This window comes from Glutamicibacter sp. V16R2B1, assembly GCF_005774635.1.
Classification (GTDB): Bacteria; Actinomycetota; Actinomycetes; order Actinomycetales; family Micrococcaceae; genus Glutamicibacter; species Glutamicibacter creatinolyticus.
Genome location: NZ_VATX01000009.1, coordinates 1 through 56,563, shown reverse-complemented (window position 1 = coordinate 56,563; position 56,563 = coordinate 1). Strand labels below are relative to the sequence as shown.

Here is a 56,563-nt window from a genome sequence, read left to right as displayed (position 1 = left end):
CTCTGATTATCGTTTCCCGTGCAGGAGAGTGGCCGCTTTTTCTGGTGCGTTTCCGGATCGGGGCGATGAGGTTGATTGTGCACGTCGAAGCCGACATTTTGACTCAGCCAACAACTCGGTTCCATGCCCGCACTTTGAATTCAGGAAGAGAAAAACCCCGTAGATTCATGACCTACGGGGTTCATCGTGGCGGTGACGGTGGGATTTGAACCCACGGTACGGGGTTACCGTACACAACATTTCGAGTGTTGCACCTTCGGCCGCTCGGACACGTCACCAGACCTGATAACTCTACAACGAAGGAAAGCTGAAAACCAAAACAACGAGGGCCGATTGGATGGCGAAGTGGCCAGAACCACATGGCGGCTATCCGTGTGGGTCAGCCGTAACTGTTTGCGCCGGCAAGGTTCTAGCGGCGCTTGGCGCGGAAGAAATCCAGCAGCAGTTGAGCGCATTCAGCTTCCAAAACCCTGGGGTACACCTCGACCCAGTGGTTCAGTCGGGGTTCGCGCACGATATCGAATACCGAACCACAGGCTCCGGCCTTCTCATCCCAGGCCCCGAACACCAGCTTTGGGATGCGGGAAAGGACAATGGCGCCGGCGCACATCGCGCAGGGCTCCAGGGTGACAACCAAGGTGCAGTCCTCCAGCCGCCAGCCATCATCCGTGCCGCGGGCCTGCAGGGCGCGAACGGCATTGCGGATGGCCACCACCTCGGCATGTGCGGTCGGATCTCCGCCGGCCTCGCGCTCATTGCGCCCGGAGGCCAGCACCTGCTGGTCGGGGGAGAGAATGACGGCACCGATGGGCACATCATCGGTGGCCAGCGCGGCCCGGGCCTCATCCAGTGCCAGCCGCATCCACTTCTCGTGTTCTTGCACCATAGTGTCACCCACTTTACGTTGCGCAGTGCCACCGGCGTGCGCGAGCTGGGGTGACAACGGTGCCCGGAGCTTCCCAAAACCTCCCGGGCTTGTTCGGTTGGGCACATTGGCCGGATTCAGTGCCCGAATCTCGGGTAAGGGGCTCGTCGGGGCAGGTGGGCGGCTGGTAGATTTTTGCCTATGCGCGTACAGGTAGTTGACCACCCGCTGGTGGCACACAAGGTTTCGGTCCTGCGAGACAAGAACACGGCTTCGCCGACCTTCCGGCAGCTGACGGAGGAACTGGTCACGCTGCTGGCCTACGAGGCGACCCGCGAGGTGAAGACCGAAGAGGTCGAGGTCGTGACCCCGGTGGCCACGACCACCGGAATTGCCTTCGCAAAGCCCACCCCGCTGGTGGTGCCGATCCTGCGCGCCGGGCTGGGCATGCTGGAGGGGATGACCCGCCTGGTGCCCACGGCCGAGGTCGGGTTCCTGGGCATGGCCCGCAATGACGAGACCCTGGACATCATCACCTACGCCGACCGGGTCCCGAACGACCTGCAGGGACGCCAGGTCTTCGTGCTGGATCCGATGCTGGCCACCGGCGGAACCCTTGCCGAAGCCATCAAGTTCATTTTCGAGCGCGGGGCCGCCTCGGTCACCTGCATCTGCCTGATCGCCGCCCCGGAGGGGATCGAGCGCCTGCGCGAGATCCACGGCGAGGACGAGCGGGTCCACCTGGTGCTGGCCGCCCTGGACGAGCGCCTGGATGAGAAGGCCTACATCATTCCCGGGCTGGGGGATGCCGGGGACCGCCTGTACGGCGTGACCCCGCCCATGCACTAGGCCTTCTGGCCCCTACGCCGCCTCGGTTTTTGCCGCAGGCGGCGTTTGCGTATCGGCCAGCGGCAGCCGCACCTCAAAAACGGTGTCCCCGGGCTGGGAAGTGACCGTGATGGTGCCGCGGTGCGCCTGCACGATGCTCTTGGCGATGGGCAGGCCCAGGCCGGTGGTGCCGTCGGAACCCGAACGGGCAGCGTTGGCCCGGGTGAAGCGTTCAAAGACATGCGGCAGGAACTCGGGGTCAATGCCCTCGCCGGTGTCCTGCACCCGCAGCACCGCCTGTCCCACGTCCGCATCGGCCAGCACGCTGACCGTCACGGAGTTGCCCACGCTGGTGTGCTTGCGTGCATTGCCCAGCAGGTTGGTGATGACCCGGCGCAGCGCCGAGGAGTCGCAATTGATCGCCACCTCGTCCTGGGTGGCGATGAACGTCCACCGGTGATCCGGGGCGGTGACCGTGAAGTCGTCGGTGATTTCCCGGGCCAGGTCCACCAGGTTCGCCCGGGAGAGCTTGTAGGAGGTTTCCTCCTCCAGCCGGGCCAGCAGCAGCAACTGCTCCACCAGGGCGCTCATGCGTGAACTTTGCTCCAGCACCCGATCGACCGCGCGCCGCCCGTCATCGGAGAAGTGCTCGGTGGCGGCCAGCAGCTCGGTGTAGCCGCGGATCGCCGACAGCGGGGTACGCAGCTCATGGGAGGCATCGGCCACGAATTGGCGCATCTGCCCCTGGGAACGCTCACGCACCTTCAGCGCGCTGTCCACATTGTCGATCAGCGCGTTCAGCGCCTGGCCCACGTTGCCCACTTCGGTGCCCGGGATCGCATCGTGCGGGGAGACCCGCTGGGTCAGCTCCACCTTGCCCGATTCCAGGTCGGTGTGCGCCACGGAGGAAGCCACCGCGGCCACGCGTTTGAGCGGGTTGAAGGACCGGCCAATGGCCCAGGTGCCGGCCAGGCCGGTGCTGATCACGGTCAGCACGCTGATCACCAGGGTCAACCAGGCCATCTCCCGCAACGCGTATTCGGTGGGCTCGGTGGGCAGCCCGGTGATCAGGATGCCTCCGGAGCCCTGGTCCGGGCGGGCGACCAGCACATAGTCCCCGATCGAGAGCTTGCGGATCACCGGGCGGGAGTTGACCTCCAGGGACAGCAGCGGGTCGATGTCCGCGTCGGTGATCGTGATGCGTTCACCGGTGCGTTCATCCAGCCAGGCCCCGAAGGTCAGCTTGCCGTCCACGAAGCGCACGTTCAAGGTGCCCGAGGCCTGCCCGGGCGCGAACAGGTCATCGGGGGAGTTCTTCGGGGTGGAGTAGGTGGCGGCACGGTTCGCCGCCTGGGAGAGCTGCTCATTCAGCTGCGCCATTAGGGTCTGGCGCATGCCGGCGTTGTAGAGCAGGCCAATGAGCACACACACCATCGTCAGGGCGCCGAGCAGGATCACCAGCAGGCGGCGCTGCAGGTTGTAGGGGGTGTGCTTGGTGGCGGGGGAGAACAGGCTCATGCCGCCGGCTTCAGGACATATCCCACGCCGCGCACCGTGTGGATCATCGGTTCGGCGTCCACGTCAATCTTCTTGCGCAGGTAGGAGATGTACAGTTCGACGATGTTCGCCTGGCCGTCAAAGTCGTAGTGCCAGACGTTGTCCAGGATCTGCGACTTGGACACCACCCGGCGGGCGTTGTTCATCAGGTAGGAGAGCAGGTCGAATTCGGTGGCGGTCAGCGAGATGGCCCGCCCGGCACGGGATACGTCGTGCGAATCCAGGTTCAACACCAGATCGCCCACCACCAGTTCGGAGGCGTCCGCGCTGGTGGCTCCGGAGCGTTCGACCAGCCGGTGCAGCCGGATGAGCACCTCCTCGAGGCTGAAGGGCTTGGCCACATAGTCATCGGCCCCGGCTCCCAGCCCCTCGATGCGGTCCTCCACCGCGTCCTTGGCGGTCAGGAACAGCACCGGGACCTCCGGGAAGTAGGTGCGCACCTTGCGCAGCACCTCGGGCCCGTCGAAGCCGGGCAGCATCCAGTCCAGGACCAGGACATCCGGGGCGAAGTTGCGGGCGGTGGCCACCGCTTCGGGCCCGTCGTGCGCGATCGCCGATTCCCAGCCGAGCATCCGGGTGCCCATGGACACCAACTCGGCCAGCGACGGTTCGTCGTCGACCACCAGGACCTTGATGGCGGTGCCGTCCGGGTGGGTGAGCCGTGGGAGCTGTGAAGGAGAGAAACGCGAATCGTTCATGGTCTTACCTTCCCCCATGCCATTGGGCTGACTTTGTGTTTTACCTGTGTGCTTGCTGTGCCCCCAAGCCCGATTTTATGCGGTGCGAAGCCTTGCAGATAGCCGAATATTTGGTCAAGAGCACCTCTGGGCGAATGTTTGCATCGTGAACAGCGTCCAGCGCTGAATGCTTATTCATGGCAATGTATAGGGTAGTCAGATTGATCGATCCTCGTCGTATCATTGTGCAATGCGTGGCTAGTTAAACGGTTAACGGAAACATTTGTTCAAAGTGGCAAAGGTCACAAATGGATGGCTTTGTCTCGCATCGTGGACATGGGGGTTGATTGTTACTTGCAAGTTCCAATTGTTACGGGGAAACTGGAGGGGTGAGTCAGGCGCAGAACAGCAAAACAGGCAGGTCACGGTTCCCGTGGTCCGGTCCCCAGTGCTGTTCTCGAATGCTTTGCGTCAGCGGTCAGCTCGCAGTAGCGGAAACCTAGTTTTCGTCGCGATCCAGCCGCTGGCGGGAAACCAACTGTCGTGGGTGTAGAGAAGGACGCCCGCGGCGCAAGCAACAAGCAAACAAGAAGCATCAGCGCCAAATCACTTGGCCTTCGCATAGTTAGAGGAAAAACATGACGGCTGGATCCGGATACGTACACGTTTCAATTCGCAACGCGCAGAACCGTGCTGCTGCAGCACAGCGTTCGACAGCTGGCGGCTATGCCCCGGCAGGCTACCGCCCACTGCGCGCCGTATCCACCAACCATGAGCCGCGCGATATTTCACGCCATCAGACCGCAGCCCCGGTCCAGGCCACCGGCGCCGGCTCGGGCAGCGCGGACACCACAGCCCGCGGGTTCGTCCTGTACGTGGGACTCGATGAGGCCACCGCGCAGGCTAACGGCACCTCGCTGGGCAAGCTGGCCACCCAGGTGCGCGCGTTCCTGGCCACCCTGTCCCCGCAGGCGCAGACCCACGCCGCGGTCGCCCTGGCACCGGCCACCGCGCAGGGTGAAGCCATTGACGTGGTCCGCCAGGCACTGGGGGACCCGACGGTCAACCGCCGCGCCCGCACCGAGAACCGTCCCAGTACCCCACGGCCCTCCGGCGTGCTGATCGACCTGTCCCGCCGCGAGGTGTACCTGGACGGGGAGACCCTGAACCTGACCTTCAAGGAGTTCGAATTGCTGAACTTCCTGGTCGAAAACGGCACCCGCACCGTGGGCCGTGAGGAACTGCTGGAAAACCTGTGGCGCAACGCCGAAGAGGTGCCCAACGAGCGCACCATCGACGTGCACATCCGCCGCCTGCGCTCGAAGCTGGGCCGCCTGGCCAACACCGTGCGCACCGTGCGCGGGCAGGGCTACCGCTTCTACGAACACCCCGAGGTCGTCGTCTGGGCCGCCCCGGAATACTCGATCTAGCATCAGCTGGTCGCAGAACGGCCACACCGTCCAACGGGCGGGCGTGCTCCTGGCATGGAGGTACGCCCGCCCGTTCGGCGTTTAAGCGGGCCCGGGACGGTGACCCCGTAAGCTGGTGGCATGAATGCTGGAGGCAAGAACACTGCACAGGCCCGGCGGCTGATCCTGCTGCGGCACGGCAAGGCGGACTACCCGCTCGGGGTGGCGGACCACGACCGTCCGCTGGGTGCCCGCGGTGACCGGGAGGCGCCGGCGGCGGGCCGCTGGTTGGTGGAGAATAACCTCATCCCGGACTACATCCTGTGCTCCGATGCGCTGCGCACCCGCTCCACCTGTGCCTGGGTGCTCTCCGAACTGGGGGAGAAGGCGCCCACCCCCTACATTGACTCCCGCATCTACTCCGCGGGCACCTCCGGGCTGTGCTCGATCATCAACGAAACCCCCGATACGGTCTCCACGCTGCTGGTCATTGGTCACCAGCCGGTGCTGCAGGAACTGGCGCTGCGCCTGGCCTCCAAGGACTCGGACCAGGAGGCCGTCTACGAGCTGGCCATGAACTACCCCACCCTGGGGATGACGGTCATGGAAACCGCCGAACCGTATTCGCACCTGGATGCGCGGGACGCAGCCGTGACGCACTTCGTGGTGCCCCGGCCCTAGCAAAAAGATCCCGTGACACCGCAGGCGGTGTCACGGGATCGAGGTTAGTTGGTTCGGTCGGTGGGAGAGCCTGGGCCAGGTTATCCGGCGGCAGCGCGCTCCAGCCCGTGCACGGTGGCCAGCACCGCCTGTACGTAGACCTCCAGCCGGGGCATCGGGGTGGTTACCGCGCGTTCCCGGGCGGTGAGCAGCGTCGCGCCAAACATCGCGCTGGCCGCCACCTGCAGCAGGGGCTCGGGAACCTGCACGGTGCGGCGCAGCACCTGGCGGATCAGCGCGGTGATCTGTTCCCTGAAGTCGCTGAGCTGTTCACCCCACAGGCTTTCGGAGCGCTGCTGCTCACTGATCCACAGCTGGGCGTAGGACGGGTAGCGCTCCACGAAGCGGAAGGCGCTGACCACCATGGCCTCCAGGGCCTGCAGCCCGTCGGACTGTTCGGCGTACTGTTCCAGCTCCTCCAGGAGGATGTCGGCGCCAAAGGCCAGCAGGGCGCCGATCATCGAGTCCTTGGAGCCAAAGTTGTAGTACACCGTGCCCTTGGAGACCCCTGCGGCCCGGGCGATCTCATCCACCGAGACCGCGTTGATGCCGCGGTGCCCCAACAGGGTCATGGAGGCCGCGAACAGCCGTTCCTTGGAATCGGTGGCCCGCACCCGGGGGCGCCCGACCGCCTCGCCGGTCATACGACCAGCTCCGGCTGCAGGGTCTTCAACGTCCAGGTCTTGTGCTTGCGCACCGCCAGGGTGCTCAGCGCCAGACCCAGCAGCGTGTAGCCGATCAGGCCCAGCACCACTTCGGAGAGCAGCGCCAGATCCGCGCCGTAGACCAGGTGGCGCAGGCCGGCAACCACATGGCCCATCGGCAGGATGCGGTGCAGCACGTGCAGCGGCTCAGGCAGCGTCTCCCACGGGAAGGTGCCGCCGGCGGTCACCAGCTGCAGCACCATCAGCACCAGCACCACGAACTTGCCGGCCGCGCCCAGCAGGGCGGTGATGCCCTGAATGATCGCGGTGAAGGCCATGGAGGCCAGCGCCAGCAGGCCCCAGGTCATCCACGGGTGGGCGGTGTCCAGGCCCAGCCAGAACAGCACCACCGCGTACAGCAGGCTGGACTGGATCACCGAGAGCAGGAAGAACGGCATCCAGCCGCCCAGCGCGATCTTCCAGTCCCGACCGTTGGAGGCCAGGGCACGCTTGGTGATCGGGCGCATCACCTGGGTCAGGATGAACGCGCCAATCCAGGTGGCCAAGGTGATGAAGAACGGCGCCAGGCCCTCGCCGTACGCGCCGGCCTTGGCCTGGTCGGTGCGGTCCACGGCCACCGGGTCACCGATGACCTCGGAGAGGTGCTCGCGGGTCGGGTCATCCGGATTCGGGATTTCCTTGGTGCCGTCGGACAGGCCGGTGGCCAGTTCCCCGGAACCGTCGGCCAGGTCGTTGGAGCCCTTGCCCAGATCGCCCACGCCGCTTTGCAGGTCCTTCAGGCCGGTGTACAGCTGGGCGCTGCCGGTTTGCAGTTCGGCGGCACCGGCGTTCAGTTCCTTGGCCCCCGAATCCAGCTGCTTCGCCCCGGCCAGCGCGTCACGCTGCCCGGCATACAGCGTCTTGGCGCCGTCGTTGAGCTGCGCCGCACCGGCGGCCAGGTCGTTGCCGCCGGTGGCGGCGGTGGAGATGCCCTTGACCAGGGTGGGCACCGCGGCGTTTAGCTGTGCGGTGCCGTCCGCCAGGGTGTCCAGCCCCGCCGAGAGCTGCTTGTTGCCCTGGGCGACCTGCTCGGAGCCGTCAGCCAGCTGCTGGATCTGCTGTTGGGCGGTCTTCAGCTGCGCCTTGATTTCCTTGGCGCGCTGGATCACCTGCGAGTTGGCCGCGGCCTCGTCCACTGAGCTGGAGACGGTGTCGATCAGCTTTTCGGCGTCAGCTTGATCGATCTTTCCTTCCTGCACCAACTGCTGGATGCGTTCGAGGCTCTTCTTCTCCACGGTTTGCAGGCGCTTGTCCGCATCGGCTTCCAGCGCGGTGATGACCTCGGCGGCCTCGCTGACCTTGTCATTGAGCTGGGCGTTGCCGTCGGCGACCTGGCGGGAGCCGGCGGCCAGCTGCTTGGCGGCCTTCGCGGCCTGCTGGGCGCCGTCGTTCAGCTGCTTGGCGGAGCTGGGCAGCGGGGCGGTCTGCTTCTTCATTTCGTTGAGCCCGGCGGCCAGCTGGTCTGCACCCTTCTTCAGGTCCCCGGTGCCAGCGGACAGTTCCTTGGCGCCGTCGCGCAGCTGGGTCTGGCCCTTGACCAGGTCCCCGGTGCCCTGCTTCAGCGTCTTGGTGCCATCGTGCAGTTCCACCGTGCCGTCGGCCAGCTGCTTGCCGCCGTCGACCAGCTGCTTGGTGCCGTCCGAAAGCGTGGCGACCCCGTCCTTCAGCTGCAGGGTGCCGTCGTAGACCTGGCCTGCGCCATCAGCGGCGTCGGCCATGGAGGAGTGGATGTCCACGAATCCGGCGATCATCGAGTCGGCGGTTTGGGTGCCCACTTCCTTGGCCACCGAGTTGTGCACCTCATTGGCCAGGGTGTCGGCGAAGGTGCCCACCATGAAGTTGTTGGCGTCATTGGTGGTGATCTTCAGCTGGGCCTGCTTGGCCTTGTCGAAGTCGGCCGGGGAGGCCAGGTTGGCGGAGAAGTCCTTGGGGATGGTCATGGCGAACGAGTAGTCGCCGTTGGCCACGCCCTCATAGGCTTCCTGCTCGGAACCCACCAACTCCCAGCCGAAGGTGCCGTCCTCCAGCAGGGACTCGGTGACATCCTCACCGACCTTCAGGTCCTTGCCGGACTTCTCGGCTCCCTCATCGAGGTTGACCAGGGCGGCGCGCACGCCGGAGAGGTGGGACTGCGGATCCCAGTTGGCATAGAGGTACATGGCCCCGTACAGCAGCGGTACACAGCTCAGGGCGATAATCGCCAGCTTGGGCAGGGTGCCGCGGGTCATGCGCTGCAGCTCGGAAAGAGCCAGTCGCAGAATCGTCATTTGGTGTCCTCCGCGCGGGAAGTGGTCTCAGGTTTTGGGTTGATCGCCGGGTCGTGGGGCTGGGCATGCTCGCCCGGCTCGGTGTCCCTGGCCGGCTCGGTCTCGGTGGCTTCGGCTAGGGCCGGGGGAGCCTCGCCCGCCGGCGGGGCCAGATGCTGCGGTTCGTGATCCGGCTCGATGTCGCCGGCTGCTTGTTCCACCGGTTCGGGCCCCGGGTCCTCGGATTTGTGTTTCGGAGCGTCCGGTTCATCGCCGTCGGCAGGAGCGTCCACCTCGATGTGCTCGGTGTCCTCGTGCTCGCCCAGCAGGGCATCAATGGCCACCGTCTGCTCCGCATCCTGGTTCTGCCCGGCCTGTTCGGGCACGGCGTGCTCGCCTGCGTCGGCATCGTCCTGCGCATGTGCCGAATCGTGCGGAAGGTGCATTTGCGGTTCGACATCCTGCTCACCCATGAAGAACACCGGGCCATGCCAGTCATCGGGGACCCGGGAGACCACGGCCACGACCGCCGGCTTGCGGCGGGACTGGGCCATGGACTCCAGCAGGTCCAGCCAGCTGGAGTCCTCCAGACGGTGGCGGTCGGGAGAGTCGAAGACCGACAAGCGCACCTGGTGGTACTCCTCGCTCAGCCGCGCCATGATGTCCAGGCGGGTCAGCGGATCGAGGGCATCCACCCATTCGCCGGCCACCTCGGAAAATCCGTGCTGATTCAGCCAGGAGTCAATGCCGCGCTTGCGCCAGATCGGCACCGGCACCAGGGAGAGGTCCTCGGCCACCAGGTCGCGCACCTTCAGGTGGGGTTCCGGGGCGTTGATTTCCGGTGAGTCCACCAGCGCGCTGTGCTTGCGCAGCAGCTTCAGGCTGTCCTTGCCTTCCCAGCTGGCCGTGCCGGAGCTGGGCTTCATGCGTCCGGAGAGCACCAGGCTTAGTGCGGTGCGTGAGAGCGCCGGTTCGGCGACTACCAAGACCACCTCTCCGCGCTCTACTCGCACGGTGGTTGGAGGGCAGATGACGCCGTGGCGTCCGTCCACGGAAACAGAGTCAGCAAAAAGCATGAAACAAGACTAATTGAACTGACCGGTCAGTTCAATTAGTAAGGCTGTTTTCTCACTCACACGCAGGAGTTTCACAGGTCATGCCGGTGATGCGGTCAGCTTCTGCGGCTGCGGCACTACGTCCGAACGCGGGCCCTTAGCTACCGGACAGCAGCTCTTGGCTCCGAGTGTACTGGTAGCCAAACTCGGTGGCTACCGATTCCAGGGTCAGCTTTCCGGCGTGGGTGTTCAGGCCGTTGGCCAGGCCCTCGTCTTCCCGCATGGCCTGCGCCCAGCCCTTGTTCGCGATGCGCAGGGCGTAGGGCAGGGTTGCGTTGGTCAGGGCCGCCGTCGACGTCTGCGGCACGGCGCCGGGCATGTTGCCCACGCAGTAATACAGTGCATCGTGGACCTTGAAGGTCGGATCGTCATGCGTGGTGGGCCGCGAGCCTTCGAAGCAGCCGCCCTGATCAATCGCGATATCCACCAGCACCGAGCCCGGACGCATCCGCTGAACCATGTCCAGGGTCACCAGCTTCGGTGCTGCGGCTCCGGGGATCAGCACCGAGCCAATCACCAGGTCCGCGTCGGCGACCTGCTCGGCGATGGCCAGCTTGGTGGATGCGAGGGTTTTGACGCGTCCGGCGTTGGCGGTGTCGATTTCCTTGAGCCGGGCCAGGTTCACGTCAATGACGGTGACGTCGGCGCCAAGTCCGGCGCTGGCGACCGCGGCGTTCTCGCCGGCCACGCCACCACCGATGACCACGACCTTGGCCGGGCGGGTGCCCGGCACCCCGCCCATGAGGATCCCGGAACCGCCCGATGGATGCAATAGGGTGACGGAACCGATCTGCGCCGCCAGCCGTCCGGCGACTTCGCTCATCGGCGCCAACAACGGCAGCGTCCGACCCCGGGTGACCGTTTCATAGGCGACCGCGGTGGTTCCCGCGGTGAGCAAGGCGTCGGTGCATTCCCGGGAGGCGGCCAAGTGCAGGTAGGTGAAAAGGACCTGGTTCTCGCGCAGCAGCGGGTATTCGCTGGGCGTTGGCTCCTTGACCTTGAGCACCAGTTCTCCGACTTCGAAGGCCGCAGCCGCATCTGGAACCAGGCGGGCGCCGGCCTGGCTGTACTGCTCATCGCTGATGCCCGAGCCGATGCCCGCCTGGGTTTCGATGACCACTTCGTGGCCGTGGGCAACGAATTCGGCAACACCGGCCGGGGTGATCGCCACCCGGTGCTCGTTGTTCTTTGATTCCTTGGGCACGGCAATGATCATGGAACGTTCCTCCTTGGCGGCGAGCAGTCAAGCCCTGAAGTGTTAATCCTCCACGATACGTTCGGGCTCTGAAGTGTGCTCGAAGATGACGCAACAAAGAAGAGAACAGCTTCAGGTGGCTCTGGGGCATGACCGCCCCTTGGGTTCGCGAATGCGAAGGCGGTACCAAGCGCCAATGCCTGCAACAAATAAGGGGATCAAAGCCAGCCGGACAAGCGCTCCCGGGTCGGAGCGGCATCGGGGAGCAGGGGAGTTAGGTTATAAGCAAGAATCCCGGGAGCTTGAAAGCTTCCCGGGATTCTTGAACCTGTGCGCCCAAAGGGATTCGAACCCCTGACCTTCTGTTCCGTAGACAGACGCTCTATCCAGCTGAGCTATGGGCGCTTATTGAGTTGTTGTCGTCGTGACGACTTGAATAACTATACACGGGCGAAGGCGGGCTAGCGAACCGGAACGGTTCAAAGTGCCGCGATTCACATCCACGTCCTCCAGTCCAGTGCGTGGGCCCGGGTTCCTCGCTTGGCACGAGAAAGATGTGACAGGATCCGACGGGGCGGAGCGAGGGCGCCCGGGTGGATGGGCCTCCTTGGGCGCTGAGGGCGGGAACAAAAAATCCCGGAACTCGCCGTTGCGATGTTCCGGGATTTGCTGGTGCGCCCAAAGGGATTCGAACCCCTGACCTTCTGTTCCGTAGACAGACGCTCTATCCAGCTGAGCTATGGGCGCGTATTCTTTTATTTGGCCCGCAGGTGCGAACCTCGAATAACTATACAGGCCAACCGCCCGGCCTCCAAATTGGCTCGGCGGGGCGCCGATATCTCGGTTTTTTACTTTTATTGAGGACCGAAAAGGGTACCGGTCTACGTGACCTTCGTCACAGTAAAAGCTGGTTGGCGCACCAATCTTCCCCGAATTCACGGTGTTTTTATTCTAACGATGTTGACCATCCCCGGATTCTGCGGCTTGGGTCACAAGCGGCCGAAAACGTTGACCCCCTAGCCTTGAACTATTGCAAGTTCAGCCCAATGGAGGGAATGGATAATGAGCACCAGCTCCGATCAGAACGTACTCGATGCAGCACCGACCACCCACGCGAAGTTGGCGGCTTGGGTTGAGGAGGTTGCGGCACTGACGAAGCCTGATCGTATCTATTGGGTGGATGGCTCCCAGGAGGAGAACGACCGCCTGTGCGGCGAGCTGGTTGAAGCCGGCACCCTGGTCAAGCTCACCGACCCGAACTTCCCGAACTCCTACGCGGCCTTCTCCGACCCGGCGGACGTGGCCCGCGTCGAGGAGCGCACCTTCATCTGCTCCGAAAAGGAGGAGGACTCGGGCTTCACCAACAACTGGGAAGACCCGAAGGTCATGAAGGAGCGCCTGACCGGACTGTTCGATGGCGCCATGCGTGGACGCACCATGTACGTCATCCCGTTCGTCATGGGACCGCTGAATGCCGAGCAGCCTGCTTACGGTGTGGAAATCACCGACTCGGCCTACGTGGTCGCCTCAATGCGCATCATGGCCAAGATTGGCGATGAGGTCCTGCGCAAGATGGAAGCCGAGGACGCCTTCTTCGTTCCGGCCATGCACACCGTCGGTGCCCCGCTGGAGCCGGGACAGAAGGACGTGGCCTGGCCGTGCAACGAGGAGAAGTGGATCGTGCACTTCCCCGAGGAGCGTTCCATCTGGTCCTACGGTTCGGGCTACGGCGGCAACGCGCTGCTGGGCAAGAAGTGCTACTCGCTGCGCATCGCCTCGGCGATGGCCCGCGACGAAGGCTGGCTGGCCGAGCACATGCTGATCCTGAAGCTGACCAGCCCGCAGGGCAAGTCCTACAACATCGCTGCCGCCTTCCCCTCGGCCTGCGGCAAGACCAACCTCGCGCTGCTGGACCCGACCATCGACGGCTGGAAGGCCGAAACCCTGGGCGATGACATCAACTGGATGCGTCCGGGCAAGAACGGTGAACTGCGCGGCGTGAATCCGGAGTACGGCCTGTTCGGCGTCGCCCCGGGCACCGGCTGGTCCACCAACCCGAACGCCATGCGCGCCATCACCAAGGGCAACTCGATCTTCACCAACGTCGCGCTGACCGATGAGGGCGGCGTGTGGTGGGAAGGCATGACCGACGAGGCCCCAGCCCACCTGATCGACTGGAAGGGCAATGACTGGACCCCGGATTCCGGGCGCAAGGCCGCCCACCCGAACTCCCGCTTCTGCACCCCGATCGACCAGGTCGATATGCTCGCCGAGGAATACTACTCCCCGGACGGCGTGAAGATCGATGCGATCCTCTTCGGCGGCCGCCGCAAGACCACCATCCCGCTGGTGACCGAGGCCCGCACCTGGACCAACGGCATCTTCATGGGCTCGACCCTCTCCTCGGAGACCACCGCCGCCGCCTCCGGGGCCACCGGCGTGGTGCGCCGCGATCCCATGGCGATGCTGCCGTTCATCGGCTACAACGCCGGTGACTACCTGAACCACTGGGACCGCATCTCGCAGAAGCTGAACCCGGAACAGATGCCCAAGATCTTCCTGGTCAACTGGTTCCGCCGCACCGCCGAGGGCGGCTTCGCGTGGCCCGGCTTCGGGGACAACTCCCGCGTGCTGAAGTGGGTCATTGAGCGCATCGAGGGCACCGCCGAGGCCAAGGAAACCGCCGTGGGCTACGTGCCGACCGGTGATTCCCTGGACCTGACCGGTCTGGAAGGCTTCACCTCGGATGACGTGGAGGTCGCCGTGAAGGTTGACATCCAGGAATGGCTCGAGGAAGTCGAGAGCATCGAGGAATGGTACGCCAAGTTCGGTGAGGCACTGCCGGACTCGCTGCGCGCCGAACTTGACGGCCTGAAGGAGCGCCTGAGCGCCTAACCGGGCACCCGGACACAACACCTACCCCGCGGAAGAATCATTGATTCCGCGGGGTAGGTGTTTTAAGCGCTCGTCCACCGGCAAGTTCCCGGGGCGCCAAGTTCCCGGGGAACACAGCCCGCACCGGGAAGAGGGTAGGAAACTAGGCACGACGGGGGCGATGCCGCGCGTCGGAGGTGGACCAGTAGGCGCCCAGCGCCAGGAGCAGCCCAACCAGTGCGGTCACCGAGAACGCGACCGGGGAATCTTCCCCGCCCAGCCCCACCAGCGGGCTGACCAGCGCGCCGGCCAGGAACTGTGCGCAACCCAGCGCAGCCGAGCCGCTGCCCGAGGTGCGTCGCACCTCCTCCAGGGCCAGGCCGGTGGTGTTGCCCATGACCAGGCCAACGGGAGCCACCATAAAGAAGATCACCACCGCCAGGATGGGGGAGCGCACCCCGGAAAACACCAAGGTGAGCATCACCAGGCCGGAAACCAGCAGGATCACCAGGGCCACCCCCACCGTGCGGCGCAACGGAACCCGCAGCGCCAACCGGGCGGAGATCAGGCCGGAAAGAATCAGGCCCAGTGAGTTGACGCCAAAGCACAGGGCATAACCGGTGGGGCTGAATCCCATGACGTTCTGGTAGAGGAACGGGGAAGCCGAAATGTAGGCCATCATCGCTCCGAAAGTCGCCGCGAACTGGACCATGTAGCCCACGAACCGGCGCTGGGTCAGCACCGTCCCCAACGGCCCGAACAGTGCCCCGGTGGAACGGGCCGCGGCCGGGTGGGTTTCACGCACCACCGCAAACGAGCCCAGGGCCATCAGCCCCGCCGCCCCGGCAAGCACCCACAGCACCGCGCGCCAGCCCCCGGCATGGGCCACCGCGGCACCCAGGATCGGGGCGACCGCCGGAGCGACCCCGCCGATGGTCATCAGGATCGAAAAGATGCGTGCGGTGCGCGGCCCGGAGGTGACGTCGGAAACGATGGCCTTGGAAATCACCAGGCCCGCCGCAGCACCCACGCCCTGGATGCCGCGTGCGGCAATGAGCGTGGGCAGGCTCGGGGCCAGTGCGGCACCGATCGAGGCCAGCACGAACAACAGCGTTCCGTAGCGCAGCGGAATGGTCCGTCCCCAGCGGTCGGAGAACGCGCCCCACAGCAGCTGCCCCAGCGCCATCCCGATCAGGAAGGTGGTCAGCGTCAGCTGCACCCCCGAGGCGGTGGTGGAGAACTCGTCCTGCATGGCAGGGAAAGAGGGCAGGTACATGTCCGTGGCCAGCGGCCCGGTCGTGCCCAACAGCACGATCACCATGAACAGGGCAGCGGTCAGCCGGGAGGCGGAGGGGGAAGATGACATATCTGCCATTCTAAATGTGGCCCTGGTCGGGGACCGCGGCCGGCCTGGCAGGTTACGAAGCGCCCGTTCGGGCACCCACGGGGTCACCGGGAGCCGGGGGATTGGAGGCCGTGGCGTCGGGGCCCTCCAACCAGGCCACGCACGCCCCGGCCAGCGCAACCAGCCCAATGCCCGCCAGCGCCACCGGCGACAGGGCCTGATCCAGCAGCAGCCACCCGATCAGCGTGCCCATGGCCGGGTCAATGGCGAACAGGGTGCCAATCACGCGGGCCGAGGAAATCCGGGCCGCCAGGGTGTCCACCGCGTAGGGGATGGCCACCCCGATCAGCGCGCTGAGCGCCAGCATCATCCACTGCCCGCCGGAGACCTCCGCCACCCGTGGAACCCCGAAGGGCAGGCTGACCAGCGCCGCAACCGCGACTGAAAGGGCCAGGGAGGAAATCGACTCCGAATCCTGTTTGCCGACCTTCTCCGCCAGCAGCGTATACAGGGCAAAGCACAGTCCCGCACCCAGACCGAAGGCGAAGCCCAGCAGATCGAAATAGCCGCCGGGCCCGGCAATCAGGATCACGCCGGCCAGGGCCAGCAATGCCCACAGGGCCTCGCGCACGCGCCGACTGAGCACCAACGCCACAATGGCCGGGCCCAGGAAATCAAGGGTCACCGCGATCCCCAGCGGCAAATGCTCAATGGCCTTGTACAGCAGCAGGTTCATCGCTGCCATCGCGACCCCGTAGCCGGCAATGGCCGCCCACTGCCGGGCACTGCGCCCGGTGAGCCGGGGACGGAAGAACGCCAGCAGCATCAGCGCTGCCAGCACCAGGCGCAGCGAGCTGACCGCCGGGGAGCCCAGCGAATCAAACATGCTCGCGGACACGGCGGAGGAGAGCTGGATCCCCAACGAGCCGATCAGCACATACAGTGCCGCCCGTGCGCCGGGGTGCGCCGGGGCCAACGCCGGCGCATTGTTGTTCGTGGACAACAGCTCACTCCTTTGGGACGGGGCGGGACGTCACATCCCGGGGAGCCGGAGGACGGATGGAGGATGCGCTCCGACTTGAGCCTGAGTAAAGAATTCGTTGCGCTCACGGCGCACCGGTGGGTGCAAACTCCCCTACCTGTGAAAGTATAGTCACATGGTTTTGGCGCGATTGATCCTCGGGTTGTTGTGCTTGTCGCCGATGACCGGCTACGAGCTGAAGAAGCACTTTGACTCCTCCATCAACCACTTCTGGAACGCCGACAAGGCGCAGATCTACCGCACGCTGGCCCAGCTGGTGGACAAGGGCTACGCCACGGTGCGCACCGTGCCGCAAAGCAACTACCCGGACCGCCAGGAACACCACATCACCCCCGAGGGCCGCCAGGCGCTGCGCCAGTGGCTGGGGGACGGGGTGGCCCGCGGCACCGAACGCGACCCGTTCATGGGCCAGGTGTTCTTCGCCGCGGAACTCGAACGCGAGGAAATCCAGGACCTGCTGGCCACCCGGCGGGATCAGACCCAGTCCACCCTGGATGACTACCTCTCCCAGCGGGAGGGCATCGACATGCGTGCGGCCGCCGACCGGCGCAGCTTCCTGATGGCCGCCACCTTGGACCACGCCATCCGCCAGCAGGTGGCCGAAATTGAATGGCTCGACGCGGTAATGGAGTACCTGCCATGACTGATAAGAAGAACCCCGAGGGCCTGGGCCCGAACCAGAAGAAACCGACCGGCCAGCCCGCCGGCGAGCAGCCAACGGCGGCCGGGCAACAGACCGGCAATAGGCAGCCAGCCGAGGGTAAACCTCAGCAGGCAGCGCCGCAGACCAAGGACGCCACCGCCGCAGGCAACCAGGCCAAGGGCAACCGGCCCCAAGACGCGGCAGACAAGACAGCTGCCGCCAAGGCAAGTGCGGCAAAGCCGGACGCAGCAAAGGAGCCGGTGAAGGAAAAACCGGCCGCCAAGGTCCCCACCGCGAAGGACTCCGGTCAGCCGGCCCCCGATGGGCAGGAGCCGGCACCCCAGAAGTCGTCGCCGACCAAGCCAGCGAAGAGCAAGCCGGCGAAGAGCAAGGCGGCACAGGAGGGCTCGAAGCAGTCGGCCGCCGAGCCGCGGCCCAAGCCCACCGACCCGGTGAACAGCTCCGCCCCAGCGCAGGCGGCCAAGGCCGGCAAGCTCAGGGCCGGTGAACCGATCGGTGAACAACCCAAGCCGGGCACCGGGCAGCGTCCGGGCGTGGTCAAGTCCCCGAGCGGCCCCAGCCGTGAGGGATCCGCGCTGAGCCACCTGGCCGACAAGGTCAAAAACGGCCGGCTGCTTGCCGGACAGGGGTTCGGGCGCAAGCCGCAGGCCGGCCCGGTGGCGGAGAAGTCCGGCACCGGCGCGACGGCGAAGCCGGCGGCCGCCGCCAGGCCCGCCACCCCCACCCGGGTCGACGGCAAGGGGCCGGGCGACTACCCGGAGGTGCATCCGGTGCGCCGCCACAGCGGCAACCAGACCCCGCAAACCATTGTGTTCCTGCATGGCGGGAACGTCGGCAACTGGTCCTGGGATCCGCAGGTGCTGGCGCTGGGGGACTTCCACATCCTCACCCTGCACCTTCCGGCGTTCGGGGCCCGCAGCGAGGAGCCCTGGCAGGGACTGGAGTCCGCGGCCGATGACGTGGCGGCGCTGATCGCCGATGAGGTCGCCGAGGGCGGGGTGCACCTGGTGGGGATGTCCCTGGGCGGGGTGATCGCCCTGCACGTGGCCGCCCGCCACCCGGAACTGGTGGAATCCCTGATGATCACCGGCACCCCGGTGGCCGGGGTGCCCGCCCCGGCCCGGGCGTTGAGCCGGATGCAGCTCAAACTGCTGGGCAACGAATGGTACTGGCGTTTCCAGGCCGGCGCGCACGGCATGGTCGATGACGAACGCGACCTGTTCGCGTCCCATGGCCTGGCCCTGAAACCGGCCAACCTGCGCGCCATCATGGACGAGCTGGACCCGGGAGGGCTGCCGGCGAACCTGGCGGCCTTCACCGGCCCGGTGCTGATCCTGGCCGGGGCGAAGGAGCCGAAGGTGGTCCAGCGCTCCTTCGCGCCGCTGCAGACCCTGCTGCCCCAGGCGGTCACCCGCCTGGTTCCGAACCTGCACCACCAGTGGAACATCGAGGATCCGGTGTTCTTCAACTCCGTGGTCCGCCGCTGGGTCACCGAGGGCAAGGTCCACACCCGGCTCGCGGACCCCGCCGCAGCCAAGCCGGCCCAGGGCAAGTAGGGACCCGCACCCCCGGCCCCGGTGGCCTGGGCCGGGGGACAAGGGAAAAGGCGCGCCCGCTGTCGCGGACGCGCCTGGTACCCGTGCGGCTCAGCGGACCCCCATGATCCGTTGGACTGCCAGAGTGCGGTGTTGTGGCTAGACGGCCAGCCACACATCCGGTCCGAAGACCTCGTAGTGGATGCGCTCGGCCGGAATGCCTGCAGCCAGTGCCTGTCCACGCACTGCGTGCATGAACGGCAGTGGACCGCACAGGTAGACGTGGGAATTCGGGTCGAACTCGGCATTGTTCAGGTTCATCAGACCGGCGGTGCTCTTCACATCGGTGGGCAGCTCGCCGCGTTCGAACCAGGTGGTCAGGGTCGCGTTGGGCAGCTTCTCCACGGATTCGACCATCTGGGCGCGAAGGGCCCAGGTGTCGGCTTCCTGATCCGCGTGCAATACGGTGATCGAACGCTGTGAGTTGCTCTCGGCCAGGGTGGCCAGGGCGGCGGCGCTCGGGGTGCAGCCAATGCCGGCGGTGGCGATCACCAGCGGCTCACCGGAGTGGTCGATGACCAGGTCGCCGTAGGGGTTGGAAATCTCAATGGTGTCCCCAACCTTCAGCTGGGTGTGCAGGATCGGGGTGAACTCACCGTTCGGATCCAGCTTCACGGTCACGGTGCGCCGGGAGGTGTCGGCGACATTGCCGGAGAGGGTGTACTGGCGGACCTGGCGGACGCCGTCGGCCATCGGCATGCGCAGCGAAATGAACTGGCCCGGCTCGGCGGGGGTGACCGGGGTGTCATCGGCTGGCTCAAAGGTGAAGGTCACCGAGCTCGGCGCGGTTTCCTCCCGCCCGGTCAGGGTCCACAGGCTGTAGTAGTGGTCGTTGACCTGCTTGGCGTACAGGCCCTTCTCGATCTTGATCAGCGCGTGGGCCATCAGCCAGTAGACCTCGGACCAGGCGTCCGCGATCTCCGGGGTCAGGGCGTCCCCGAGGTTCTCGGCGATGGCGGCGAACAGGTGTTCGTAAACGATCGGGTACTGTTCCTCGACGATGCCCAGCGAGGCGTGCTTGTGGGCGATGCGCGCCAGCATGGTCTCGGGCAGGGTGTCGGGGTTGTTCAGCAGGTGCGAGGCGAAGACCGCGATGGAACCGGCCAGCGCCTGCTGCTGCTTGCCGTTCTTCTGGTTCGAGCGGGAGAAGTATCCATCCAGCAGGTCCGGACGCGCGGCAAACATGCGGTTGTAGAAGTTCGGGGTGATGCTGGAAATCCGCTCGGCGATGATCGGCAGGGTGGCTTCGATGACCGGGCGGGATTGAGTGGAAAGCATCGGGTCTCCTTGTGGCGGTTTATCTTGCATCCCATATGCAAGATTTACATCTTAAGTTCTACGCGACGTAGAACTGATTGGCAAGTCCGTGACGCCCGGCAGCTGGCTAACGGGTGCCGCTGGGACGGATTTGGGGGAAGGGAAGGCGCGTCAGCGCCGGGGAAGCGGAGACCACATCGGCCACCGTCAGGTTGTCCAAAGAAGCGTAGAAAGCGTCTCTGGCTTGGCGCAACGCGCCGCGCAGCCGGCATCCGCCGACCATCGGGCAGTCATGGGCGGCGTCGTGGGTTGTGCAGTCCACCACATCTTCACGCCAGTCCAGGGTGCGCAGCAAGGAGCCCAGATTCATCTGCAGACCCTGTTCGGTGATGCTGGCCCCACCGTGCCGGCCTCGGGTCACCTCCAGGGCCCCGAGGCCGCCCAGCTCGGCCACGGCCTTGGTGACGTGGTTGTACGGAACGTGGATCAGTTCGGCGATCTGCCGGGTGGTCAGCTGGCCGACACCGTGCGCGCCAAGCACCATCAAGGTGCGCAGGCACACGTCGGTATAGGCGCTGAGTCTCATTGCTGATCCATCACTAGGTCCGGGCCGCTGGGCGGGGGCCGGTGGCTACTGGGCGTCCGGGGCGAACAGCGACATGTCCGCCGGTTCGGCCACCGGGTCCTCGAAGTGCCAGGTGCCGCCGGGCTCATCGGGCATGGTGTAGGGCTGGACAATTGCCAGGGCGGCGCCGGCCTTGTGCTCGGCCACCACATGGATCGCGTCGCGGTTGTCCTCGGCCAGCAGCACATCGGAGGTGATGGCCACGGCCGCGAAGTTCGCGCCCTCCTGGTTCAGCACCTGAACCAGGTCCGCGGCCATGGCCTCGGTGTCGATATCGGCTTCCGGGTCATCGGGGTTCTCGGTCGGCGGCACCGCCAGTAGACGCAGCTCCGGCTCCTCGGCCCCGCTCCGCGGTTCCAGGCCGATCGCGAAGGGCAGGAAGACGCCCTGCTCCTCCAGTTGCTCGCGAGCAACACCCAACGCCGTACCCAGCACCTTGTTCAGGGCTTCCTTGACCGAGTCATCGAGTTCGTCAAAATTCATGGTCTCGTCCTCTATTTCCTCGTCCACTTGCTTCGTTTCGGTCGCTTACTTCGTTTTGGCGTTTTCCCGCACAATGCCCAGCACGGTGTCCCGGATGGGGGTGATCACCGAGGCCTGCGCCCCCTCGCCGTTGAATCGCAGGTACGGTTCGGTGTTGGAGGGACGCAGGTTGATCCACCAGCTACCATCCTGCGCGCTGATGGTGGTTCCATCAAGGCGCTGCACCACCACCGGCTGGCCGGCGAAATGCTCCAGCACCCGGTCCACGGCCCCCTGCTTGTCCTCCACCTCGGAGTTGATCTCCCCGGTGGCGGTGTAGGGCTCGTATTCCGCGCCGAATTCTGACAATGGTAGCGGCTGGGAACCCAGGGCCGCCAATACGTGCATGGCCGCCAGCATCCCGGTGTCGGCGTTGAAGAAGTCCCGGAAGTAGTAGTGCGCCGAGTGCTCGCCGCCGAAGACCGCGCCCTGGCGGGCCATCTCGGCCTTGATGAAGGAGTGGCCCACCCGGGTCATCACCGGCTTGCCCCCGGCCCGGGTCACGAACTCCGGGACCGCCTTGGAGGTGATCAGGTTGTGGATGATGGTCGGGGTCTGTTCCCCGTCCTTTTGGACGCGGGCGATTTCACGCACCGCCACCAGCGCGGTGATGGCCGAGGGGGAGAGCGGTTCGCCCTTTTCGTCAATGACGAAGCAGCGGTCCGCGTCCCCGTCGAAGGCCAAGCCCATGTCCGCACCGTGCTGGAGCACCGCGGCCTGCAGGTCCCTCAGGTTCTCCGGCTCCAGCGGGTTGGCCGGATGGTTCGGGAAGGTGCCATCCAGCTCAAAGTACAGGTCAATGATCTCCAGCGGCAGGCCGGGCAGCACCGCATCTCCCAGCACGGCCGGGGTGGTCATCCCGGCCATCCCGTTGCCGGCATCCACCACGATCTTCAGCGGGCGGATCTGGGACAGGTCCACCAGCTCACGCAGGTAGGCGGCGTAGTCGCCCAGCACGTCCAGTTCGCTGATCGTGCCCTGGGGAGCGTCCCCGGAGACCGGCAGGCCCTCATCGAGGTACCCCTGGGCCACGTCACGGATGTCATACAGCCCGGTCTCGGAGGAGATCGGCACGGCCCCGGCCTTGGACATCTTGATGCCGTTGTACTGGGCCGGGTTGTGGCTGGCGGTGAAGACCACCCCGGCCGCGTTGTGCTTGCCGGCGGCGAAGTACAGCTCGTCGGTGGAGATCAAGCCGAGCATCTTCACGTTGGCCCCGCGGTAGGTCGCCCCGCGGGCGAAGGCCTGGCAAAAGTCTGCGCTGGAAGGACGCATGTCCCCGCCCACCAGGACCTCGCGTCCGCCTAGTCCCAAAACATCCACGAACGCTGCGCCAATGGCTTCCACGGCTTCCTCGTTGATGGTCTGTCCCACCACGCCGCGCACGTCGTACGCCTTGAAGCACTGCTTAAGATCAATCTCTGCACTCACGCACCTCACACTACCGGGATGCCGGGCCCAATGCCCTGTCCTGGGGCGGTACGGGCATAGGAGTTCGCTAACAGTTTCGCCGTGGGCAGGACCGTGCGCACGCCGGTGCCCGGGCAGAAGCGCAAAAGGTCGGAGGCTGCTGGAATACTGGGGGCATGGCGCAGCTACAGCAGACCGAATTAAAGGAACTGGCACTGGAGAAGCTGCGGGCGCTGGTCCAGCACCCGCAGGCCGAGTTCCATCCCGGACAGTTCGAGGCGATCTCCGCCCTGGTTGCCCAGCAGCGCCGCGCCCTGGTGGTGCAGCGCACCGGCTGGGGCAAGTCGGCGGTCTACTTCGTTTCCTCCCTGCTGCTGCGGGCCATGGGCCGCGGGCCGACCCTGATCGTCTCCCCGCTCCTGGCGCTGATGCGCGACCAGGTCGCCGCCGCGGAGCGGGCCGGGGTGCGTGCCGCGGCGATCAACTCGGCCAACGTCCTGGAATGGCGTGAAATCCTGGACCAGCTGCAGCGTGACGAGCTGGACGTGCTGCTGGTCTCCCCGGAGCGGCTGAACAACCCCTCCTTCCGGGAACACCAGTTGCCGGTGCTGATCCAGCGCATGGGCCTGTTGGTGATCGACGAGGCGCACTGCATCTCCGACTGGGGGCATGACTTCCGCCCGGACTACCGTCGCATCCGGGACCTGATTTCCCGTCTGCCGCAGGGGCTGCCGGTGTTGGCCACCACCGCCACCGCCAACTCGCGCGTGGTGCAGGACGTGGCCGAGCAGCTGGCGGTGGGCGGTCAGGAGGTGTTTACGCTGCGCGGCACCCTGGCCCGCGACTCGCTGCGCCTTGGAGTGCTCAAGCTCGCCTCCCCGCGCATGCGCCTGGCCTGGCTGCTGAGCCACATTGAGGACTTCCAGGGCTCCGGGATCATCTACACGCTCACCGTCTCGGCGGCCGAGGACATTGCCCGGATGCTGCGCGAAGCCGGGCACGAGGTCGCGGCCTACACCGGGCGCACGGACCTGGAGCAGCGCGAGCGGCTGGAGGCGGCGCTGAAGGCCAATCAGGTCAAGGCGCTGGTGGCCACCAGCGCGCTGGGCATGGGCTTTGACAAGCCGGACCTGGGCTTCGTGATCCACGTGGGCGCGCCCAGTTCCCCGGTGGCCTACTACCAGCAGGTGGGCCGCGCCGGACGCGGCAGCATCAACGCGGACGTGCTGCTGCTGCCCGGAGTGGAGGACGCCGAGATCTGGGAGTACTTCGCCACCAGCTCGATGCCCGACGAACAGCGGGCCGGGCAGGTGCTCTCCACGCTGGCCGCGGCCGACGGCCCCATGAGTGTGCCGGCCCTGGAAAGCGCCGTAAACCTGCGACGCACCCCGCTGGAGCTGCTGCTGAAGGTACTGGCCGTGGACGGGGCGGTGGAAAGGGTGGCCGGCGGCTGGATGCGCACCGACATGCCCTGGTCCTATGACGCCGAACGCTACCGCCGGGTCGCCCAGAGCCGGGTGCATGAACAGAACCTGATGAAGGACTATGAGAACACCACCGGCTGCCGGATGGAGTTCTTGACCCGCACCCTGGATGACCCGCAGTCCGAACCGTGTGGACGGTGCGACCGCTGCGCCGGGCCCTGGTATGACGATCACATCCCGGACACCGCGAAGGACTCCGCGCAGGCGGCCCTGGGCCGCGTAGGGGTGCCGATCGAACCCCGTAAGGCCTACCCGTCCGGGATGGACCGGCTGGGGCATTCGCTCAAGGGCAAGATCCCGGTCGACGAACAGGTCCAGGAGGGCCGGGCCCTGGCCAGGCTGACCGACCTGGGCTGGGGCAACCGGCTGCGCCAACTGTTCGCCGATCCCACCGACGCACCAATCAATGACGCCCTGCTGCAGGCCTGCGTGAAGGTGCTGGCCGAATGGGACTGGCAGACCCGGCCCGTCGGGGTGGTGGCGATGCCCTCGCGGGCCCGTCCCCAGCTGGTCGGCTCCCTGGCCTACCGCCTGGCCGAACTGGGCCAGCTGCGCTACCTGGGTCAGCTGCAGTACCGCACCGCCCCGGCCGAGGGGGGAGCCGGAGGCAACTCGGCGTTCCGGGTGGCCGAGGTGGCCGATGCCTTTGACATTCCCGCGGACATGGAGGCCCTGCTCTCCTCGGCGCCGGGACCGGTGCTGTTGGTCGATGACCTGTGCGATTCGCGCTGGTCACTGGCGATGGCGGGCCGTGCCTTGCGGATTGCGGGAGCTCCCGGTGTATTGCCTTTCACTTTGGGCATAGCCGGGTGAACGGGCAGGGAAAGGAAGTACGCTGGAAGCATGGAAATCCTCATCTGGCTCGTCGTGGTCATCTTTGTCCTGGTAGCGGGGTTCTTCTGGCTGCAGTCCGTGCGCAAGCGCAATATGGAGCAGATCTCCCAGTCGGTTAGCCGTGAAGCTGCCCAGGCTGCCGCGGCCAAGCTGGATGAGGAATCACGCAAGTCGATCTACCGGGACCTGGCCAAGGGGGATGTCATGGCCGCGGTGCAGAAGTACCGTGCCAAGACCGGAGCCAGCGTAAAGGAATGCGTGATCGCCGTGCGCAGCCTTGACGCCTACCCGCAGGCCGGTGGCCCCGCATCGATTCCGGAGCTGGATGCCGAACCGCACCAGGATAGTTCGGATCTGCCCCCGGCGGCGCGCGACGTGGCCGTGGCTGAAGCCCCCAAGGATGGAAGCGACCAGGACGCAAACGCCGAAGACTTGCCGGGTTCGAAGGAACCCGCCGCTGATTTGCCGGGTGATGACACCGGGGCGGGCATCGAGGTGCCGCGCACTGCGGATACCGGGGACATCCAGTCGCTGCCCGATGATGAAACTTGGGTGGTGCCCACCGAATGGAACGAAAAATTTGGATCGGATCGCACCCCCAGTTCCACTCATTTCAAGCTGGCCTACGAGGTGGATGGCGAACAGCATGAGTTCTCCAGCGAGAAGCTGCCGCCGAACGAGTACGACCAGCTCTTCTCGATGTTGCGCGACGGCGATACGGCCGGGGCAGCCCAGATCCTGCACGACCACACCATGCTTCCGGTGGAGGATTTGGAGCGCATGATCGCCACTTCACCGATGGCCGGGGGAGAGGGCACCGGGAACGTGGCCGACTTCCGTTTTGAGGGGCAGGGCCCGGACGGCCCGGTCTACTTTGACGCCGCGGACCTGCCGGAATCAGAACGCGAGGAGCTCTTTGACGCGATCGCGCGCACCGACCTGGAAAAGATGAGTTCCATCATCGTCAAGCACACCTCACTGCCCGCGGACATAGTCCAGAACATGCTCCGTTCCTTCGTCAAGCGTGAGGAATAGACGCGCATTCACGGTGGCAGATAACTTCTGGAACATCTTCTTGGAGTTTCATGTGAGTCACCGATTTCCGGTTGCAGGCCCATAGCGCCCTCACTAGCGTCGTACATATCAACGCACCGCACGGTGTGTGAGATCGCTACGGAAAGGGGAAGTACATGGGACTCGGAGATAAGATCAAGAACCAGGCCCAGGACCTCTCGGGCAAGGCCAAGGAAAAGCTCGGCGATGCGACTGATAACCAGGACATGCAGGCCGAGGGTCTGAAGGACCAGGCCGGCGCCAAGGCCAAGAAGGCCGGCGAAGAGGTCAAGGACGCGGCACACGACGTGAAGCGTGACCTGAAGTAAACCAGTATTAACTTTTGAACCGGTGGGGCCGGAGTCGACCAAGGGGTCGGTTCCGGCCCCACCGCTGTTTACCGGCGGAAATCGTCATAGATCTGCAGCGCATTCAACGGACGGGTAAAGCTGAACGAGAGTGAATGCCTGCTGCAGCCCAGCGTGCACTAGGAAAATCAAACCTGTCAGAGGCTTGAGACCTACCTCGCAGGATCTGTGAAATGCATCTTGGCAAACGAAAAACCCCCTAGTTTACTAGGGGGTTTTTGGCGGACACGGGGGGATTTGAACCCCCGGTCGAGTTTAACCCCGACCCTTCATTAGCAGTGAAGTCCATTCGGCCGCTCTGGCACGTGTCCATCCGCTGTTTCCAGCAAAATAAAGCTTATCGAAATTGCTGGCTGGAAACAAAACGGCCGCACGCTACTGTATCGCACGCCATAGGAACTCGTAGCTGGTGGCCAACATGCGGGCGGTAGACGCATTGTCGGTGGAACCGGCATGACCTCCGTCTTCCGGCTCGTGGTAACGCGTGGAGGAGATCCCCTTCTCCAGCATGCGAGCTGCCATCTTGCGTGCCTGTACGGGGCCAACCCGGTCATCGGTCGTCGTCGTCCAGATCAGGGACTTCGGATAGTCTTGCTCCGGATGCGGCTGATCATCCAGCCGGTGCAGCGGTGAGAAGGTACGCACGTATTCCCATTGTTCCGGAATCTCCGGGTCTCCGTACTCGGCTATCCAGGAGTGGCCGGCCGAAAGCCGGGTGTAGCGCTTCATGTCCAGCAGGGGAACACCGCAGGAGATGGCGCCGAAGAGCTGGGGGTACCCGGTGATCATATTGCCCATGAGCAATCCGCCATTGGAACGCCCGGTTGCGGCAAGGTGCGAACGGCTGGTGACCTTTCGTGCCACCAAGTCCTCGGCAATGGCCGCAAAGTCTTCATACGCGCGGTGACGGTTCTGCTGCAAGGCCGCACGGTGCCACTTCGGGCCGTACTCGCCCCCGCCACGGATGTTGGTCAACACGTACACGGCGCGGCGTCCCTGCGCAGTGCGGCGATTCAACCATGCGGTGCCCAGGGACGGGCTGTAGCCCGGGGTGAGACTGACCTGGAACCCTCCATAGCCGTCCATCAGTACCGGGTTCTTTCCGTCCAGCACCAACTGCTCATCAGCGACCTGGAAATACGGCACCCGGGTGCCGTCCGCGGATACCGCGAAATGCTGGGTCACGCTCAATCCGGCGGAATCAAAGCGCTCCGGTGAGCGCTTGATGACCTCGGCCTGCTCGCCAACTCGTCCGCGCAGCAAGGTGGTGGGCTGGGTGAAACCGGTGACGGTCATCCAGTAGTCCTCACCGGCCTGCTCATCCTCGTCATCCACGGCGCTGACCGACACGGAGAGGAAGTCACCCTGAACCGGCAGGGTACTGCTCGCAAACCCGGAATCCAGGTCGACAACCTGTACTTCGCTGGCCACATCCCGCAGGAGCGTGATCAGCAGGTGGCCTGCCGTGAAGGAGAAGGACTCAAGCGAGGTGTGCTCATCCGGGGTGAAGACCAGGGTGCCCGGATCGCCGGAATCAAGGAAGCTGGACAGTTCGGTGATGGCCAATGCTCCGGCCGGTACGACCGTGCCCTGCTGGTTCCAGTCGGTCTGTGGCGCGAAAAGCACCCATTGGCGGTGCAACAGGACCCGAACATCGGTGGGAACCTTGACGATCTGGTGGGTATCATCCCAAATCACCCCGGTCACCGAGTTGTAGAAGTCGATGGCGTCGGTGGTGACAATGCGTTCAAAACCCGGTGTCGAATCGAAATGTGCCCAGCCGCCCACGTGTTCCACGTCGACTTCGAAAATGGTCTCGGCCGCCGCCAGCTGCTGTCCGCGCTTCAACCGGCGTGTGCAGCGGGCGTAGGTGGAACGGGTCGTATCCTGTTCGTTGGTCGCGCTGGCCACCAAGATGGTGTCCTCATCCACCCAGGAGACCGAGGTCTTGGCCACCGGCAGCTCAAATCCGTCCGGCACGAACTCCAAGGATGCCAGGTCGAATTCCCGGATCATCACCTGGTCCCCGCCATCGGGGCTCATCCGGATCAGGGCGCGTCGGTACGGCTCGCCCGCCCCGGGGCGCAGCAGCTGTGCGCCGGCGAAATGCCGGTCCTGTTCCTGATTCCGCGCGTAGTCGTCAAAGTCGATCAGCACCTGCCATCGAGGGTTGGAGCTGCGGTAGGACTGCCAGTCGGTGCGCCGCCATACGCCCAAGCGGTGATCGGCGTCCCGCCAGAAGTTGTAGTAGTACTCGCCCCGCTTGGTGACCATGGGGATCTTGTCGGTGGCGTCCAGTACCTGCTGGATCCGTTGCGCGGTGGCCTCGAAGTTGGCGTCATAGAGCTCGCCTTCGGTGACGGCGTTCTGTTTCCGGACCCATTCAAGGGCCTTCTCGTCATGGATTCCCTCAAGCCAGTCAAGGGATTCGGTGTGATCAACGGGCGGTTGCTGGGTTGCGCTTCGGTCCATGTGCCCCAGTCTAGGCCGGAAACAGAATAATCTTGGAGGGTGAGTACCCAACGAGATGACACCAAAGCAACGTTCGCAGTAGCCATTATTGGCGCCGGCCCCCGCGGCACCAGCACGGTCGAGCGCCTTGCCAGCATGGTGGCCAACACCGGCCGGCTGGCTGTGCAACTGCGTGTCATTGTGCTTGATGCCTACCGGCCAGGCTCTGGACATGTGTGGGACTCAAGCCAGTCACCCAATTTCTGGATGAATACGCCCGCTTCCTTTCCCACTGTCGCCCCTGACCGGCAGGACAGCGAACCGGGACTCAGCTTTGCCCAGTTCGTGCAGCGCCATGGGGACGGTGCCAACCTGAGCCAGGGGCAGCAAGCCGAACTGCAGAACACCTCATCGGGGACCTACCCCACCCGCGCCCTGTACGGCCGGTATCTTGAGCATGTCTACGACCGGTGCGCGGCGGTACTCACCGGGCACCCGGATGTTGACTACGAATTCATCCGCGGTGAAGTGGTGGCGGTGGATCCCCGCGAGGCCACCTACCGGGTGAGCTATGAAACCCCCGGGAGCGACCAGCGGCACGAGTTGTGGGCCGATGCGGTGGTGCTGGCCCTGGGGCACCAGGCAGCGGACCTGAACCCGCAGCAGAAGGTGCTGGCAGAGCAGGCCCAACAGGCCGGGGCCACCTATATTGGCCCGAGCATCCCGCTGGATGTGGACTACTCGAAGTTCTCCGCCGGCAAGCCCGCACTGCTGCGTGGGATGGGCCTGAACTTCTTCGACGCCATGGCCGAACTGACGATCGGCCGCGGAGGGCAGTTCCGTGAGGTTTCCCAGGTACCCGGCGAGCGCTTTGACTACCTGCCCTCCGGGAAGGAGCCGGTACTGGTTGCCGCTTCCCGGCGCGGCACCCCCTACTGGGGCAAACCCTTGACGGATCGGTTCATCCCCGAGGACATCACGCTGCATTACCTGCAGGCCGAGGAGCTGATGCAGCAGGTGGCCGAAGCCCGGGGAAACAACCCCGAGGCCACTTTGGTGTTCAGCCGGGACATCTGGCCGCTGCTGCATCGGGACATCCTCTGGGCCTATTACAGCCAGTGTGCACGGGAGCACGAGGCGCAGCTGCCCATCCCGGCCGAGCAGTTCCTCTCCCATGTGGCCGAAATCCTGGACGCCGAACACCACGAGGGCACCCAGGTGTGGTTGGCTGCGCTGCGTGACTTCATCACCGGCTTCCCCATGATCCAGTGGCTGGATGTGCCGGGGCTGGCCCACCCCTTTGAGGAGATCGGCTTCCCCTCGCACGAGCACTACCAGCAGGCGGTGCGCCAGTACCTGCGGCATAACGCGCACTGCAGTGCGCGCGGCATGCAGGACCCGCTCTCCTGGGCGGTGCTGACCATGAACGCCGGACGGATGGTCGTCAAGGACCTGATCGCCCAGGGCCTGATAGACCAGCAGTCGAAGATCGAGGAAATCCAGGGACGCTTCGAACCGCTGGTGGAGGGAATGGCCTCGGGTCCTCCGTTGGAACGCATCGAACAGCTGTTGGCGCTTTCCCGTGCTGGACTCGTGTCCTTCGCTGGACCAGAACCGCGGTTTGAATTCGATGCGCTCGCCGGGGAATTCACCGTCTCATCCCCCTGGGTGGACAGCGAGGGGTACACCGCCCGGCTGTTGTGCGAATCGATGATGCCAGCCAACCGCGTGTTGCAGAACAACACCCGGCTAATGCGACAGCTGCTGGGGGACCGGGTGGCCCGGGCCTTCCGCTGGCAGAACGCGGATGGGGAACTGATCCCGGGGTCCGGCTTCGACGTGGTCGGTGAGCCCTACCGGCTGGTGGCCGGTGACGGCACCGTGCACCGCGGCATCTTCGTGCTGGGGCTGCAGCTGTCCTCCGTGCAGTGGGGGACCGCGATTGCCGCGCAGTCCGGGGATGTGGAAGACCCGGCGGCGCGCACGCTGGGAGATGCGCACCTGGTGGTCAACGAGCTGGCACGCCTGAGCGGGCTGGGGATCTCCCACCTGTCACTGCGGCGCTCGCAGCAGGGCGCCGAAGTCGGCGTGGGTGCCGGCCCGGACTACGACTAGCACCTGATCCCGGTCTTGTGCCGCCGGCGGCGCTGCCCCGCCCGGCCCGGGCGTGGGAACACAAAAACCCCTTGCCATTCCATGTAAGAAGGAAGGCAAGGGGTTTTTCCCTGTGCGGATGGTAAGAGATTCGAACTCTTGGTACGGGGTTACCGCACACTGGTTTTCAAGACCAGCTCCTTCGGCCGCTCGGACAACCATCCAACCGGAACGAGTATACGCTATCGGCAAGACCTGAAAGGAATCGTTGACTATGTCCCACACCATGCAGGCCTACATTTACTCACAGCCCGGGGGACCGGAAGTTCTGGAGAAAGTCGAACGCGGCAAACCGGTGCCGGGGGCCGGGGAAGTGCTGATCAAGGTCGCTGCCTTTGGCCTGAATCGTGCCGACGTGCAGCAGCGGATCGGGGTCTACCCGCCGCCCCCAGGCGCCAGCGACATCCCGGGCCTGGAGGTGGCCGGCACCATCGAGGCGCTGGGCCCCGACGTGGAACGCTGGGCCACCGGAGACCGGGTCGCCGCGCTGCTGGCCTCCGGAGGCTACGCCGAATACGTGACCGCACCGGCCGAGGTGCTTTTCCCGGTTCCCCAGGACATGGACCTGAGCCAGGCCGCCGGGCTGCCGGAGGTCGCCTCGACCGTGGTCTCGAACATCTTCGACCAGGGCGAACTGCGCTCCGGGCAGACCATCCTGATCCACGGCGGCGCCGGCGGCATCGGCTCCATGGCGATCCAGCTGGCCAAGGCGGCGGGGGCACGGGTGCTGGTCACCGCCTCCAGCGCCCAAAAACTGGCCTACTGCACCGAACTGGGTGCGGATGCGGGAATCAACTACGCCACCGAGGACGTGCTCACCCGGGTCAAGGAACTGACCGAGGACACCGGGGTGGATCTCATCCTGGACGTAGTGGGCGCGAAGTACCTGGCCATGAACCTCAAGGCGCTCGCCGTGGGCGGACGGCTGGTGATCATTGGGCTGCAGGGTGGGCGCAAGGCCGAAGCCGACCTGGGGCTGATGCTCTCCAAGCGGCTGCGCATCATTGCCACCACGCTGCGTTCCCGACCGCTGGAGGAGAAGGCCGGGATCGTGCACCGCACCGTCCAGCGGCTTACCCCGCTGCTGCAGGACCGGTCACTGGAACTGAATGTGGAGCGCAGCTTTGGTTTTGACGAGCTGGCCGCCGCCCACGAGTACTTCGACTCCGGAGAGCACAAGGGAAAGATTGTCGTAACGCTGCACTAGGCCAGCGGCCCGGTGGGAGTAGTGTGGATTTGTTTACATCTGGGTGACCCGCTTCATAGCATGGGGTCACCCAGATCACGGGGCACATCATCACCGCACCCTCTCGAAAGGTAAGTTGCCATGAGTCGCAGTCATACATTGCCGCCGGCAGCGGTCGATCCGCAAGTGGCCGAGCGCGAGGAGAACCGCTGGACCCCGACGCGGATCATTATCTGGGTGGCGATCGCGCTGCTGGGGGCCGTGGCCTGGTCCGTCCTGGCCTTCTCCCGCGGCGAGACCATCAACGCCATCTGGTTCGTGTTCGCCGCGGTGGCCACCTACCTGATTGCCTACCGCTTCTACGCCAAGTTCATCGAACGCAAGATCGCCAAACCCGATGACCACCGCGCCACCCCGGCCGAATACCTGAACAACGGCCGGGACTTCGTGCCCACCGACCGCCGGGTGCTCTTTGGCCACCACTTTGCCGCGATCGCCGGCGCCGGTCCGCTGGTCGGCCCGGTGCTCGCCGCGCAGATGGGCTACCTGCCCGGAACCATCTGGATCATCGTTGGCGTGGTGCTGGCCGGAGCGGTGCAGGACTACCTGGTGCTGTTCTTCTCCATGCGCCGCGGCGGCCGCTCACTGGGCCAGATGGCCCGCGAGGAACTCGGCGTCATCGGCGGCACCGCCGCCCTGATCGCCACCCTGGCCATCATGATCATCATCGTCGCCATCCTGGCGCTGGTCGTGGTCAACGCGCTGGGTGAATCGGCCTGGGGCGTCTACTCGGTGGGCCTGACCATTCCGATCGCCCTGTTCATGGGCATCTACCTGCGCTTCATCCGCCCGGGCAAGGTGCTGGAAGTGTCCATCATCGGTTTCGTGCTGCTGATGTTCGCCATCATCTCCGGACGCTGGATCGCCGAAACCCCGTGGGGTGCCGAGTTCTTCCACATGGAACGCACCACCATCGCCTGGGCCATCATCATCTACGGCTTCATCGCCGCGATCCTCCCGGTCTGGCTGCTGCTGGCCCCGCGCGACTACCTGTCCACGTTCATGAAAATCGGTGTGATCGCCCTGCTGGCGATCGCGATCATTGTGGTGCGCCCGGAAATCAACGTCCCGGCGGTGTCCGAGTTTGCCTCCCGTTCCGATGGGCCGGTGGTGGCCGGCAGCCTGTTCCCGTTCCTGTTCGTCACCATTGCCTGTGGCGCGCTCTCCGGGTTCCACGCCCTGATCGCCTCGGGCACCACCCCGAAGCTGGTGGAGAAGGAAAAGCAGACCCGCTTCCTGGGCTACGGCGGCATGCTGATGGAATCCTTCGTGGCCATCATGGCCCTGGTCGCCGCAATCTCCATCGACCGCGGCATCTACTTCGCCATGAACGCCTCCTCCGCCGCCACCGGCGGCACCGTGGAAACCGCGGTGGCGTTCGTGAACTCGCTGGGGCTTTCCGGGGTGCATCTGGAGCCCGGAACGCTGACCGACCTGGCCAACCACGTCGGGGAGGAGTCGGTGGTTTCACGCACCGGCGGCGCCCCGACCCTGGCGGTGGGCATTGCCACGATCATGCACCAGTGGTTCGGCGGGACCGCGATGATGGGCTTCTGGTACCACTTCGCGATCATGTTCGAGGCCCTGTTCATCCTCACCGCGGTGGACGCCGGAACCCGTGTGGCCCGCTTCATGCTGCAGGACACCATCGGCAACTTCGTCCCGAAGTTCAAGGACACCTCGTGGCGTCCCGGGGCGTGGCTGTGTACCGCGATCATGGTCGCCGGCTGGGGGTACATCCTGATCCTCGGGGTCACCGACCCGCTGGGCGGGATCAACACATTCTTCCCGCTGTTTGGCATCTCCAACCAGCTGCTGGCGGCGATTGCCCTGGCGATCGTGATGACCATCGTGGCCAAGCGCGGAAACTTCAAGCACCTCTGGGTGGTCGTGCTGCCGCTGGCGTTCACCGTCGTGATCACGTTCGTTGCCAGCTGGCAGAAGATCTTCTCCACCGACGTGAAGGTCGGCTACTTCGCCAACCACAACGCCTACAAGGAAGCGTTGGCCAACGGGGAAACCAGCCTGGGCAGCACCAAGAGCGTGGAGGCCATGGAGGCGGTCGTGCGCAACACCGGCGTGCAGGGCTGGCTCTCGGTGGCGTTCCTGCTGCTTTCGGTCATCGTGATCGTAGCCGCGATCATCGCCACCGTGCGTGCCCGGAACCTCAACGCGGCCGATGACACCGAGGACCCGTACGTGGAATCCAAGATCTATGCACCGCAGGGCATTGTCTCCCTGGCGGCGGAGAAGGAACTGGAGGCGAAGTGGAAGGACTACCACGAGGCCACCGGCACCACCCCGGCCGCGGGGCACTAGGGGAGGGGAACATGGGATTCGTCCAGGGCCTGTCCAAGGCCAAGAAGTTCGTCGACGGGGTGTTGGGCGCCGACAAGTACCAGCACTACCTGGAACACCACCGGCGCCAGCATCCGGGCGAGGAACCGATGAACGAACGGGAGTTCTGGAAGAACTACACCGACTGGCAGGAGCGCAACCCGCAGGGACGCTGCTGCTAGGAACCCGGTCCGGGCACCCTAATCGCAGCGGGCAGTGGCCGCCGCATCCGTCACGGATGCGGCGGCCACTGCCGGTGGTGGGCTGGTCTGCGAATCCCGGTACTCTTAAACCGGTACCAGAGCACAGGAAGGCAACCACGAGCTCATGGCTTTCTTTTCCCGGCTGCGCCAAACCCGCGCCGCCAACCGCGACCTCGGGCAGGGGGTGTGGCGTCGCGCCCACGACCGGTTCAACCGTTCGCTGGACCGGGTGTTCCAGGTGGTGGAGGGAATCGGCAACGACGAGCTGCACAACCAGCTGATGGCTTGCGCCAATGAACTGGCCGACCTGCAGCCGCGGGTGCGCGTGGTGTGCACCCAGGCCCAGAAGCTGACTCCCAGTGAAGAAGAATTCGTGCCCGAACGCACCTTTGACGTGCACCGGGCCCTGACCAAGGCCGCCAATGACCTGGCCACCAGTGCCCAGGTGCTGGCGATGACCCGGCTGCAGGCCGAAGCCGGCAGCGATATCAGCAACTTCGCGGTGCGCACCCGCGTGCAAATCGTTGTCGAAGGAGTCCGGGCCGCTGAGGCAGCCCTGGAAAAAGTGCGCGACTGACCCGTTTTCCGGTTTCCCCGCACCCGGTGCGCACACTAGATTGGGAACATGAGTAGACAAGTTCCACAAGTCACGTTCCTGGACGGAAATTCCATTGACCAGCTGGGCTTCGGTGTCTGGCAGATTCCCGATGAGCAGGTTGCGCCGGTGCTCGCCGCGGCACTGAAGGCCGGTTACCGGCACATCGACACCGCTGCGATCTACGGCAACGAGGCAGGAGTGGGCCGCGCGATCGCAGAGAGCGGGCTGGAACGCTCGGAGCTGTTCATCACCACCAAGGTCTGGAACTCGGAGCAGGGCTACGACAAGACCCTGGCCGCCTTTGATGCCTCGCTGCAGAAGCTGGGCACCGACTATGTGGATCTGTACCTGATCCACTGGCTGCAGCCCAAGCGCCAACTGTACGTGGATACCTGGAAGGCCCTGGTCCAGCTGAAGGAATCGGGCCGGGCCCGCTCCATCGGCGTCGCCAACTTCACCATTGAGGCGCTCGAGGAGCTGCATGAAGCCACCGGTGTCCGCCCGGTGATCAACCAGGTCGAAACCCACCCGTACTTCCCGCAGCATGAACTGCGCGCCTACGAGAAGGAACACGGGATCATCCACGAATCCTGGTCGCCGCTGGGGCAGGGCGGCGAGCTGCTCAAGGACCCGGTGCTCGTTGAGATTGCCGAGAAGCACGCGGCCAGTACCGCCCAGGTCGTCATCGCCTGGCACCTGGCCTTGGGCAACGTGGTGATCCCCAAGTCGGTCACCGAATCGCGGATCGTTGAGAACTTCGCGGCGCTGGGTGTGAACCTGGACGCCGAGGACCTGGAAAAGATCGCCGGCCTGGACCGCGGGGCCGAAGGGCGAATCGCCTCGGATCCGGCAACCGCCGACTTCGCCTAGAACCCGCGTGGCACGGCGGCTGGCCCTGCCTCTGGTGGGGCCAGCCGCTGCGCTCTAGACTGGCGTTGTCCTTTCGCCGACGCAGATGGAGCGAACATGAGCGCAGAGCAGTTCCCCGAGCCCGTCATCGAGGATCACCCGCTGGTGCACCTGGCGCTGATCCGCAAGACCCTGGGGTTTGACGAGATTAGGGCGTTCTATGACGCCAGTTTTCCCCAATTGTTTGCCGCGTTGCAGGACAGCGGCCGCCGGCTGGTGGGCGCGCCGCTGGGTATTACCTACGGCACCCCTGGCCATCTGATTGACTTGGCCGTGGCGTTGCCGTTGGATGCCCCGCTGGGTTCCGTGCAACCCGTGGTGGGCGCAATCCTGCCGGCCGCCCGTACGGCCACCCTGGTGGTGCAGGGCGACTACGAACAGTTGGCAGCAGCGCACGCCCATCTGCGCCAATGGGTGCTGGAGCAGGGGCTGAACCCCGCCGAGGTGGCCTGGGAGCAGTACCTGACGCAGCCGAAACCGGACGCCGATCCAGCGCAGAACCTCACAAAGATCGGCCTGGTCTTGGCTGGTTGATCCGAACCCGGCATCATCCGGCGATATCCGTCGCTCCCTGAAACGGCCACCGGCGGCGTCGGCGTAGCCTTGCGGGTACGAAAAACGCCCTTGTCACAATCGCTGGCGATTCTGACAAGGGCGTCTGGCCGAGCCCCCTGCCGGATTTGAACCGGCGACCTGCTCTTTACGGTGCCTATCAACTGGGGTACTTCGTGAGGCCCCGAATGATGGGCCTAAACTAGTGATTGACTTGCCTGAACAGTGAATCTGAACAGTGAATCTGAACAGCGTAGAATGAAACTGAAAGAAACAGAAAATCACTGAGTGGTGGGACGCAAAACTGCCACCAGCTAAAGCGCTGATGGCAGTTTCTTCTGAACGCAGGCTACTTGATCTTCACGCTCGATGAGGTGCGTGATGTGGTTGTGTAGCCTGACTTCTTTCCGGTCACTTTGATAGAAATCTTCTTGCGGCGATCTGCCTTCTTCACCCTGTAAGAGGCCTTTGTTGCCCCCTTGATGCTTTTACCGTTGGCATGCCACTGGTAGCTCAGCTTGGTGCCTTTACTCCACTTGCCGGCAGTCACCTTGAAAGTCTTGCCAGCCTTTGGCTTGCCGAAAATCGATGGCTTGGCGGTCTTGAGCGCACCCGCGGCTACAGCCTTGGTCTGCGAAGAAGTCTTAGAAGTGGTTTTGTAGCCAGCTTTGGTTCCAGTGACTTTGACAGCTAGTTTCTTACGGCGGTCATCGGCCGACGGTGTGTAGGTGCTCTTAGTGGCCCCCTTGATGGTTTTGCCGTTGGCAGTCCACTGGTACTTTAAAGCGGCTCCGCCAGCCCACCTGCCGGTGGAAGTAGTCAGCTTTTTGCCTACCTGCGCGGTGCCAGCAATGGATGGCTTCGATGACTGCAATGTTGCAGGCGCTACCTTCACGCCCTTAGCTTTGATGACCGCTTTCTCATAGCCCACCTTGATGAACTTAGCTTCGACGGTGATCGTCTTGCCGACATGGTTCCTGTTCAGAAGCAAGGTGTCAGTGTTATCAGAGAGCTTCTTGCCGTCGGCATACCAGGTGTACTCAGTCTTGTGGCCGGATGGCCAGCCGGTCTCATAAGCCAAAAGCAGCTGCCCGTTTACGGGATCTCCTGAGATTGTCAGCTTTCCCTCGGAAACGGGAAGGCTAGAGATGATTACAGGTGCTGAAAGCTGAGTGTAGTAGGCTTTGCCGGCCCAGCCGTTCGCTTCGGAGCCGTGATCAGTGTACTTGCTCCTGACCTGAAGGGCTTTACCTGCGTCTTGCTTGTATAGTCGAATAGTCATCGTATTCGGGGTGGTCCGGCTGAGCTTGCCGTCCTTGAACCACTCTTGTTCCACATAGAGTCCGCGGACAAAATCGTACTCCGGCCGAGGCAGGGGCTGCATTCTGGCGGAGATCGTCTGGTTTACGGCGATCGTGCCTCGGATTGTCGGGGCTGGAACTTTAGACCAGTCGCCAACACCTGGGATTGGTGTTGGAGTGATAACAGGCTTCTCAACTGCGGGCTCTTCGACGACTTCGGCAAAGCTCGGTGCCGAACCGAGTATCAGGGCACTTGCAGTTAGCAGTGAGGTGGCTATCCGAAAAGTGCGCTTAGATCTCGAAATCATGAATACCCCAAAAAGATGCGATGACCAGAAACGGCTTAGGTTAAGCCTTTAATAATTTTACTCTGACCTTCCGACTTCTAAGTCCGACACCACATTTGTTTCTCACCTGACGTAGTGACAGGCTCCTGTCGCTGGTGCTCCCAATAATCGACGCGGAAAGTTCTCGCGCCATCTGGGGTGCATTGGGCAACGAAACGGCCCATGCTCTTTCAGATAAATTCTATTGACACGTTTTCGCAGGCGACTAGATAAGGCACAGCGAAACCATGAGGATATTCAAGAAACCACCAGCTGGTTCAGCTCGAGATCGTCGGATCGTTGCCGAAGTCGACGCAAATTTGAGCGGTGAGCCCCGGGAGAGTTCGAAGGAGATTGCGCAGGACATCTTGAGAGTGCATGAGCTGAAATATTCTCAGCCGGAGCCACTGCGGAAGCGCGTCCAGATTGTTAATCTCCTCATGCCGAAGCAGCGCTAGATTTGTGCGACCAATCTTCAAAGATGCGAGTTTAATGCGATCTAGGCCCCGAATTAGCCTATTAGTCCCACGGGAACCTGTTATTCAGGTGCTCAGAAGTTACAAAAAATCCCGGAATCATGCGGATGCACAACTCCGGGATCTTTTCCCATCGAGCCCCCTGCCGGATTTGAACCGGCGACCTGCTCTTTACGAGGGAGCTGCTCTACCCCTGAGCTAAGGAGGCCAAGTGCCACTAGGGCACCAAGTCACTTTATCCGAGTCGCTCTTGGCTCGTCAAAACGCGAGGGCGGCTGGCCGCGTCCTAGCATTTGGTTCCGTCTTCGGGAACCTGTCCATCAATCAGGTACCCGTCCACGGCTTGGGTCACACAGTCATTCGAGCGGCCGTAGGCGGTGTGGCCGTGGCCCTCATAGGTCAGCAGCACCCCACCCTGCAGCTGCTTGGCCAGTGATTCCGACCAGTGGTATGGGGTGGCCGGGTCGCCGGTGGTTCCGATCACCAGAATGTCCCCGGCGCCGTCGGCATGCAGCTCGCCGGGAACCCGGGTCGGCTCGAACGGCCAATCCTCACACCCCAGGGCACCGTAGGAGAGGTACTTGCCCATGATGGGAGCCTGGCGCTGCAGTTCGCTGGCCTCGGCCTCCATCCGCGCCTCGGCCGCGTCCATCGGGTAGTCCAGGCAGGTCACCGCGCCGAAGGCCTCGGTGGTGTTGCCCGTGTAGTTCCCCTCCTCGTCGCGGCCGGCGGACAGGTCGGCGAAGTACTGGATCTGATCCACGTCGCCCTCCAACGCGTCGGCCATCGCCGAGCTGAGCATCGGCCAGGAGGTTGACTCGTAGAGCGGGATGATGAAGCCGTTGATGAAGTCGATGACCGGTACCTTGCGCCCGTCGCTGGCCACCATGGGCTTGGCCTCAAGCTTCTTGAAGAAGTCCTGCAGCTGCTTGTAGGCGTCCTCCGCGGTGCCGGTGAACGGGCAGTCTCCGCTTTCCACGCAGTCTTCCAGCCAGGCCTTGATTTCCTTTTCGAAGCCGACCGCCTGGGCCAGGTCCACCTGGCTGGAGGTGCTCTTTGGATCCATGGCCCCATCCAGCACCATCCGCCCGGCGTGCCCCGGGAACAGGTCGGCGTAGGTGGCGCCGAGGAAGGTGCCGTAGGAGAAGCCCAGGTAGTCCAGCTGCTCATCACCCAGGGCCTCGCGGATGATGTCCATGTCCTTGGCCGCGCTGGCGGTATCCACGTGGCCCAGCAGCTCACCGGTCTTTTCCAGGCAGGAGTCGGCGTACTTCTTGGACTCGGCTCGGATTTCCTCGCGTTCGGCGGGAACCCAGCTGCGCTGGTTCTGCTGGCGCAGTTCGTCCTGTTCGGCGTCGTCCAGGCAGGTGACCGGGGTGCTCTTGCCCACCCCGCGCGGGTCGAAGCCGATGACGTTGTATTCGCGCTGCAGTTCCTTGCTGAACATCAGCGGCACCGAGGACTTGACCAGGTCCAGCCCCGAGCCGCCCGGGCCGCCGGGGTTGACCAGCAGGTTCTTTTCGCTGCCCTGGGCGACGCGGCGGTTCAGTGCCAGGTCGATGGAGCCATCCTGCGGGTTCTCATAGTCCAGCGGCACCTTCAGGGTGGCGCATTCGATGACGCTGCCGCACTTTTCCCACTGCAGCTGCTGCTCGTAGTAGCTCTGCAGCCCCTGGGCCACCGGCTCCGGTTCGGCGCGTTGTTCCGTGGGGGCCGAGCAGCCGCTGACCAGCAGTGCGAGCACCGCGCTGAAGGCCGCGGCGGGGAGCCACCGGCGGTGGCGTGGACGTACGGACACGTGTCACTCCTTGGGTTGGTGAGCGCCGCAGCGCTGGAAAACTATCGTCGGACCGGTTGCAGCAGGGTGGACATCAGTGCCTCCAGGGCCAGCAGCGGGGTGACGTTGGCGGCCAGGCGGCGGCGGGTTTCGTTGATCGCGTCGATCTGGGCGAGGGTTTTCTCGCTGGGCTGGGCAGCGGCGTAGGCGCTGATCTCTTTGCGCCGGTGCTCATTGATCAGCTCCACCCGGGTGCCCAGCTGCAGGGTAAGCACGTCACGGAAAAAAGTGGTCAGGTCGATCAGGGTGCGGTCCAAAGAATCGAAGGTGGCGCGGCGGGAGAAGCGCTTGGCGTCCTCCTCCAGCTGCTTGAAGGCCCCCCGCAGGCCCGGCGGGATGGTTTCCTCCTCGCCCAGCCCGTTCGCGTGGCGCAGCGCCGCGGTGCGTTCGGCCAATGAGGCGCCGGTGGTCGCCTCGGCGTGGTCGGTCGCCAGGGACACCACCTGGGCGGCGGCCGCCATCGCCTGGGGCAGGGTGCGCAGGCGCAGCGGCAGGCTGATGACCTCCTCGCGCCGGGAGCGGGCCTGTTCGTCCCGGGCCAGCATCCGGGCCACCCCAATGTGGGATTGGGAGACGCGGGCGGCGAAGTGGGCCTGCTCCTGGCTCAGCCCGTCCCGGCGCACCAGCAGATCGGCGACCTCATCCACGGAGGGGATGGACAGATTCACCGCGCGGCAGCGGGAGCGGATGGTGACCAGCACATCGGCGGGGGAGGGGGCGCACAGGAACCACAGGGTGCGTGCTGGCGGCTCCTCGATGGCCTTGAGCAGCACATTGGTGGTGCGCTCGGTCATCCGGTCCGCGTCCTCAATGATGATGATCCGCCAGCGCCCGGCCCGCGCGCTTTCCTGGGCGCGGGCGATCAGCTGGCGCACGTCCTCGATCTGGTAGGCGACCTTGTGGGTGGAGATGAAGTCCACATCCGGGTGGGTGCCCTCCAGGACCTGCACGCAGGCGGTGCACTGCCCGCAACCGGCCGGTTGGCGCTCGCACTGCAGGGCCGCGGCGAAGGCCCGGGCCGCGGTGGTGCGCCCGGAACCCGGCGGGCCGGTGAACAGCCAGGCGTGGGTGGGCGCGCCCAGTTCAATCTGGCGCTCGAGCACCTGAATGATGCGCTGCTGTCCGGCCAGCTCGGCAAAGACCGGGCGCATCAGAGCATCGCCTGCACTCGGTTCAGGATCTGGCGGTGCAGCTGTTCGGCGCCGGTGGTGGCGTCAAGGACCAGGTAGCGTTCGGGGGCCGCGCCGGCCAGGGCCAGGAAGCCCTGGCGGATGCGTTCGTGGAAGTCATCGGGTTCGGCTTCCAGCCGGTCGGCGTCCTCCACCCCGCCCCCGGCGGTGACCCGGCGGGCCCGGCCGTCGGCCGCGGAGATGTCCAGCAGGATCGTCAGGTCCGGGACCAGCCCGTCGGTGGCGAACCGGTTCACGGCCGCCACCTGCTCGAACCCCAGACCGCGCCCAATGCCCTGGTAGGCCAGGGAGGAATCCACGAAGCGGTCGGTGACCACGTGGGTGCCCGAACGCAGGTGCGGCAGGATGAACTGGTTGACGTGGGCGGCGCGGGCCGCGGCGTACATCAGCGCCTCGGTGCGTTCATCGATCTGCCCGTGCCCGTGCTCGAGCACCAGGGAGCGCAGCTTCTCCCCGATGTCGGTGCCGCCCGGTTCCCGGGTGATGACCACCGGGGCGCCGCCGCGGGCCAGGGCCTGGTGCAGCAGGCGCAGCTGGGTGGACTTGCCGGCGCCGTCACCGCCTTCAAAGGCAAGGAACAGGCCACGCGCGGAACTGGGGGATGCGGTACTCACCCGTCTAGCCTAACGAAGATCGGGGCGCGGATTGCCCGGCTGGCCGCAGAAGTCGTCACGCTCACTGTGCCCGGCGGTGAAACATGCTGCAATGCTGCTGCTTCGCTTCCCGGCCCGGGCGTAATCTTGGCGCTATGAGCCCAACCAAGACCCCGCACACCGACCCCGAACAGTGGAGCGCCCACACCCTGGCGGTGGCCGGCGCCCGGCCCGAGGCCGTGAACAACGCCCCGGTGAACCATCCGGTGACCTTCACCTCCACCTTCCATTCACAGGCGGTGGCCGGCAGCGGCGACCGGGTCTACGCCCGCTTCGCGAACCCCAGCTGGGACGGGTTTGAGCAGCTGCTGGGCCAGCTGGAGCTTTCCACGCTCCCGGCGCTGGTCTACTCCTCCGGGATGGCGGCGATCGCTGCGGCCCTGTCACTGGTTCCGCGCGGGGGCACCCTGGTGCTGCCGCGGCACTCCTACAACGGTTCGCTCTCGCTGCTGGCCCAGATGGAGGCGGCCGGGGACGTGGTGGTACGCCCGATCGACATCACCGACACCGCCGCCGGCATCGCGGCGCTGCAGGGCGCCGATGCGCTGTGGCTCGAGTCCCCGACCAACCCGATGCTGGAGGTGGCCGAGCTGCCCGTGCTGCTGGCCGCCGCGGCCGAGCACGGTGTGCTCAGCCTGGTGGACAACACGTTCGCCACCCCGCTGCTGCAGCGCCCGCTGGGCCTGGGCGCGGACGTGGTGGTGCATTCGGTGACCAAGTCGCTCTCCGGACATTCCGATGTGGTCCTTGGCGCGGCGGTGACCTCCAACCCGCAGCTGCGGGAGAAGCTGCACGCCTACCGCACCCTGCACGGGGCGATCGCCTCACCCATGGACGTGTTCCTGGCGCTGCGCGGGATGCGCACGCTCTCGGTGCGCCTGGAACGGGCCCAGTCCAACGCCCAGTTCCTGGCCGAACAGCTAGAGGCCCACCCGGCGGTCGGCGCCGTGCGCTACCCCGGCCTGCCCGGGGATCCGGGCCATGGACGGGCCCGGGAGCAAATGGACGGGTTCGGGTCGATCATTGCCCTGGAGGTCGGTGCCGATGCCCCTGCCGCCGACCGGGTGATCGCGGCGCTGCGCCTGATTACCCCGGCCACTTCGCTGGGCGGGGTGGAAACCCTGGCCGAGCGCCGGGCCCGGCACGCCTCCGAGCCGGCCAGCGTGCCGCCGAACCTGATCCGGCTCTCGGTGGGCATCGAGGATCCGCAGGATCTGTGGCGGGACCTGAGCCAGGCGCTGGGGAGCCTGGAAGGCTGAGCCCGCCGCCGTCGGCTGGCTGGTCGGGGTGCCGGTGCGCCAAATGTGTCGTTGCCAATGTGTCCCGGCGCGGGGCCGCGCGGGTAGGCTGGAAACATGCAACTAGCACGCACCATCGAATTCTTTCTGATGTATGCCCTGTCCCTGGTGATCGCGGTCCTGGCGCTGTGGGCGCTGATTGACGCAGTGCGCCACCCCGGGGACCGCTTTGTGGCCGAGGGCAAGCGCACCAAGGGGTTCTGGATGGCGTTGACCGGCGGCAGTGCCTTCATCGCCGTGCTTTCCGTGCTGCCCAACGCGGCCGCGCTCGGCGGCGGATTCCTGCAGCTGATTGCCGCCTGCATCTGCTGCGTCTACCTGGCCGACGTGCGCCCGGCGCTCTCCGGTCGCGGAGGCAACTGGTACAACTACTAACCCGCCGGTCCCTGCGCCCGTTCCGAGGGATGGGCCGGGAGCACCGAGGGGTGACCAACGCCCAGGGTGGGTGCAATGAACCACCGGGGCACGAACCTGCAACGCTAAGATGGGAATCATGAGCCATACTTTGATTTTGCTGCGCCACGGGCAGAGTGAATGGAACGAGAAGAACCTGTTCACCGGGTGGTATGACGTCTCGCTGACCGAGAAGGGCCGCGCCGAGGCCGTGCGCGGCGGCCAGCTGATGGACGAGGCCGGCTACAAGCCGCAGGTCCTGCATACCTCCCTGCTGACCCGTGCCATCGTCACCGCCAACCTGGCGCTGGAGGCCTCCGGGCGTTCCTGGATTCCGGTGCACCGCAGCTGGCGCCTGAACGAACGCCACTATGGGGCGCTGCAGGGCAAGGACAAGGCGCAGACCCTGGCCGAATTCGGCGAGGAGCAGTTCATGCAGTGGCGCCGCAGCTACGACACCCCGCCGCCGGCGCTGGCCGACGACTCGCAGTTCAGCCAGGTCGGCGACGAGCGCTACGCCTCGCTGGGTGATGACGCCCCGCGCACCGAATGCCTCAAGGACGTGCTTGAGCGCATGCTGCCGTACTGGGAGGACTCCATCAAGCCGGATCTGACCGCGGGCAAGACCGTGCTGGTCGCCGCGCACGGCAACTCGCTGCGCGCCCTGGTCAAGCACCTGGACGGCATCAGCGACGAGGACATCGCCGGGCTGAACATTCCCACCGGCATCCCGCTGGTCTACGAACTGGACGAGAACTTCACCCCGGTCACCGCCGGGGGCACCTACCTGGATCCCGAAGCCGCCGCCGAGGCCATCAAGGCAGTGGCCAACCAGGGCCGCAAGTAGGTTCCACGCACTGTAAGACGTGCCACGACCGAAGCGTGAAAGCGCTTCCGACGTGGCACGTCTTTTGCCGTTCCAGTGCCGGCGGGGCCATGGTTGACAGGCTGTGAGCGAAACCTCCCTCCACGATTGTGTTTTTGTCTCATCTATGCTGTAATCTCCTATCTCGAACAGCACAATGGCTCACGTTAGGAATGCAATTCGTGGCAACTGATTACGATGAGGTCCGCCCGGATGTAGCCGAGGCACGTAAGGCTTCACTGGATGCGGTCAAGTCCGCAAACGCCCCCGACGCCAAGAGCGTCGTGCGCGAACTCGACGAAACCGACCACACCGACGGTTTGGAACTGCCCGGTGCTGACTTGTCGAACGAGGAGCTGACCGTCACGGTCGTTCCCGCCAAGGACGACGAGTTCATCTGTGGCTCGTGCTTCCTGGTCCGTCACCGCTCGCAGCTGGTGCGCGAGGAAGGCAACATCGGATTCTGCGTCGAGTGCGAAGGCTAATAGCCGCACTTTTACCAGCTTTCTTCAATCGGCATGTTTCGAAGACCACTTCGAGACATGCCGATGGTGTTTAACGGCCCGGCCGTGCGGGTTCGCGCTCAGCGGGGCAGCCCACCGCGGTCCAGCTGTTCCAGCAGGCGCGGCCGGTTCGCATGGCGGATGCGCACCTGGGCAATGAACTTCCGTGCCCGCGCCGTCTCACCGGTTTTTGCCGCCAGTTCCAGCAATTGGCGCAGCTGGTCGGCGACCTGCGGGTACATGCGCCGGTCGGCATGCAGCAGCTTGGCTTCCACGCTTGATTCCAGCAGGGGCACGGCCCGTTCGGGGGCGAATGGGACAACGGCGCTGATCACCTGATCCAGCAGCGCGTGGCCCGGTTCCTCCAGGCGTCCCAGCTCATCGCAGGCCCGTGCCGGGTCCTGCAGCACCTGCAGGCCAAAACGCACCGCGTCCCGCGGGGAATCGGCGCGCAGGCGCTCAAAGACCATCTGCTCATGTTCCGGCCACTGACCGGCGCCGAGCCGGTAGATTTGTTCGGCCAGCTCATAGCCGCCGTAGCGGTGGAAAAGCTGCAGCCGGGCAGCCAGGGAGCGTTCGGGTTCCAGCCGGTCCAGCAGCTGCAGCCACAAGCGCAGGGCCCCGGCGCGCGGCCGGGATCCGTCGGGCAGATCAACGTGCACGGCGCGGTGGGCGTAGTTCAGTGCGGCACCGGCCAGGCCGGCCTCGTCCAGGGCCTGCGCAATGAGCAGCGGATCTCGGCTTGGCCCGCCATGGCTTTGGACTATCGCCGAGGCGTCGGCTTCCAGGACTGCCAGACGTTGGCGGTTGTACTGCGCCACCCGCTGCACCTGCAGCAGGCGGTCAGCCGCGGCCGCCGGTTGCCGGGAAGCCTGGGCCTGCAGGGACTGCAGGGCACGCTGCAGCCGCTGCTTGTATTGGTTGAGCGCCGGGCCGGGCAGCAGCGCGAGGTAGGCGAAGACGTCCGGCTGCCAGTTCGCCGGGGGCCGACGCAGCTGCTGCTGGAGCAGCCATGGCACCAAGTCGGCAGCCGGGACTCCTGCCTGCACGGCGGCCCGGGCGTGCAGCGGGGCCAGTTCCTGCAGAGCCATCTGGATCAGCCCGTAGTCATCCCCGGAGCGGGCCAGCTCTGCGGTGAGCAGGTCGATGGCCTGGGTGCAGGTTTGGTACACCGGCAGCGCGGGCCCCTCCTGCAGCATTGCGGCCAGCTGCTCGGCGGCATCCAGCAGATCCAGTTCCAGGTCCTGCAGCCACTGACGTGCCGCCGGCCCGCGGGGCGCTGCCGCGGCCCGGCGCAGGTCGAAGCAGTCACGCAGCTGGGCAAGGTCCTGGTCCAGGGCGCTGACCGGGGTGCGGGCCACGGAGTGTGTCCGGGCCATGCTCAGGCCGAGAGTTCGGTGTGCAGCTCGAGCAGTTCGTTGGTGATTTGGGCGAAGACGGACGCGGGGGCCTCGGGTAGCTGGGAGGCCTCGTTGATTTGGCTCAGGGCCTGTTCGGTCAGGTCCCGGGCGTTCTCGCGGTGTCCGCGGTTGGCCAGCGCGCGCAGCAGGGTGATGCCTTCACGGGCTTCGGCTGCGATGCCCTCCGGTTCCCGCAGGGCCGGGCTGATTCCGTCAAAGGTGAAATGCAGCAGGATTCGGGAGAACAGTTCCATCTCTGATTCGTTGCTCATCAATACTCCTTGGCGCAGGCTAGGTCCGTCTCCAGTATGTCATTGACCCGGCGGGCGGCGGCGATGCGCAAATGCCACGGTCCGGCATCCCGTTGGGGAGATGCCGGACCGTGGCATGGTGCTGTCTTGCGTGCCGGGTGGAACCTAGCCCTGGGGCTCCCACTCGCCGGTGACCAGGTAGGTGACCTTGCGTGCCACCGAGACGCCGTGATCACCAAAGCGTTCCAGGTAGCGGCTGGTCAGCGACACGTCCACGGTGGTGGGGGCGTCCTCCTGCCAGCTTTCCTCGGCAATGATCTGGAAGACCGAGGAGTGCAGCTTGTCCAGTTCGCGGTTCAGCTCAATGATCTGGCTGGCGATGGCCAGGTCGCGGGTGTCCAGCAGCCGGCCCAGTTCCCGGGCAATGCGGATGTCCAGCTGGGCCATCTTGCTGAAGGTCTCGGAAATTGCCGAGGGCACCGCCCGCTTGGGGAAGCGCAGGCGCGCCAGCTGGGCCAGGTGCCGGGCCAGGTCGCCCATCCGCTCCAGCGAGGCGCTCATGCGCAGCGAACCGACAATCATGCGCAGGTCGCTGGCTACCGGCCCCTGCAGGGCCAGGGTGTCAATGGCCCGCTCATCGAGCTGGGTCTGCAGGAAGTCAATCTTCGCGTCTTCGGCAATGACCTCCTGGGCCAGGTCCACATCCGCGTTGGCCAGCGAGTCCCATGCGCGTTCCATCGCCTCGGCCACCCGCTGTGACATCTCAATGAGGTCTTCGCCGATCTGCTGCAGATCAGCCTGAAATACTTTGCGCACTCGCGTACGTCCTTTCGGGTCCTAGGCGTTCCAGCCCGTTTTCGGGCATGGCGGAGGGATCGTGAACAAGCCTGACAGCACCAGCTTAACTGTGCAGGAGCCAAAGGTGAACGTTTGGTGAACACCACACCCGAAGCGGGAAATCCGGCGACATCCGGCGCTTCACCACCGGTTAATGCCGATACCCTGAAGGGGTGAACGAAGTCTTTCCAACCCTGATCGCCGGCCTGATCGGCCTGGCCCTCGGTGTTGTCGGCGTCCTGGCATACTTTTTCGCCCAACGCCGTTCGGCCCAGCTGCCGGCCGTGGATGAACCGACGCTGCCCGAGGGGGCCGCCGCGGTGCTCTCGGTGATCGGCCGCGCCTTCGTGGTGCTTGATGACGTTGACGGGGTGGTGCGCGCCAACCCGGCCGCCTACGCCTATGGGCTGGTGCGCGGACACACCCTGGTTCACGAACAGTTGGCCAACATGGTGCGCCGGGTCCGTGATGACGGGGTGATCACCGAAAGCCAGTTTGAGCTGCAGCGCGGGGCCATGGGTCCAGGAGCGCTGGTGGTGCACACCCGGGTGGCACCGCTGGGGGAGGAGTACATCCTGCTGCTGGCCGATGACCGCACCGAGATCACCCGCACCGAGGCGATGCGCAACGACTTCGTGGCCAACGTGTCCCACGAACTGAAGACCCCGGTCGGGGCGATTTCCCTGCTCGCCGAGGCGATCGAGGACGGAGCCGACGACCCGGTGGCGGTGCGCCGCTTCACCGGTCGGCTGCACAAGGAATCCTCCCGGCTCTCAGCACTGGTGCAGGACATTATCGAGCTCTCCCGGCTGCAAAGCAGCGACGCAATCGTGCACGGGGAGCAGGTGCAGGTGGCCGCCGTGGTGGCCGAGGCGGTGGACCGCAACAAGCTGCTGGCCGAGGAACGCAACATCACGATCTCGGTGGGCGGCCAGGTTCAGGCCCCCGTGCACGGGGACGGGGACCTGCTGATGACCGCGCTGCGCAATCTGATCGACAACGCCATCCGCTACTCCCCGGAGCACAGCGCCGTCGGGGTGGGGCTGCGCGAGCGGGACGGGTTCGCCCTGATCTCCGTGACCGACCAGGGCCCGGGCATCTCCGCGGAGGAGCAGGAACGGGTGTTCGAACGCTTCTACCGGGTGGATTCGGCCCGTTCCCGCCAGACCGGGGGCACCGGGCTGGGGCTGAGCATCGTCAAGCACGTGCTGGCCAACCACGGCGGGGAGGTCTCGCTGTGGTCCCAGGAGGGACAGGGATCAACGTTCACCCTGCGCATCCCGACCTTGGATGAGCAGGATCTTGATTTGGAGGAGCCGGTTGTGCGCTCCGCCAGTGGAACTAGCGCGACCGCCGAGGGCGGGCGTGAAGGAGGAAACCGATGACCCGGATTTTGATCGTCGAGGATGAGGAGTCGCTGTCCGACCCGCTCTCCTACCTGCTGGAGCGTGAGGGCTTCGAGGTACGCATCGCCGATGACGGGATCACCGCGGTTACCGAATTTGAGCGTCACGGGGCGGACCTGGTCCTGCTGGACCTGATGCTCCCGGGGCAGCCGGGAACCGAGGTGATCCGCCAGATCCGGGCCACCAGCCAGGTGCCGGTGATCATGCTGACCGCCAAGGACTCGGAGATCGACAAGGTGGTGGGCCTGGAACTGGGGGCCGATGACTATGTCACCAAACCCTATTCCTCGCGCGAGCTGCTGGCCCGGATCCGGGCCGTGCTGCGCCGCCAGGGCGAAAGCGAGGAGCTGCTGACCAACGTGGTCACCGCCGGGCCGGTGCGCATGGATGTGGAACGCCACGTGGTGTCCGTGAACAACGAGGAAATCGCGATGCCGCTCAAGGAATTCGAACTGCTGGAAATGCTGCTGCGCAACGCCGGACGGGTGCTCACCCGCGGCCAGCTGATCGACCGGGTGTGGGGCAGCGACTACGTGGGCGACACCAAGACCCTGGACGTGCACGTCAAGCGGTTGCGTTCGAAGATTGAGACGGACCCGGCCGCCCCGGCGCACCTGGTGACGGTGCGTGGACTGGGCTACAAGTTCACGGTGTAAACCCGACCGCCCGGGTGGATCCGCAGCATTGGGCCGTCGGCACAAGGTGCCGGCGGCCCAATGCCGTGCAAGGGCCCTGGCGCGCTCGGGCAGCGCACCGTCGCTGCCCACCGGGGGCAAGCCCGAACCCGTGAGCTATGCGCCGCTGGGTGCCGCACGCATTAAAGCGAAGGACCGGCGCACCTGCCCCTTGCTGGGGTGGTGTGCCGGTCCTTCGGTTGGTCGTCCGGGCCTGCCGCCTAGTGGCTGCCGCCGTGCTCCGGCTGCTCGCTCGGGGTCAGGTGGTCGGTGGTCGACTGCTCGAAGCCGCCGGGAACGAATTCGCGGTACTCCTTCAGGGTGCCGTCCACAACCGGAATGCTGGTCTCCACGCTTTCACCCTCGGTGCTCAGGGTGGCTTCGGCGTGCTCACCGGGGGCCACGTTCAGCCCGTCCACGACGAATTCCTTGGATTCAAGCTTCACAGTGCCCGAGGCGTCGACCGGAATCTTCACGGCGCTGGCGTTGCCAGCCTTGACGCTCAGGGTCAGGGAGCTGTCCGAGTTGTTGACAACGCTGCCAATCAGGCGGGCTTCCTGGTGCTCGGCATTGGTCACCAGCAGCAGGTTGCGGACCTTGGCGTCGGCGACATCGGCAATGATGCCATCGCTCGGGGCATAGTTGGTGGTGGTTTCCTGCTGGTTAATGGCGCCACAGCCAGTGACACCCAGTGCCAACCCGGCCAGGGCGAGGGACGCGGCGATACGGCGTCCAGCGGTCATGCGTGCGGTGATCACGACACAAACTCCTCGATGAGAATAGTGAGTTGCATGGTTTCGTGGTGCACTTTCGGGGTTCTGCAATTTTCGAAACAGGCCACACGAAGTCCACGACTATTACCTAGCCTAACGGTTTAAGCTTGAAAAGCGTGATTTGGCGAGCTGTAACACTGGACAACCCCGACGGTGGGAAAGGGGCTTGGGTTGTCCGTTGGACTCTGAACTACTTTCTTCATACCACGTTTCTCCCCCGTTTGGAAGAGTGAAAACCGCATGAATTCGCGGTTATTGGGGCATAGGTAACAGCGGCCAAAAAACCGGTCGTGGTAGACTAGTACGTGGGAAAGGGGTTTATCCACATGGTTTTTGAGGTTGGCGAGACTGTAGTCTACCCGCACCACGGCGCGGCAATGATCGAAGAGATCAAGATGCGCAAGATCAAGGGCGAAGAGAAAATGTATCTCAAGCTCAAGGTGGCGCAGGGTGACCTGACCATCGAGGTCCCGGCCGAGAACGTTGACTTGGTTGGAGTGCGTGACGTGGTCGGTCAGGAAGGCTTGGACCATGTGTTCGAGGTCCTTCGTGCTGAATTTACCGAGGAGCCGACCAACTGGTCGCGCCGCTACAAGGCAAACTTGGAAAAGCTTGCCTCCGGTGATGTCATCAAGGTGGCAGAGGTCGTGCGTGACCTGTGGCGCCGTGAGAACGACCGCGGCCTGTCCGCGGGCGAGAAGCGCATGCTGTCCAAGGCGCGCCAGGTGCTGATCAGCGAATTGGCGCTGGCCAAGGACCTGGACGAAACCAAGGCCGAAGGGCTCTTGGATGAGGTTTTGGCTTCCCACTAGGTCAGTGGGCACACCGGGGCGCGAACCCCGGCTGAGAATCATCGACCGTGGTCGGTTACTACAGGTAACCAACCACGGTTCTCTCGTTTAACCAGCAGCGCGCGGCCTCGTGGCGCCGGGGCACAGTAGGCTGGAAGACGTGAATGAACACCCCAACGTTGATGCCGCGCTGATCCTGGTCGCGGCCGGCAGCGGCACCCGCCTGGGTGCCGGAATCCCCAAGGCGCTGGTGACCATCGAGGGCCGCAGCCTGCTGCAGCACTGCCTGGACCGGGCCACGCAGGTAGCCGAGCTGGCGCAGATCGTGGTCGTGGTTCCCCCCGCCGATGAGCTGCTGGCCGAACAGGCCCGGCCGTACGCCCCCGGGGTCAGCTGCGTGCCCGGCGGCGCGACGCGAGCCGAATCCGTGGGCGCCGGCCTTGTAGCGGTCGACCAGCGCCTGACCCGGATCCTGGTCCATGATGTGGCGCGCGCGCTGACACCGCCGGACACCTTCGAACGGGTCCTGCAGACTCTGGCGGATCCACAGCGTCCGGCCGTCATCCCCGCCCTGCCGGTCACCGACACCATTTCCGTGATCGAGCAGACCAGCGGGTCCGATACGGTGCGCGACACACCGGCCCGCGCCAGCTTGCGTGCCGTTCAGACCCCACAGGGGTTCCACGCGCCCGTCCTGCGGGCCGCGCATGCCGCGCTGCGCGAAGCCAGCGACGCCCAGCGTGAGGCGGTCACCGATGACGCCTCCCTGGTCCGCGCCCAGGGACATTCGGTGACAGTCATCGCCGGGGACCAGCGGGCGCTGAAAATCACCCATCCACAGGACATTCACGCCGCACGGACAATTCTGCGGGACGACACGGAGGAAGACGCAATGGACCAGTCGCTGATCCCACGCATCGGCAACGCCATCGATGTGCACGCGGTGAGCAAGGATCCGCAGCGTCCCATGTGGCTGGCTGGACTGCTGTTTGCCGATGACGTGGGACTCGACGGGCACTCCGATGGCGACGCGGTGGCCCACGCCGCCTGCGACGCCCTGTTTTCCGCCGCCGGAATCGGGGACCTGGGCACACACTTCGGGGTGGACCGGCCGGAGATGGCGGGAGCCAGCGGCACCACGCTGCTGGCCGAGGCCGCCCGGATCGTGCGCGCTGCCGGCTATCAGATCGGCAACGTCTCCGTACAGTTCGTTGGACGCCGTCCGCGCTTCGCCGCTCGCCGCGAGGAAGCCAACCAGGTGCTCAGCGACGCGGCGCAAGCCTCGGTCACCGTCACCGCCACCACCAGCGATGGCCTGGGGTACGAAGGGGAGGGCGCCGGAATCACCGCCTACGCCACCGCCCTGGTCTATCGCCGCGACTAGCGCCCCGGCAGCCGGGATCGCCAGCCGGCGGGCGACACCGAGGGGATTTGCGCCACCTGCCGCCCCTGAACCGCGGGCTTTCGGATAACCTTAATGCTGTGAGCCTGCGATTCTACGACACCAAATCAGCGTCCGTGCGAGACTTCCAGCCCATCACCGAGGGCGAGGTCAAGCTGTACTACTGTGGCGCCACCGTGCAGGGGATGCCGCACGTGGGGCACGTTCGCAGCGCAATTGTCTTTGACATCCTCACCCGCTGGCTGGAATACCGCGGCTTCGCGGTGACCACCGTACGCAACGTCACCGACATCGACGACAAGATCCTGGAAAAGTCCGCCGCGTCCTTCGCGCCGGACTTCGCCGCCGATCAGTACTACCGTCCCCGTGAACAGTGGTTCGCCCTGGCCTACCGTTTCGAGCAGGAGTTCGCCCGGGCCTACGAGACCCTGGGGGTACGCCGTCCCACCTACGAGCCGCGGGCGACCGGGCACGTGCCGGAAATGCATGAGCTGATCGAACTGCTGATCGAGCGGGGACACGCCTACCCGGCCAGCGACGGGTCCGGCGACGTGTACTTCGACGTGCGTTCCTTCCCCGAGTACGGGGCACTGACCCGCCAGAAGGTCGATGACATGCAGGAAGCGGCCGACGCCGACCCGCGCGGCAAGCGCGACCCGCGCGACTTTGCGTTGTGGAAGGGGCACAAGGACAGCGACCCGCTGACTGCCTCCTGGCCCAGCCCCTGGGGCCGCGGGCGTCCGGGCTGGCACCTGGAGTGCTCCGCCATGGCCGGCAAGTACCTGGGCGAACACTTCGACATCCACGGCGGCGGGCTGGACCTGCGCTTCCCACACCACGAAAACGAGCTGGCCCAGTCCGCGGCGGCCGGCCACGGATTCGCGAACTTCTGGATGCACAACGGCATGGTCACCTACCAGGGCGAGAAGATGTCCAAATCCGTGGGCAACACCATTTCCCCACACCAGATGCTGGAGCAGGCAACCCCGCGGGTGGTGCGCTACTTCCTGGGACAGGCGCAGTACCGCTCGCAGCTGGACTACCGTCCGGATTCGCTGACCGAGGCCGCGGCGGCGGTCGAGCGCATTGACACCTTCATCGCCAACGCCCGCTACCGGCTGGAGGCTGCGGCCGGGACCGCCAACGCCGTCCTGGACTCCCAGTCCGGAACGGTGCCCGAGGCCTTCGGGGCGGCGATGGATGATGACCTGAACGTCCCCCAGGCCCTGGCGGCACTGCACGAGACCGTGCGTGAGGGCAACGCGGCGCTGGACAACCACGATGAGGCCACGGTGGCCCGGGCACTTAGCCAGGTACTGGCCATGGTCCGGGTGCTGGGTCTGGATGACGCCACCGAACCGGAGACCACCGGCACCAGCGCCGAATACCAGGTGCTCGACCAGATGATCCAGGCGCAGCTGGCCGAACGCGCCGAGGCCCGCGCGGCCAAGGACTGGGCCCGTTCGGACCAGATCCGTGACGCCCTGGCCTCGCTGGGCATCAGCGTCGTCGACTCCGCCGACGGGGTGCGCTGGACCCTGGAGAAATAACAGGCAAGGCCCCACACCATCGGCGCCCCGGCGCCCGGCAACCAACCACAGATTTTTGAACTAAAGGAAACCGCGAGTATGAGCACACCAAAGGATCGGCCAGGAGCCGTTCGCAAGAACAAGAAGGGCCCGACCAAGGGCAGCGGCGGCAAGGGCCGCAAGTCCCTGGAAGGCCGCGGACCGACCCCGAAGGCCGAGGACCGGCCGTACCACAAGGCCTACCGCAGCAAGCAGCTGGCCGAACGCTCCCAGGCCAAGCGTCCGACCACCCGCCGTCCGCGGGTGAACGCGGAGATGGTGACCGGACGCAACTCGGTGGTGGAGGCGTTGCGCGCCGGCATCCCGGCCAAGGCCCTGCACATTGCGGTGCGCATTGACGTTGATGACCGGGTGCGTGAATCCCTGAAGCTCGCCGCCGAACAAGGCATCCCGGTCATGGAAGCCAGCCGAGTGGAGCTGGATCGGATGACCGATGACGCCATCCACCAGGGCCTGGCCCTGCAGGTTCCGCCTTATGAGTACCAGGACGCGGTGGAACTGACCACCAAGGTCGCCCGGGACTACGAGAAGGGCTACGAGCGCAACCTGCCGTTGTTCCTGGCCCTGGACGGAATCACCGACCCCCGCAACCTGGGTGCCATCATCCGTTCGGCCTCGGCCTTCAGCGCCCAGGCTGTCATTGTTCCCGAACGCCGCAGCGTGGGCGTCACCGCTTCGGCCTGGAAGACCAGCGCCGGCGCCGCCGTGCGCGTGCCCGTCGCCAAGGCCAGCAACCTGACCAGTGCCCTGAAGGAGATGAAGGCCGCGGGTATCTTCGTCATCGGCCTGGACGCCGGGGGAGATGTCGAGCTTCCGAACCTGGAACTGGCCACCGAACCGCTGTGCATCGTGATCGGTTCCGAAGGCAAGGGACTGTCGCGACTGGTTCGTGAAACCTGCGACGCTATCGTCTCGATTCCGATCTCTTCGGCCATGGAGTCCCTGAACGCCTCGATGGCGGCCGGCATCGCACTCTACGAAGTAGCGCGGCGACGCCAGGATGCCGGCCAGTAGAACGGGCCTCTGATCGGCCAAACGTCGGCGCAGTCCAACGCAAAGGCAGAACCCGACAAAGAGCGGGCCGGAGATATCCGGCCCGCTCTTTGCGCTCTCCCCGCATGCGAGACGTGGTTCACAACAACCGATTCGACGCTCTTTACGAAGGGCGAAGGCGAAAGCGGGGTGAAGTTCCCCGAGAATCCGGGCGAGAAACGGGTGCAGGAAACCGCGGCAGAACGTTTTGCGTTCATCGAAATTTCGTGTAGAGTTAGTACCCGCGCCGCTCGAACAGAACGGTTTGAACCGAAGAAGTTTAGGCGCGAGATCAAATCACCGAGTTGACAAAGATCAGCCAAGTGGTAAGATTGAAAAGTTGCTCCGGAGCGAAGCGGCCAGCCAGATGATGGTGGTTCGTGGTGTCGGAAGCGCTTGTTGTTTGAGAACTCAATAGTGTGCCAAGTTTGTTGATACCAAATTATTTTTGTTTGGTGAATACGAAACATTTATTTGCTTGATCGCCCGCACCCCCGTGTGTGGTGGTTGAGTGTTTTTTATTCGCCGGGATTGCATCATTGGCTGCCGTGTGGTGGTTGGTGGTGTGCTTTTCTTGTTTTTTATGGAGAGTTTGATCCTGGCTCAGGATGAACGCTGGCGGCGTGCTTAACACATGCAAGTCGAACGATGATGCTGGTGCTTGCACTGGTGGATTAGTGGCGAACGGGTGCGTAACACGTGAGTAACCTGACCATGACTTCGGGAT

General features: G+C 65.1%; 48 protein-coding genes, 6 tRNA genes and 1 rRNA gene. 27 read left to right on the top strand and 28 right to left on the bottom strand.

From position 1 onward, the window contains the following. Nucleotides 1-187: 187 nt before the first annotated feature. Both FDN03_RS05845 and tadA read right to left on the bottom strand, forming a co-directional pair. A tRNA-Ser gene (locus tag FDN03_RS05845) sits at nt 188-278 on the bottom strand. A gap of 131 nt (nt 279-409) precedes the next feature. Continuing rightward, nucleotides 410-886, bottom strand: coding sequence for a tRNA adenosine(34) deaminase TadA (tadA, locus tag FDN03_RS05840; protein WP_138174988.1), 477 nt, complete (start codon nt 884-886; stop codon nt 410-412). A gap of 180 nt (nt 887-1,066) precedes the next feature. On the opposite strand from tadA, the gene upp reads away from it, so the two are divergent. Beyond that, nucleotides 1,067-1,714 (top strand): uracil phosphoribosyltransferase, encoded by a 648-nt coding sequence (gene upp / locus FDN03_RS05835; protein ID WP_138174986.1) that lies wholly within the window; start codon nt 1,067-1,069, stop codon nt 1,712-1,714. Nucleotides 1,715-1,726: 12 nt separating this feature from the next. Here the strand turns inward: upp and FDN03_RS05830 are convergent, their stop codons facing one another. Both FDN03_RS05830 and FDN03_RS05825 read right to left on the bottom strand, forming a co-directional pair. Further along, nucleotides 1,727-3,211, bottom strand: a complete 1,485-nt coding sequence (locus FDN03_RS05830) for an ATP-binding protein (protein WP_138174984.1) — start codon at nt 3,209-3,211, stop codon at nt 1,727-1,729. Continuing rightward, complete coding sequence (locus FDN03_RS05825; protein ID WP_054821151.1) at nt 3,208-3,948, bottom strand: response regulator transcription factor; 741 nt, start codon at nt 3,946-3,948, stop codon at nt 3,208-3,210. The genes FDN03_RS05830 and FDN03_RS05825 overlap by 4 nt, the downstream gene beginning before the upstream one ends. A gap of 617 nt (nt 3,949-4,565) precedes the next feature. Here FDN03_RS05825 and FDN03_RS05820 point away from each other — a divergent pair. Then, nucleotides 4,566-5,357, top strand: a complete 792-nt coding sequence (locus tag FDN03_RS05820; protein WP_138174982.1) for a winged helix-turn-helix domain-containing protein — start codon at nt 4,566-4,568, stop codon at nt 5,355-5,357. 120 nt (nt 5,358-5,477) lie between these two features. Beyond that, entirely contained in the window at nt 5,478-6,017 is a 540-nt protein-coding gene (locus FDN03_RS05815; RefSeq protein ID WP_138174980.1) for a histidine phosphatase family protein, read from the top strand. Between the two features lie 80 nt (nt 6,018-6,097). On the opposite strand, the gene FDN03_RS05810 is transcribed toward FDN03_RS05815, so the two are convergent. From FDN03_RS05810 to FDN03_RS05785, 6 genes are all read right to left on the bottom strand, one after another. Then, nucleotides 6,098-6,700 carry a TetR/AcrR family transcriptional regulator gene (locus FDN03_RS05810; protein WP_138174978.1) on the bottom strand — a complete coding sequence of 201 codons (603 nt, stop codon included), beginning with the start codon at nt 6,698-6,700 and terminating at the stop codon, nt 6,098-6,100. Beyond that, nucleotides 6,697-9,027, bottom strand: a complete 2,331-nt coding sequence (locus FDN03_RS05805) for a YhgE/Pip domain-containing protein (RefSeq protein ID WP_138174976.1) — start codon at nt 9,025-9,027, stop codon at nt 6,697-6,699. Before FDN03_RS05805 ends, FDN03_RS05810 begins: the two co-directional genes overlap by 4 nt. Beyond that, nucleotides 9,024-10,082 carry a hypothetical protein gene (locus FDN03_RS05800; protein WP_138174974.1) on the bottom strand — a complete coding sequence of 353 codons (1,059 nt, stop codon included), beginning with the start codon at nt 10,080-10,082 and terminating at the stop codon, nt 9,024-9,026. Before FDN03_RS05800 ends, FDN03_RS05805 begins: the two co-directional genes overlap by 4 nt. Before the next feature lie 136 nt (nt 10,083-10,218). Beyond that, nucleotides 10,219-11,337 (bottom strand): alanine dehydrogenase, encoded by a 1,119-nt coding sequence (gene ald / locus FDN03_RS05795; RefSeq protein ID WP_138174972.1) that lies wholly within the window; start codon nt 11,335-11,337, stop codon nt 10,219-10,221. 310 nt (nt 11,338-11,647) lie between these two features. Then, nucleotides 11,648-11,721, bottom strand: a tRNA-Arg gene (locus FDN03_RS05790). 265 nt (nt 11,722-11,986) lie between these two features. Beyond that, nucleotides 11,987-12,063, bottom strand: a tRNA-Arg gene (locus FDN03_RS05785). Between the two features lie 315 nt (nt 12,064-12,378). Between FDN03_RS05785 and FDN03_RS05780 the strand changes: the two genes are divergently transcribed. Continuing rightward, nucleotides 12,379-14,211, top strand: a complete 1,833-nt coding sequence (locus FDN03_RS05780) for a phosphoenolpyruvate carboxykinase (GTP) (RefSeq protein ID WP_138174970.1) — start codon at nt 12,379-12,381, stop codon at nt 14,209-14,211. A 142-nt stretch (nt 14,212-14,353) separates the two neighbouring features. Here the strand turns inward: FDN03_RS05780 and FDN03_RS05775 are convergent, their stop codons facing one another. Further along, complete coding sequence (locus FDN03_RS05775) at nt 14,354-15,556, bottom strand: multidrug effflux MFS transporter (RefSeq protein ID WP_171021141.1); 1,203 nt, start codon at nt 15,554-15,556, stop codon at nt 14,354-14,356. A gap of 52 nt (nt 15,557-15,608) precedes the next feature. Further along, a complete protein-coding gene (locus FDN03_RS05770; RefSeq protein WP_249354323.1) occupies nt 15,609-16,538 on the bottom strand; it encodes an EamA family transporter in 930 nt (309 codons plus the stop codon). A gap of 154 nt (nt 16,539-16,692) precedes the next feature. Here FDN03_RS05770 and FDN03_RS05765 point away from each other — a divergent pair, with 154 nt between their 5' ends. Beyond that, nucleotides 16,693-17,220: a PadR family transcriptional regulator gene (locus FDN03_RS05765; RefSeq protein ID WP_054821049.1), complete on the top strand. Its 528-nt coding sequence runs from the start codon at nt 16,693-16,695 to the stop codon at nt 17,218-17,220. Then, nucleotides 17,217-18,797, top strand: coding sequence for an alpha/beta hydrolase (locus tag FDN03_RS05760; RefSeq protein WP_171021140.1), 1,581 nt, complete (start codon nt 17,217-17,219; stop codon nt 18,795-18,797). Before FDN03_RS05765 ends, FDN03_RS05760 begins: the two co-directional genes overlap by 4 nt. Nucleotides 18,798-18,935: 138 nt before the next feature. On the opposite strand, the gene FDN03_RS05755 is transcribed toward FDN03_RS05760, so the two are convergent. The 4 genes from FDN03_RS05755 to FDN03_RS05740 all read right to left on the bottom strand — a co-directional run bounded on the left by FDN03_RS05755 (nt 18,936) and on the right by FDN03_RS05740 (nt 22,671). Further along, nucleotides 18,936-20,114: a globin domain-containing protein gene (locus tag FDN03_RS05755; protein WP_138174964.1), complete on the bottom strand. Its 1,179-nt coding sequence runs from the start codon at nt 20,112-20,114 to the stop codon at nt 18,936-18,938. Between the two features lie 106 nt (nt 20,115-20,220). Beyond that, entirely contained in the window at nt 20,221-20,679 is a 459-nt protein-coding gene (locus tag FDN03_RS05750; protein ID WP_138174962.1) for an Rrf2 family transcriptional regulator, read from the bottom strand. Nucleotides 20,680-20,724: 45 nt separating this feature from the next. Further along, nucleotides 20,725-21,228 carry a hypothetical protein gene (locus FDN03_RS05745; protein ID WP_249354321.1) on the bottom strand — a complete coding sequence of 168 codons (504 nt, stop codon included), beginning with the start codon at nt 21,226-21,228 and terminating at the stop codon, nt 20,725-20,727. An 18-nt stretch (nt 21,229-21,246) separates the two neighbouring features. Beyond that, the gene (locus FDN03_RS05740) at nt 21,247-22,671 is read right to left on the bottom strand and encodes a phosphomannomutase/phosphoglucomutase (protein WP_138174958.1); all 1,425 of its coding nucleotides are present in this window, start codon (nt 22,669-22,671) and stop codon (nt 21,247-21,249) included. A 155-nt stretch (nt 22,672-22,826) separates the two neighbouring features. Between FDN03_RS05740 and FDN03_RS05735 the strand changes: the two genes are divergently transcribed. The 3 genes from FDN03_RS05735 (at nt 22,827) to FDN03_RS05725 (ending at nt 26,350) form a co-directional block, all read left to right on the top strand. Beyond that, on the top strand, nt 22,827-24,947 hold the full coding sequence (locus FDN03_RS05735; RefSeq protein ID WP_138174956.1) for a RecQ family ATP-dependent DNA helicase: 2,121 nt from the start codon (nt 22,827-22,829) through the stop codon (nt 24,945-24,947). A 30-nt stretch (nt 24,948-24,977) separates the two neighbouring features. Then, on the top strand, nt 24,978-26,003 hold the full coding sequence (locus FDN03_RS05730; RefSeq protein WP_138174954.1) for a hypothetical protein: 1,026 nt from the start codon (nt 24,978-24,980) through the stop codon (nt 26,001-26,003). Between the two features lie 155 nt (nt 26,004-26,158). After that, nucleotides 26,159-26,350, top strand: coding sequence for a CsbD family protein (locus FDN03_RS05725; RefSeq protein WP_054821052.1), 192 nt, complete (start codon nt 26,159-26,161; stop codon nt 26,348-26,350). Nucleotides 26,351-26,608: 258 nt separating this feature from the next. Here FDN03_RS05725 and FDN03_RS05720 read toward each other — a convergent pair. Then, nucleotides 26,609-26,700 (bottom strand) — tRNA-Ser (locus FDN03_RS05720). A 64-nt stretch (nt 26,701-26,764) separates the two neighbouring features. Beyond that, entirely contained in the window at nt 26,765-28,861 is a 2,097-nt protein-coding gene (locus FDN03_RS05715) for a prolyl oligopeptidase family serine peptidase (RefSeq protein WP_138174952.1), read from the bottom strand. A gap of 39 nt (nt 28,862-28,900) precedes the next feature. Between FDN03_RS05715 and FDN03_RS05710 the strand changes: the two genes are divergently transcribed. Continuing rightward, complete coding sequence (locus FDN03_RS05710) at nt 28,901-30,955, top strand: FAD/NAD(P)-binding protein (RefSeq protein ID WP_138174950.1); 2,055 nt, start codon at nt 28,901-28,903, stop codon at nt 30,953-30,955. A 115-nt stretch (nt 30,956-31,070) separates the two neighbouring features. Here FDN03_RS05710 and FDN03_RS05705 read toward each other — a convergent pair. Beyond that, a tRNA-Ser gene (locus tag FDN03_RS05705) sits at nt 31,071-31,158 on the bottom strand. A 62-nt stretch (nt 31,159-31,220) separates the two neighbouring features. Between FDN03_RS05705 and FDN03_RS05700 the strand changes: the two genes are divergently transcribed. The 6 genes from FDN03_RS05700 to FDN03_RS05675 all read left to right on the top strand — a co-directional run bounded on the left by FDN03_RS05700 (nt 31,221) and on the right by FDN03_RS05675 (nt 36,821). Continuing rightward, entirely contained in the window at nt 31,221-32,201 is a 981-nt protein-coding gene (locus FDN03_RS05700) for an NAD(P)H-quinone oxidoreductase (RefSeq protein WP_138175179.1), read from the top strand. A gap of 120 nt (nt 32,202-32,321) precedes the next feature. Beyond that, nucleotides 32,322-34,559 (top strand): carbon starvation CstA family protein, encoded by a 2,238-nt coding sequence (locus FDN03_RS05695; protein ID WP_138174948.1) that lies wholly within the window; start codon nt 32,322-32,324, stop codon nt 34,557-34,559. Nucleotides 34,560-34,570: 11 nt separating this feature from the next. Then, nucleotides 34,571-34,759 carry a YbdD/YjiX family protein gene (locus tag FDN03_RS05690; RefSeq protein ID WP_138174946.1) on the top strand — a complete coding sequence of 63 codons (189 nt, stop codon included), beginning with the start codon at nt 34,571-34,573 and terminating at the stop codon, nt 34,757-34,759. A 145-nt stretch (nt 34,760-34,904) separates the two neighbouring features. Next, nucleotides 34,905-35,357, top strand: coding sequence for a hypothetical protein (locus tag FDN03_RS05685; RefSeq protein WP_138174944.1), 453 nt, complete (start codon nt 34,905-34,907; stop codon nt 35,355-35,357). 48 nt (nt 35,358-35,405) lie between these two features. Continuing rightward, the gene (locus tag FDN03_RS05680) at nt 35,406-36,248 is read left to right on the top strand and encodes an aldo/keto reductase (protein ID WP_138174942.1); all 843 of its coding nucleotides are present in this window, start codon (nt 35,406-35,408) and stop codon (nt 36,246-36,248) included. A gap of 96 nt (nt 36,249-36,344) precedes the next feature. After that, complete coding sequence (locus FDN03_RS05675) at nt 36,345-36,821, top strand: GyrI-like domain-containing protein (RefSeq protein ID WP_138174940.1); 477 nt, start codon at nt 36,345-36,347, stop codon at nt 36,819-36,821. 367 nt (nt 36,822-37,188) lie between these two features. On the opposite strand, the gene FDN03_RS05670 is transcribed toward FDN03_RS05675, so the two are convergent. The 5 genes from FDN03_RS05670 to tmk all read right to left on the bottom strand — a co-directional run bounded on the left by FDN03_RS05670 (nt 37,189) and on the right by tmk (nt 42,583). After that, nucleotides 37,189-38,448, bottom strand: coding sequence for a hypothetical protein (locus FDN03_RS05670; RefSeq protein WP_138174938.1), 1,260 nt, complete (start codon nt 38,446-38,448; stop codon nt 37,189-37,191). A 630-nt stretch (nt 38,449-39,078) separates the two neighbouring features. Then, a tRNA-Thr gene (locus FDN03_RS05665) sits at nt 39,079-39,150 on the bottom strand. 78 nt (nt 39,151-39,228) lie between these two features. Next, a complete protein-coding gene (locus tag FDN03_RS05660; protein ID WP_138174936.1) occupies nt 39,229-40,740 on the bottom strand; it encodes an alpha/beta hydrolase in 1,512 nt (503 codons plus the stop codon). 41 nt (nt 40,741-40,781) lie between these two features. Continuing rightward, nucleotides 40,782-41,930 (bottom strand): DNA polymerase III subunit delta', encoded by a 1,149-nt coding sequence (locus FDN03_RS05655; protein ID WP_138174934.1) that lies wholly within the window; start codon nt 41,928-41,930, stop codon nt 40,782-40,784. Next, on the bottom strand, nt 41,930-42,583 hold the full coding sequence (tmk, locus tag FDN03_RS05650) for a dTMP kinase (protein ID WP_138174932.1): 654 nt from the start codon (nt 42,581-42,583) through the stop codon (nt 41,930-41,932). The genes FDN03_RS05655 and tmk overlap by 1 nt, the downstream gene beginning before the upstream one ends. Before the next feature lie 134 nt (nt 42,584-42,717). On the opposite strand from tmk, the gene FDN03_RS05645 reads away from it, so the two are divergent. The 4 genes from FDN03_RS05645 (at nt 42,718) to FDN03_RS05630 (ending at nt 45,663) form a co-directional block, all read left to right on the top strand. Next, complete coding sequence (locus FDN03_RS05645) at nt 42,718-43,881, top strand: PLP-dependent transferase (RefSeq protein WP_138174930.1); 1,164 nt, start codon at nt 42,718-42,720, stop codon at nt 43,879-43,881. Between the two features lie 96 nt (nt 43,882-43,977). Beyond that, the gene (locus tag FDN03_RS05640; RefSeq protein WP_054821668.1) at nt 43,978-44,295 is read left to right on the top strand and encodes a DUF2516 family protein; all 318 of its coding nucleotides are present in this window, start codon (nt 43,978-43,980) and stop codon (nt 44,293-44,295) included. 118 nt (nt 44,296-44,413) lie between these two features. Continuing rightward, nucleotides 44,414-45,160, top strand: coding sequence for a phosphoglyceromutase (locus FDN03_RS05635; protein WP_212743868.1), 747 nt, complete (start codon nt 44,414-44,416; stop codon nt 45,158-45,160). Nucleotides 45,161-45,360: 200 nt separating this feature from the next. Next, nucleotides 45,361-45,663, top strand: a complete 303-nt coding sequence (locus FDN03_RS05630) for a DUF4193 domain-containing protein (RefSeq protein ID WP_054821669.1) — start codon at nt 45,361-45,363, stop codon at nt 45,661-45,663. Between the two features lie 98 nt (nt 45,664-45,761). Here FDN03_RS05630 and FDN03_RS05625 read toward each other — a convergent pair whose 3' ends face one another. The 3 genes from FDN03_RS05625 to phoU all read right to left on the bottom strand — a co-directional run bounded on the left by FDN03_RS05625 (nt 45,762) and on the right by phoU (nt 48,148). Continuing rightward, complete coding sequence (locus tag FDN03_RS05625; protein WP_138174928.1) at nt 45,762-47,060, bottom strand: hypothetical protein; 1,299 nt, start codon at nt 47,058-47,060, stop codon at nt 45,762-45,764. 2 nt (nt 47,061-47,062) lie between these two features. Then, entirely contained in the window at nt 47,063-47,353 is a 291-nt protein-coding gene (locus tag FDN03_RS05620) for a hypothetical protein (RefSeq protein ID WP_138174926.1), read from the bottom strand. A 144-nt stretch (nt 47,354-47,497) separates the two neighbouring features. Beyond that, a complete protein-coding gene (gene phoU / locus FDN03_RS05615; RefSeq protein WP_138174924.1) occupies nt 47,498-48,148 on the bottom strand; it encodes a phosphate signaling complex protein PhoU in 651 nt (216 codons plus the stop codon). Between the two features lie 194 nt (nt 48,149-48,342). Between phoU and FDN03_RS05610 the strand changes: the two genes are divergently transcribed. Beyond that, on the top strand, nt 48,343-49,554 hold the full coding sequence (locus FDN03_RS05610; RefSeq protein ID WP_138174922.1) for an ATP-binding protein: 1,212 nt from the start codon (nt 48,343-48,345) through the stop codon (nt 49,552-49,554). Next, nucleotides 49,551-50,231 carry a response regulator transcription factor gene (locus FDN03_RS05605; RefSeq protein ID WP_138174920.1) on the top strand — a complete coding sequence of 227 codons (681 nt, stop codon included), beginning with the start codon at nt 49,551-49,553 and terminating at the stop codon, nt 50,229-50,231. The genes FDN03_RS05610 and FDN03_RS05605 overlap by 4 nt, the downstream gene beginning before the upstream one ends. Nucleotides 50,232-50,470: 239 nt before the next feature. Here the strand turns inward: FDN03_RS05605 and FDN03_RS05600 are convergent, their stop codons facing one another. Continuing rightward, the gene (locus FDN03_RS05600) at nt 50,471-51,007 is read right to left on the bottom strand and encodes a hypothetical protein (RefSeq protein ID WP_054821814.1); all 537 of its coding nucleotides are present in this window, start codon (nt 51,005-51,007) and stop codon (nt 50,471-50,473) included. 341 nt (nt 51,008-51,348) lie between these two features. On the opposite strand from FDN03_RS05600, the gene FDN03_RS05595 reads away from it, so the two are divergent. From FDN03_RS05595 to FDN03_RS05575, 5 genes are all read left to right on the top strand, one after another. After that, entirely contained in the window at nt 51,349-51,834 is a 486-nt protein-coding gene (locus FDN03_RS05595; protein WP_054821813.1) for a CarD family transcriptional regulator, read from the top strand. A 139-nt stretch (nt 51,835-51,973) separates the two neighbouring features. Continuing rightward, entirely contained in the window at nt 51,974-53,197 is a 1,224-nt protein-coding gene (gene ispD / locus FDN03_RS05590; protein ID WP_138174918.1) for a 2-C-methyl-D-erythritol 4-phosphate cytidylyltransferase, read from the top strand. A gap of 98 nt (nt 53,198-53,295) precedes the next feature. Further along, nucleotides 53,296-54,765: a cysteine--tRNA ligase gene (gene cysS / locus FDN03_RS05585; RefSeq protein WP_138174916.1), complete on the top strand. Its 1,470-nt coding sequence runs from the start codon at nt 53,296-53,298 to the stop codon at nt 54,763-54,765. A 78-nt stretch (nt 54,766-54,843) separates the two neighbouring features. Then, entirely contained in the window at nt 54,844-55,818 is a 975-nt protein-coding gene (gene rlmB, locus FDN03_RS05580; RefSeq protein ID WP_138174914.1) for a 23S rRNA (guanosine(2251)-2'-O)-methyltransferase RlmB, read from the top strand. A 598-nt stretch (nt 55,819-56,416) separates the two neighbouring features. After that, a 16S ribosomal RNA gene (locus tag FDN03_RS05575) occupies nt 56,417-56,563 on the top strand; the annotation flags it as partial.

What these genes read in the sequence shown, in the direction of transcription:
- tadA (WP_138174988.1), bottom strand. Translation starts at nt 886, where the DNA reads ATGGTGCAAGAACACGAGAAGTGGATGCGGCTGGCACTGGATGAGGCC.
- upp (WP_138174986.1), top strand. Translation starts at nt 1,067, where the DNA reads ATGCGCGTACAGGTAGTTGACCACCCGCTGGTGGCACACAAGGTTTCG.
- FDN03_RS05830 (WP_138174984.1), bottom strand. Translation starts at nt 3,211, where the DNA reads ATGAGCCTGTTCTCCCCCGCCACCAAGCACACCCCCTACAACCTGCAG.
- FDN03_RS05825 (WP_054821151.1), bottom strand. Translation starts at nt 3,948, where the DNA reads ATGAACGATTCGCGTTTCTCTCCTTCACAGCTCCCACGGCTCACCCAC.
- FDN03_RS05820 (WP_138174982.1), top strand. Translation starts at nt 4,566, where the DNA reads ATGACGGCTGGATCCGGATACGTACACGTTTCAATTCGCAACGCGCAG.
- FDN03_RS05815 (WP_138174980.1), top strand. Translation starts at nt 5,478, where the DNA reads ATGAATGCTGGAGGCAAGAACACTGCACAGGCCCGGCGGCTGATCCTG.
- FDN03_RS05810 (WP_138174978.1), bottom strand. Translation starts at nt 6,700, where the DNA reads ATGACCGGCGAGGCGGTCGGGCGCCCCCGGGTGCGGGCCACCGATTCC.
- FDN03_RS05805 (WP_138174976.1), bottom strand. Translation starts at nt 9,027, where the DNA reads ATGACGATTCTGCGACTGGCTCTTTCCGAGCTGCAGCGCATGACCCGC.
- FDN03_RS05800 (WP_138174974.1), bottom strand. Translation starts at nt 10,082, where the DNA reads ATGCTTTTTGCTGACTCTGTTTCCGTGGACGGACGCCACGGCGTCATC.
- ald (WP_138174972.1), bottom strand. Translation starts at nt 11,337, where the DNA reads ATGATCATTGCCGTGCCCAAGGAATCAAAGAACAACGAGCACCGGGTG.
- FDN03_RS05780 (WP_138174970.1), top strand. Translation starts at nt 12,379, where the DNA reads ATGAGCACCAGCTCCGATCAGAACGTACTCGATGCAGCACCGACCACC.
- FDN03_RS05775 (WP_171021141.1), bottom strand. Translation starts at nt 15,556, where the DNA reads ATGTCATCTTCCCCCTCCGCCTCCCGGCTGACCGCTGCCCTGTTCATG.
- FDN03_RS05765 (WP_054821049.1), top strand. Translation starts at nt 16,693, where the DNA reads ATGGTTTTGGCGCGATTGATCCTCGGGTTGTTGTGCTTGTCGCCGATG.
- FDN03_RS05760 (WP_171021140.1), top strand. Translation starts at nt 17,217, where the DNA reads ATGACTGATAAGAAGAACCCCGAGGGCCTGGGCCCGAACCAGAAGAAA.
- FDN03_RS05755 (WP_138174964.1), bottom strand. Translation starts at nt 20,114, where the DNA reads ATGCTTTCCACTCAATCCCGCCCGGTCATCGAAGCCACCCTGCCGATC.
- FDN03_RS05750 (WP_138174962.1), bottom strand. Translation starts at nt 20,679, where the DNA reads ATGAGACTCAGCGCCTATACCGACGTGTGCCTGCGCACCTTGATGGTG.
- FDN03_RS05735 (WP_138174956.1), top strand. Translation starts at nt 22,827, where the DNA reads ATGGCGCAGCTACAGCAGACCGAATTAAAGGAACTGGCACTGGAGAAG.
- FDN03_RS05730 (WP_138174954.1), top strand. Translation starts at nt 24,978, where the DNA reads ATGGAAATCCTCATCTGGCTCGTCGTGGTCATCTTTGTCCTGGTAGCG.
- FDN03_RS05725 (WP_054821052.1), top strand. Translation starts at nt 26,159, where the DNA reads ATGGGACTCGGAGATAAGATCAAGAACCAGGCCCAGGACCTCTCGGGC.
- FDN03_RS05715 (WP_138174952.1), bottom strand. Translation starts at nt 28,861, where the DNA reads ATGGACCGAAGCGCAACCCAGCAACCGCCCGTTGATCACACCGAATCC.
- FDN03_RS05700 (WP_138175179.1), top strand. Translation starts at nt 31,221, where the DNA reads ATGCAGGCCTACATTTACTCACAGCCCGGGGGACCGGAAGTTCTGGAG.
- FDN03_RS05695 (WP_138174948.1), top strand. Translation starts at nt 32,322, where the DNA reads ATGAGTCGCAGTCATACATTGCCGCCGGCAGCGGTCGATCCGCAAGTG.
- FDN03_RS05690 (WP_138174946.1), top strand. Translation starts at nt 34,571, where the DNA reads ATGGGATTCGTCCAGGGCCTGTCCAAGGCCAAGAAGTTCGTCGACGGG.
- FDN03_RS05685 (WP_138174944.1), top strand. Translation starts at nt 34,905, where the DNA reads ATGGCTTTCTTTTCCCGGCTGCGCCAAACCCGCGCCGCCAACCGCGAC.
- FDN03_RS05680 (WP_138174942.1), top strand. Translation starts at nt 35,406, where the DNA reads ATGAGTAGACAAGTTCCACAAGTCACGTTCCTGGACGGAAATTCCATT.
- FDN03_RS05675 (WP_138174940.1), top strand. Translation starts at nt 36,345, where the DNA reads ATGAGCGCAGAGCAGTTCCCCGAGCCCGTCATCGAGGATCACCCGCTG.
- FDN03_RS05670 (WP_138174938.1), bottom strand. Translation starts at nt 38,448, where the DNA reads ATGATTTCGAGATCTAAGCGCACTTTTCGGATAGCCACCTCACTGCTA.
- FDN03_RS05655 (WP_138174934.1), bottom strand. Translation starts at nt 41,930, where the DNA reads ATGCGCCCGGTCTTTGCCGAGCTGGCCGGACAGCAGCGCATCATTCAG.
- FDN03_RS05645 (WP_138174930.1), top strand. Translation starts at nt 42,718, where the DNA reads ATGAGCCCAACCAAGACCCCGCACACCGACCCCGAACAGTGGAGCGCC.
- FDN03_RS05640 (WP_054821668.1), top strand. Translation starts at nt 43,978, where the DNA reads ATGCAACTAGCACGCACCATCGAATTCTTTCTGATGTATGCCCTGTCC.
- FDN03_RS05635 (WP_212743868.1), top strand. Translation starts at nt 44,414, where the DNA reads ATGAGCCATACTTTGATTTTGCTGCGCCACGGGCAGAGTGAATGGAAC.
- FDN03_RS05625 (WP_138174928.1), bottom strand. Translation starts at nt 47,060, where the DNA reads ATGGCCCGGACACACTCCGTGGCCCGCACCCCGGTCAGCGCCCTGGAC.
- FDN03_RS05620 (WP_138174926.1), bottom strand. Translation starts at nt 47,353, where the DNA reads ATGAGCAACGAATCAGAGATGGAACTGTTCTCCCGAATCCTGCTGCAT.
- FDN03_RS05605 (WP_138174920.1), top strand. Translation starts at nt 49,551, where the DNA reads ATGACCCGGATTTTGATCGTCGAGGATGAGGAGTCGCTGTCCGACCCG.
- FDN03_RS05595 (WP_054821813.1), top strand. Translation starts at nt 51,349, where the DNA reads ATGGTTTTTGAGGTTGGCGAGACTGTAGTCTACCCGCACCACGGCGCG.
- rlmB (WP_138174914.1), top strand. Translation starts at nt 54,844, where the DNA reads ATGAGCACACCAAAGGATCGGCCAGGAGCCGTTCGCAAGAACAAGAAG.